We start from the raw sequence: 55,963 nt of genomic DNA on the forward strand, positions 1-55,963 counted from the left end.
GTTGGGAAAGCGCCCGCGTCACCCTTGAGGCGGGCCGCGCGACGGTGGAATTTGACGGCAGCAGCCAGGGCCATGGGCGCGAAACCGCGCTGGCCCAGATCGCCGCCGACGCACTGGACCTCACGCCCGCCGATATCACCGTGCTGCATGGCGACACTGCCACCTGCCCGCCCGGCATCGGCGCACTGGCCAGCCGCAGCACCCCCATCGGCGCCAGCGCCGTGCTCGAGGCCTGCCGCGAGATCATCCGCCGCCGCGACGCGGGCGAGAGTGAACCGATCACCGCCGACACAGCCTATACCGCTCCGGGCGAGGCCTGGGGCCATGGCTGCTACCTCGCCGCCATCGAGATCGACCGCGACACCGGCGCCCCGCATCTGACCCGCATGGCCTGCCTCGACGATGCCGGGCGGCTGATCAACCCGCTGCTGGCCGAGGGACAGGTGATCGGCGGGTTTGCACAGGGGCTTGGCGAGGCGATGATGGAGGCGTTGCATTTCGACGACGGCCAGCTCCTCACCGGCTCGTTCATGGATTACGCGATGCCGCGCACGGCAGACCTGCCACCACTCACCATCCACAAGACCGAAACCCTCGCCACCACCAACGCGCTCGGCGCCATGGGGATCGGCGAGGCCGGCACCATCGGCGCCCCGGCGGCGATCCTGAACGCCGCGCTGGACGCGCTGCCGCCGCTGAGCGTGACCGATCTGCAAATGCCGCTTACCAGCCTGTCGCTCTGGCAGGCGATCACCGATGCAAGCAAGGAACCTCAGACATGAAATACGCCAAGAGCGAGGCCAAGGACCATGCCCGCGAACACCTGCGCGGCATCTGGGCCGCGGCGCTGAACCCCTTTGCCGAGGATCTGTCGTTCGACGAGGCCGGTTTTCGCCGCAACATCCGCCACTGGGTCGACGATCTGGGCATCGAGGGCCTCTTCATCTGCGGCAAACAGGGTGAGTTCTTCTCGATGTCGCTGGAGGAGCGCAAGCGCAACCTCGAGGTCGCGGTCGAGGAATGCGCCGGGCGTGCGGGCACCATGATGTCGGTCTCGGACCAGAATTTCGACACCGTGCTGGAGCTCGCCCGCCACGCCCAGGACGTGGGCGCCGATTACATCGTGGTGCATGCACCCGTGCTGCATTTCGTACACGACCGCGACGCGCTGCTCTACGACTACTACAAGACCATCAGCGAGGCGGTCGATATCGGCATCGCCATGTGGAGCCACCCCGACAGCGGCTATCTGATGAGCCCCAAGCTCTGCGCCCGCATCGCCGATCCGCCCAATGTGGTGGCGATCAAATACTCGGTCCCGCGCGAGATGTATGCCCGCCTGACCGAGCTGGCGGGTGACCGGATCCAGGTCTCTACCGCGTCCGAAGAGGAATGGTTCGACAATATCGTGGAGCTGGGCTGGCACCTTTACCTCTGCTCCTCACCGCCCTACCAGCTGCAAACCGCAAACGACCGGCGCATGCATGATTATACCCAGCTGGCCTTTGCCGACTGCATCGACGAGGCACGCGCGATCCGCGACAGCCTCGACCCGGTGCGCCAGGCGATCAAATCCACCAAGCCGGGCGGCAAGCCCCAGGCACATGGCAAATACTGGCAAGAGCTTCTGGGACAGACCGGCGGCCGGGTGCGCTTTCCCATGCAGGAGCTGACCGAAGCAGAAAAATCCGCCACGCGTGCTGCCTTTGAAGCCTGCGGCCTGCGCCTCTGACCCTTCATTTCGCCTAAAATACTCCGGGGGAGTCGCGCAAGGCGCGACGGGGGCAGCGCCCCCTCCCCCGGCTCCGCTAGAGCAGAACCTCGATCAGGTTCGGCCCCGCCTCGGCAAATCCCTGCTTCAGCGCCTGAGCGAATTCCTCTGCCCGCTCGACCCGGACAGCAGGCACACCAAGGCTTTGTGCCTGCCCGACCCAGTCGATGGCGGGCCGCTCCAGGCTCAGCATGTCCAGCGCGCGGGGTCCGGGGTTCATCACGCCCACCCCCGACAATTCGCCCAGCAGGATGCGATAGCTGCGGTTGGCCCAGATCACCACGGTGATATCCAAAGCTTCACGCGCCATGGTCCACAGGGCCTGCGGCATGTACATGGCCGAGCCGTCTCCGGTCAGCGTCAATACCTTGCGGTCCGGGCAGGCGATGGCCGCGCCGATGGCGGCGGCGAGGCTGTACCCGATGGAACCACCGCAATTGGTGATCCATGTATGCGGCGCGGCGCCCAGCGTGGCCCCGTGAAAGGCGCGCCCGGTGGTCACCGACTCGTCTACCACAATGGCGCCTTCGGGGATGTGTTGGCCCAGCACGGCGGCGACACTTTCGGGCGTGCAGGGGCCGCTGACCGATTCCGGCGCGACAGGCGGCGCGAGCACCGGCAAGGCCCCCGCAGCGCCCACCGCCTGTTCCAACCCTGTCAATGCGCCGTCCAGATCGGCGGCCCAATCGGCCAGCGCGATGATCTCGGCCTCTGGATGGGTCAGGACGGCGGGTTTTCCCGGATAAGCGAAAAAGCCGATGGGCGGCCGCGCGCCCAGCAGTACGATGCGGCGAAAGCGCGACAGCGCCTCCAGCGCCATGTCAATCGGATAGGGCACGCGGGCCACGGGCACCCGACCCGCGCCACGTTCCATCCGCGCATTGGCCCATTCCGACAGCAGCGCGCAGCCGGTTGCCGCCGCGATCCGCCCGGCGCGTTTCAGGTTCTCCTCGGTCAGCGCTTCGCCACCCAACAGCAACAGGCTGTCCCTGCCGCTCAGCGCAACTGCCGCCTGTTCCAGTGTCTCGACCTCAACCGGCGCCCGCGCAGGCACCTGCAAGGCGGATGCCACCTGCCCGCCCGGGGTCCAGGCCGTGTCAGACGGCAGGATCAGCGTCGCCACCTGCCCCGGCGCGCTGCGTGCAGCCTGTACCGCGCGGGCGGCATCGCGCCCCACATCCGCCGTCGACAGAGAGGTTTCGACCCAATGCGAGACCGGCCGCGCCAGCCCCTCGATATCCGCCGTCAACGGCGCATCCAGCTCCAGATGACTGGCCGCGTGCTGACCCACGATGTTGACGACACCCGACCCGGCCTTCTTGGCGTTGTGCAGGTTCGAGATCCCGTTGGCCAGGCCCGGCCCCAGATGCAGCAGGGTCGCCGCCGGCTTTCGCGCCATCCGGTAGTAACCATCCGCCGCCCCGGTCGCGACCCCTTCGAACAGCGCCAGGACCGAGCGCATGCCCGGCACCTGATCGAGCGCCGCCACAAAATGCATCTCGGAGGTGCCGGGATTGGTGAAACAGGTATCGACCCTGCTTTGCAGCAGGCTGCGCACCAGGCTTTCGGCGCCGTTCATTTCGCTCATTCCCTTCACTCCTCGCTATTGGGGCGAGCCTAGGCGGCGCGCGGCGTCACGTAAACGGTGCACGATAACGTGAGCGCGGACGGCGCCAAAATCTGCCATCAAGGGTCCAGCACAGGAGAGACCCACCATGCGCCTTGCCGCCCTCGCCCTGATCACCTGTCTTGCCCTGCCCGCCTTCGCTGGCGATCTGACGCCGCGTCCGGGCTGGGCAGTGCACGTTACCGCCAAAACCCACGCTCAACTGGTCGAGGACACCCGCGCCGCCATCACCGCAAACGGGCTGGGCATCGTCACCCAGGCTGGCCCGACCGAGGCCGCCGCCCGGCGCGGTATCACCATTCCCGGCAACCGGGTCATCGGCGCCTTCAACAACGATTTCGCGGTCCGGGTGCTGGCGCTGTCGACCGCCGCGATGATCGAGGCGCCGATCCGCTTCTATGTCAGCGAAAACGCTAATGGCACCGCCACGCTGGGCTACGAGCTGCCCTCGCAGGTCTTTGCGCCCTATCTCGACGAAGGCGGCGCAGAGCTGGCCGCCATTTCCGCCGAGCTGGACGCGCGGTTTGCGGCGGTGGCGGCCCAGGCAATCGCCTCACAGTGACGTGACCCCCCTTGCCTTCGGGCGCAGGCTCCGCAATCTCGGCCAGAAGCGACCCCTGTAACGGAGCCTCATCATGTCAGACCCCCTTCCCCGCGCCGCCGACCTGCTGGCCCGGCGGCTGTACGAGGCGGGCTGCCGCCATGCCTTTGGCATGCCCGGCGGCGAGGTGCTGACGCTGGTCGATGCGTTGGACAAGGCCGGGATCGCCTTTCATCTGGCCAAGCATGAAAACGCCGCAGGCTTCATGGCCGAGGCGGTGCACCACCGCGACGGCGCGCCTGCGATCCTGCTGGCGACGTTGGGACCGGGGGCGATGAACGGGGTCAATGTGGTGGCCAATGCGCTACAGGACCGGGTGCCGATGATCGTGCTCACCGGCTGTGTCGATGCCGACGAGGCGCTGACCTATACCCATCAGGTGATGGACCATGCCCGTGTGTTCCGCCCGATCACCAAGGGCAGTTTCCGCCTGACTGCCGAAGGCTCGGATATCATCGCCGACAAGGCGGTGTCGCTGACGATGCAGCCCCGGCCCGGCCCGGTTCACATCGACGTGCCGATCGGCGTGGCCGATACCCCGGTGCGCGAGACAAGGCGGCGGCGGCTGACCCCGACGGCGCCCGTGGCGCCCGGCGGCACCTGCCTGGAAACCGCCCGCCGCTGGGTCGCCGAGGCCCGCCGCCCGCTGGCGGTGATCGGCCTCGATGTGCTTGCCGACAACTCGAAATGTGTCCTGCAAGCCTTTCTGGAACATTTCGAAATTCCCTTTGTCACCACCTACAAGACCAAGGGCATCCTGCCCGAGGATCACCGCCTTTGCCTGGGCGGCGCGGGCCTGTCGCCACTGGCCGACAGCCACCTGTTGCCGCTGGTCAAGGCCGCCGACCTGATCCTGTGTCTGGGCTATGACCCGATCGAGATGCGCCCCGGCTGGCGCGAGGTCTGGGACCCTGAACGCCAGCGGGTGATCGACATCTCGGCAGTGGTCAATGACCACTACATGCATCAGGCCGGGATCAACATCGTCGCCGATACTGGCGCCACGCTCGAGGCCTTCGCCAAGGGGACAGCGGGACACACCACCTGGCCCGGGGGCGAACCGCAGGCAACCCGTGCAGCGCTGGCCCGCGCCTTTCCGCAGGATGAAGAGTGGGGCCCCGCCGCGATCATCGCAGAGACCCGCGCCACCCTGCCCCAAGGCACGTTGGCCACCGCCGACAGCGGCGCCCATCGCATCCTGCTCAGCCAGATGTGGCGCTGTGACGAGCCACGCGGGCTGATCCAGTCCTCGGGCCTGTGCACCATGGGCTGCGCCCTGCCGATGGCGATTGGCCTCAAACTGGCCGAACCCGACCGCCCGGTGATCAGCTTTTCCGGCGACGCTGGGTTCCTGATGGTCGCCGGAGAGCTGTCGACCGCCGCCGAGATGGGCGGCAACCCGATCTTTCTGGTCTTTGTCGATGCCAGCCTGTCGCTGATCGAGCTGAAACAACGCGGCCGCCAGTTGCCCAATCGGGGCGTCGATTTCGGGCATCACGACTTTGCCGCCATCGGCCGCGCCTTTGGCGGGCATGGACACACCGTGCGCTCGCGGGCAGAGTTGCGCGCGGCGCTAAAGGCGGCGCAGGCAGCGGACCGGTTCACGGTGATCGCGGCCGAAATCGCACGAGGGGATTACGATGGCCGGATCTGAACAACCCAAGGGGCCACTCGATGGGGTGCGCGTGCTGGACCTCAGCCGCATTCTGGCGGGGCCGACCTGTACCCAGCTCTTGGGTGATCTGGGCGCCAATGTGATCAAGATCGAGAACCCCGGCTCGGGTGGCGATGACACCCGCCAATGGGGGCCGCCCTATGTGACCGACTCCGAGGGCAACTCCAGCGATTTGAGCGCCTATTTCGTGGCCGCCAACCGCAACAAGAAATCGGTGGCGCTGGATATCTCGACCCCCGAAGGGCAGGCGCAGATCCGGCGTCTGGCGGCCCATGTCGATATCCTGATCGAGAATTTCAAACCCGGCGGGCTGGCCAAATACGGACTGGATTATGCCAGTCTGGAGCCAGAGTTCCCAAGCCTCGTCTATTGCTCGATCTCGGGATTCGGTCAGACCGGCCCCAATGCCTCGAAACCGGGCTATGACCTGATGGCCCAAGGGTTTGGTGGCATCATGTCGCTGACCGGGGAACCCGATGGCGCGCCGATGAAGGTGGGCGTGGGCATCGCAGATGTGATGTGCGGCATGTATGCGACCGTGGGCATCCTCGCCGCGCTGCATCACCGCCAGCGCACCGGCGAGGGCCAGCATATCGATTTGGCGCTGGTCGATGCGCAGGTGGCCTGGATGATCAACGAGGGTGTGAATTATCTGACCAGTGGCGCGCTGCCCCAGCGGCGCGGCAATGCCCATCCCAACATCATGCCCTATGACGTCTATGCCACCTCGGATGGGCATGTTGTGCTGGCGGTGGGCAATGACGGCCAGTTCAGGCGCTTCTGCGACTTTCTGGAGCTTGGCGAACTGGCGGGCGACCCGCGCTTTGCCACCAACCAGGCGCGGCTGCAAAACCGCGCCCCGCTGGACGCGCTGCTGCGACCGACGCTGGAGGCACGCAGCATGGCCGAAGTGATCACCGGGCTGGAGGCGCTCAAGGTCACGGTGGGGCCGGTGCAGACCCTGGACCAGGTGTTTTCCAGCGATCAGGTGGTGGCCCGGCAGATGCAGATCGACATGGAGGCCGAGCCCGGCCCGGTGCACCTGATCGGCAATCCGCTCAAGCTGTCGCGCACGCCCGTGACCTATCGCAGGGCACCGCCGCGCTGCGGTCAGGACACCGAATCCGTGCTCTCATCGGACGATCCGTTCACGGACTGAAACATCACCTGTCTTTGGGCGGCAAATTGCTGAAACAACAGAAGCTTTCGGCGGCTTTTCCCCCATTTTCCGCACACGCGTTTTCACCAATTCGCGAGCGGCGTCGATCCTGATACGGGGCTCCAATAGACTTGGCAAAGGCGCGAACTGCCTCCCCTTTGCAAGGAACGGACCCGGTATGAGAGACGATGTTTTTGGACAGACCAATAGCCTGACCCGCGCGGACAGCGCCGAGGCGTGGGATGGCGTGCTGCTGGGCTTCATGGCCCATGCCGCGATCACCCCGCAGCATCTGGCGCGGGTGCTGGAGCTGGAGCCGGATTTCGCGCTGGGCCATGCCATCAAGGGCCTGTTCATGCTGCTTCTGGGCCGGCGAGAGATGACCCCCGTTGCGGTCGAGGCGATGGCCGCCGCCGAGCGCGCCGCCGATGCGCACCCGGTAACACTGCGCGAGGCGCATTACCTGACAGCCTTGCGCCACTGGCTGGCGGGCAACCCCAGTCGTGCGGTGCAGGAATTCGAGGCCATTCTGCACGCCCATCCCGACGACACCCTGGCAATGAAGCTGAGCCATGCCACCCGGTTTGTGCTGGGCGATCCGGCCGGAATGCGCCGCTCGATCGAGCGGGTGATGCCCGCCTACGCCCCCGATCATGCCGGGCGCGGCTATCTGCTGGGGTGCCACGCCTTCGCGCTGGAAGAAACCGGCGCATTCGACAAGGCAGAGATTGCCGGGCGGCAGGCGCTGTGGATGGTCTCGGACGATGCATGGGGCCTGCATGCGGTCGCACATGTGCATGAAATGAAAGGACAATCCGCACAAGGTCTGGAATGGCTGGCCGGGCGCGAGGCGGCCTGGGCGCATTGCAACAATTTCCGCTACCACGTCTGGTGGCACAAAGCGCTGATGCATCTGGACCAAGGCCAGATTGATCAGGTATTCGATCTCTACGATTCAGCGATTCGCAAGGATAAGACAGACGACTATCGTGATATTTCGAACGCCACCTCGCTGCTGTCGCGGCTCGAGCTTGAAGGCGTAAATGTCGGACACCGCTGGGAAGAACTGGCCGACCTGAGTGCCGCGCGCACCGAAGACGGAAGCCTGATCTTCGCAGACCTGCATTACCTGCTGGCCCTGACCGGGGATACCCGCGAAGACGCCATCTCGCGAATGCTGCAGCGGATCAAACGCGATGCAGAAAAGGCCAATTGCGATGTGACCCGTCGCATGGCCGATCCCGGAATGAACGCCGCGCTGGGGCTTGAGGCCTTTGGCGATGGAGAACATGGACGGGCCTTCGATCACTTGCTTGCCGCCCGCGGCAAAATGCAACTGGCCGGAGGCAGCCATGCCCAGCGCGATGTGTTCGAACGGATCACGATAGACGCCGGGCTGCGGGCCGGTCGCCTGGACGCGGTGGAACGCGTGTTGGACGACCGCCGCGCCAAACGTGGTGGACATGAAGACAACTATGCCCTTGCCCGTCGCGCCCTGATCGAGGCGGGCAGAGGCGAGCGTGGCATGCACAGCGTGCCCGCCGAATGACGTGATTGAGAAGGAGCAAATACGCATGGCGACCATTTCGCCCGCATCGGATTTTGCACCGGCCACGACCCGCGTCGCGGCCCCCGCCTCTACGCGCGATCTGCGGCTGGATTTCTATCGCGGCATCGCGATGTTCATCATCCTGGTCGCACATATCAGCGACAACCCTTGGGCAAACTGGATTCCCGCCCGGTTTGGGTTCTCCGACGCGACCGAAATCTTCGTGTTCTGCTCGGGCATGGCCTCGGCCATCGCATTCGGCGGCGCCTTTCTGAAAAAGGGCTGGGTGATGGGCAGCGCGCGCACCCTGTTCCGCATCTGGCAGGTCTATTGGGCGCATATCGGGCTGTTCTTCTTCACCGCGATGTGCATGGCCGCGCTGGACCTTTCAGGATGGTTCGAGCGCAGCTATGTCGACGCGCTGAACCTCCAGCATTTCTTTGACGATCCGGTACCGCAGATCGTGGGCTTGTTTACGCTCACCTACGTTCCCAATTACTTCGACATCCTGCCGATGTATCTGGTCGTTCTGGCGATGATGCCGCTGATGATGGGGCTGAAACAGCTTGGGTTCTGGGCAATGGCGCTGGCCTCGGTCCTGATTTGGGCCGTGGCGCAGACAGGCACGCTTGCCCTGCCGGCCGAGCCCTGGTCGGAACGGCAATGGTTCTTCAACCCGTTTGGCTGGCAGTTGCTGTTCTTCACCGGTTTCGCCTTCATGCGCGGCTGGATTCCCGCGCCGCCCGTCAGCAAGGTGCTGATCTGGGCGGCGATTCTGTTCGTCGTCCTGTCGGCGCCATTCGGATCGTGGAAAGTCTTTCTGTGGGTCGAAGCCTGGAATCCGGCCGTAGCCGATGACATCCGCGCAACCTGGCCGCTGACCGGAGAGTTCCGCGACAAGACCGAGTTCGGCCTGCTGCGCTATATGCATTTCCTGTCGCTGGCTTATCTCGGCTGGGTCGTTGCCGGCGACAAGGGCGCACGCCTGCTGCCCACCGGAGACGGCACCGCCGCGCAGCTCTGGCAACAGGCGCTAAACATAATCGTCAAGGTCGGCCAGCAGTCGCTGGCGGTCTTTGTCTTCTCCATGGCTGTCGCGCGTCTGCTGGGTGTACTGCTCGACATCTGGGGCCGCGACCCTCTCCCCGTTCTGTTCGTCAATCTCATCGGCTTCATCTTGATCACCGGCGTCGCCTACACCGCTGCCTGGTTCAAATCTCATCCCTGGAAATCTCGGAAATGATCCTTACGCGCCGTTCCTTTCTGGCCTCGGTCTCGCTGCTCGCTCTGGCGCCGGGGGCCTTTGCGGCCACCCCGGCCGAACCCTTTGATCATGCCATGGTCAAGTCCATGGCCCGCGATCTGGCCAGCCGCCCGTATCAGATGCGCGCGGATGTGCCCGACGCGTGGAAGGCACTGACCTATGAGGAATACCGTTCGATCCGGTTCCGCATCGACCACGGGCTCTGGGCCGGAACTGAGAGCCCGTTCAGCGTCGATTTCTTCGCCCCCGGGCTCTATTTCCCGCGCGCGGTGCAGATCCATTCGGTCGAAAACGGGATGGCGCGGCTGGTCGGGTTCGACCTGTCGATGTTCGACAAAGGGCCTGAAGTTCCCGCGCTGCCCGCCGACGAGAACCTGGGTTTCTCGGGCCTGCGGCTGCGCACGGAGATGCATCGCCCCGGCGAGACAGACGAATTCTGCGTGTTTCAGGGTGCGAGTTACTTCCGCGCCATCGGGTTGAACGAGAATTACGGTCTGTCGGCGCGGGGTCTTGCGTTGAAAACCGGCGATCCGGATGGCGAGGAATTCCCCGAATTCATCCGCTTCTGGCTGGAACGCCCCGTGCCGGGGCAACGCAACATGATCGTTCATGCCTTGATGGACAGCCCCTCGTTGGCGGGTGCCTATCGGTTCGACATCACCGCAGGCGAGGATTGCGTGATGGAGGTTGAGGCGGCGCTGTTCCCGCGCGAGGACCTGACTCATGCGGGCCTGGGCGCGCTGACCTCGATGTTCCTGTTCGATGCCAGCAACCATATCCGGTTTGACGATTTCCGCCCTGCGGTGCATGACAGCAACGGGTTGTTGATCCGGAACGGTGCCGGAGAGGTGATCTGGCGCCCGCTGGCCAATCCCCGCGCGCTTCAGGTCTCGTCCTTCGTGGACGAGAACCCGCGAGGATTTGGCCTGATGCAGCGGGCGCGAGAGTTTTCTGATTTCGCTGATCTCGAGGCCAATTATCACCGCCGCCCGGGCCTGTGGGTCAAGCCGATGGGCGACTGGGGCAAGGGGGCGGTCACCCTGGTCGAGATTCCCGCCGATCAGGAGATCTATGACAATATCGTCGCCTATTGGCGACCGGCGGAACCCTATGCGGCGGGCAGCGAGGTCACCCTCGGCTACCGGCTGACATGGGGCGAGGAACCCTATCGAACACCGCTGCCGCGCGTGATCCGGACGGCAATGGGGGAAAAGACCTTTGGCGAAGGCCGGCTGGTGGTCGTCGATTTCGAGGCCAGCCCGCTGTTTGACGATCTGGAGACACTGGAGGCGGTGGTGCAGTCGCCCCATGCCGAGGTGGCACCGCCGATCCTGCAACGCAATCCGGATACCGGGGGCGCACGTCTGGCGTTCTCGTTTGTCCCCGGCGAAACCGAACTGGTTGAACTGCGCGCGCAATTGCGCCGTGACAGTGAGCCCGCCTCCGAAGTCTGGCTTTACAGGTGGACCGCGTGATGGAACACGAACTGAGGATCATGCCGGAACCGGCGCCCCTTCCGATGCAGGCGCAGGATTTCAACACTGGGTTTCGTGACGCTCAGGCCCCGCAGGAGGTGGCGACACAAGGTGTCGCGCTTTGGCGGGTCTTGGCGTTCTCACCTGCGATGGCGGCCACCTTGGGGTTGCTCTGGCTGATGGGAGACTGGTTTTCGGATGCCGGGATTTCGCTGATCGAAGGTATCCTTCTGGCCCTGATCGCCTTCAACTTCTTCTGGATCGCCTTTGCGGTCAGTACGGTTCTGTTGGGCATGATCTCGCTGTCCCGGCAGGGTCCACGGCTTCGCGCCGACAAGGTGCAGCGCCTGCGTGTGGCCCTGTTGATGCCGGTCTACAACGAAGTGCCGTGGTATGTACTTGGCAACGCACGCACCATGCTCGAAGAGCTGAAATCGCGCGGCGGCCAGCATGAATACGCCATGTTCATCCTGTCAGACACCCGCGACGACGCCATCGCCGCGCAGGAACAGGCCAGTGTCGAGGCGTTGCGGACAACACTGGCGCCCGATCTGGCGCTGTACTATCGCCGCCGCGAACAGAATACCGACCGCAAGGTCGGCAACATCGCCGACTGGGTCAGCACCTGGGGCGGAGCCTGGGACGCGATGCTGGTGCTGGACGCCGACAGCCTGATGACCGGCCGCGCGATTGCGCGCCTGACCGACGCGCTGGCTCGCGATCCCGCCGCCGGGCTGATCCAGAGCTTTCCGCAACTGATCGGCGCGCAATCCGTGTTTGCCCGGATGCAGCAGTTTGCCAACGGTGTCTATGGCGCCGCCTTTGCCGAGGGCATGGCCCGCTGGTGCGGACAAGAGGGCAACTATTGGGGCCACAATGCGATCATCCGCACCGCTGCATTTGCCAATTGCGCGGGGTTGCCCAAGCTGCGCTCTCTCTCGGGGCGCGAGAAGCTGATCATGAGCCACGATTTCGTCGAAGCCGGGCTGTTGCGTCGGGCCGGTTGGTCGGTCCGCTTTCTGCCGCGCATCCGTGGCTCTTATGAAGAGACCCCACCGACCCTGATCGACCATGTGCTGCGCGACCGCCGCTGGTGCCAGGGCAACCTGCAACACCTGAACCTGCTGACCGCGCGCGGCTTCCGCTCGATCTCGCGGTTCCACATGTTTCATGGCGCCATCGGCTACCTGATGTCGCCGATCTGGTTTGCTCTTCTGGTGATGTGGGCGCTGATCGGTCACGGCGAGGACGGTTCGGTTCTACAGTATTTCAGCCCCGAGAACCCGCTGTTCCCGCAATGGCCGGACATCTCCGAGGGCCGCCACGTGGTGATCATCGTCGTCATGTATGCAATGTTGTTGCTGCCAAAGCTGTTGGGGATCGCCGCACTGCCGCTCAGCGGAGCGCGCTATTCCGATTTTGGCGGTGCGGGCCGGTTCCTGCTTTCCTTTTTGTCCGAGGTGATCCTGTCGATCCTTTACGCCCCCATCCTGATGGTCCAGCAGATGATCGCGGTATTCCGCACCATGCTGGGCATCCAGAAGGGGTGGTCACCGCAGGCCCGCGACGGTGGCACCTATGGCCTGACGACGCTGATCACCTGTCATGCGCTCGAAACCGTCAGCGGGCTGGCGCTCAGCGCTGGTATCGCATTGGGGCTGGTCTCGGTCTGGCTGGCCCCGATTGCGTTCAGCCTCGCCCTTGCGGTGCCGCTGTCCGCCCTGTCGGGTGTATCGGCTGGCGCCGCGCGGCGGCTGATCGGGATGCGCGAGGAATACCGCGAACCGGCGATCACGCGGGCGGCGCGGTCTTACCGGACCGAACTGAAATCACTTCTGGAACGCGGCACAGGCGTGCGCCCGGCCGAATAAACCCGGTGCCGGGCGATCAAGGATCGCCCAGCGCCTCGTACCAGTCGATCATCATGTCGGCCCAACCTTCGGGAACCATGTGGCCGCCGGGAAACAGCGCGAACTCAATCACCCCGCCCGGATCGCAGCTGGTCCAGGCACGCCGCTGGAACGGTCCGGTGAGGGAATAGCTGTCGGGTTTGTGATCGAGGCACCCGTTGGCGATGCGCCAGATTTCCAGACCGGCAAAGATATCACCCTGCTGAAACCGGTCGGCCCCAAGGATGCGCCCTTCGAGCGGCACCACAGGATCGCTCCAGCCATGCGTATGTAACAGCCGCACCGGGCCGTTACAGACCTCGGGCTGCGGGCGCCAGAACCCGCCCGAGACCGGCACATAGGCGGAATAGGCATCAGGCGTGGCGCAGGCCAGGTAGTTTACCATGAAGGCCCCCGCCGAAAATCCCCCCAGTACCACGCGATTTTGGTCCAGCCCGAACCGGGCGACCGCGTCCTCGGTTACCGCATTCAGAAAGGCGGCCTCATCCCGCCCCTCCCAGCCCGGAAAGAAATTCCAGCTGCGCTTGCCGGTTCCAGCGGGCCGGATCGCCCCATCTGGAGCGATCACCGCCCAGCCCCGGGCCTGCAGAGGTGCGACGAGCCGTTCATTGTTGATCGGTCCCGCACCTTCTCCGCCGTGTCCGTGCAGAAACACCAGAACCGGGGGGTGTTCGGCTTTAGGCAGGACGATGTGATAGCTTCCACCAGCTATTTCACATGGCCCCGTTTCATCCGCACAGCCAGCTAAAACCGCTGTCGCCGATCCCGCCAGTGCCAGAACCGCAAATACGCTCCGGATCATCATCCGCGCTCCTCATAAGCCGTCACCGGCAGTTCAGACCGCACCCAACCCGGCCCGGCGCGCGATCCCATCATTCCCTCGGGAACATCGATGATATTGCCGAATCCGGCCGCGCTCAATCGGTTGGCAAGCCGAGCAGAACGTACCCCGCGCGCGCAGATCAGGGCGATCGGTCGGTTTCTGTCACCCTCAGCCAAATCCGCCAATGCCTCGGCAAAATCTTCGCGCCGCATGTCAAGCGGATGGGCTCCCTCGCCGATCCCCGTTGCGCGCCATTCATCCGGGCGCCGGATGTCAATCAGCAAGACCTTGCCCTCGGTCGCCTGCGCATGCGCTTCGGCCACCGTCAACGCTCCGCCGGCAAAATCTTCGGGTGTCAATAAATACTGTCGCAGGCTAAAGCCGAGGACAATCGCGACTACGAGGCCAAGCCAAATCCGACGAGACGTTTTCCGAGTCATGCGCCCTCCTACAAATGTGCTTATCGCCATTATTTCAGGAACAGGTTCTATCACTTCAGGCCCGGCTTCGCCTGATCCCAACAGGTCGGGTACGATCAACAATTCGTCAGCCGAAAATGCATGTTACACTCTGTCGCAACAAATCTCTGACCTTTGCAACCTTGCAATACCTGGCAAGGACATAAATTATCGCTGCAAAACAATGTGAACAAAAAAACCAGCAGCGGAGAAATAGACGGTGTCCCTTTTCCTGATCGCCGCCCTGCCCTTTCTTGGGGCGATCTTTCCCGGTCTGCTGATCCGAGCGGGCCGAAACGTCTCCGCCTCGGCAGCGGGTCTGGCCAGCTTCCTCGCCTTTACCGGGTTGATGATCCATGCACCTGCCGTATTACGCGGGGAGGTGGTGACCGCACGGTTCGACTGGTTGCCCGGGTTGGGCCTGAACGCCAATTTCATGCTGGACGGGCTGGGCTTTCTGTTTGCGACGCTGATCCTGGGGATCGGCATGCTGATCGTTCTCTATGCCCGGTTCTATCTGTCCCGGCATGATCCGATGGGGCAGTTCTATACCTATCTCCTGTTGTTCCAGGGCGCGATGGTGGGCATCGTCTTGTCCGACAACATCCTGCTTTTGCTGGTTTTCTGGGAACTTACATCGCTTAGCTCATTCCTGCTAATCGGCTATTGGAAACACCTGCCCGCAGGCCGACAGGGCGCACGTATGGCGCTGGCGGTGACCGGATCAGGCGGGCTGGCGATGATCGCGGGCATGCTTATTCTGGGCCATATCGTGGGATCTTATGACCTGAGTGTGATCCTTCAGAACAAGGAGGCGATCCAGGCCTCTCCTTGGTACCTGCCCGCGCTACTGCTGATCCTGTTGGGCTGTTTCACCAAATCGGCGCAATTCCCGTTCCATTTCTGGCTGCCCCATGCGATGGCGGCGCCAACACCGGTATCAGCATATCTGCATTCGGCAACCATGGTTAAGGCCGGTATTTTCCTGATGGCGCGGATGTGGCCGGTGCTGGCGGGCACACCCGAGTGGTTCTATATCGTCGCCACCACCGGGCTGGTGACCATGGTCGTGGGCGCGGTCATTGCGCTTTTCAAGGACGATCTCAAGGCGCTGCTGGCCTTTTCGACCGTCAGCCATCTGGGGCTGATCACTATGCTCCTGGGCTTTGGCACCAAGGTTGCAGCGGTGGCGGCAATGTTCCACATCGTCAACCACGCAACATTCAAGGCGGCCCTCTTCATGAGCGCAGGCATTGTGGACCACGAAACCGGCACGCGCGACATCAAGCGGTTGGGCGGGCTTAGACACCTTATGCCGGTCACTTTCGGCATCGCGACAATCGCGGCCCTGTCGATGGCCGGGATTCCGCCGCTGAACGGGTTCCTCAGCAAGGAGATGATGCTGGAGGAAGCATTTCACACAACATGGCTGGACAGCCATGTGGTGATTCCCGCCCTGGCGGTATTTGCCGCACTGTTTTCGGCGGCCTATTCGTTCCGGTACATATCACATGTGTTCCTGGGACCGGAACGGCAGGACTATCCGCACGCACCGCATGATCCCGGTCCCGGCCTGTGGCTCTCGCCCGCGATTCTCGTTTTGCTGGTCGTGGTTATCGGCCTTAACTCGGCCACAGTTGCCGGCCCAGTGGTCAGTGCCTCGGCGCAGTCGGTTATCGGCGGTGAACTGCCCTATTTCAAGCTCAAGCTCTGGCATGGGTTTACCCCCGCGCTCTACATGTCAATCGTGGCTGTTCTGGGCGGTTTGCTATTGCTGGCGATGCACCGACATCTGGAGCGGGTGTGGGACAACCTACCCCGGCCTGAGGCCAAGGCGATCTTTGACGCAATAATCGAACTGCTGACCCAAATATCGCGGACGATCACCGATGGGCTGCACAACGGGGTCATTAGCCGTTATGCCGCGATCATGATCGCGTTTACCGTTGGCATCGGTTATTACGCCTATGCGACCGGAACGACCGGACTACCGACCCGCGTACCGCTGGAGGCGCCGATCATTCCAATCATCGGCTGGATCTGCCTGGTGGGCGCGACGCTGGCCATCATGTGGTTTCACCGTAACCGGTTGCTGTCGCTGGTTCTGATCGGCGTCGTCGGGCTCATCGTCTCAATGGCCTTCAACTATCTGTCGGCCCCGGATCTCGCGCTGACCCAGATCTCGGTCGAAGTGGTGACGATGATCCTGCTACTGCTGTCACTGAACTTCATGCCGACACAAACACCGGTGGACAGCACCAAGGCGCGCAAGCTGCGCGATGCCGCGATCTCGGTCGTGGCCGGGCTTGGCGCGGGCGGGCTGATCTATGCGCTGATGGTGCGGGATTTCGCCTTTCCCACCATCTCGGGCTATCATCTGGCCAATTCCTACAAGGGCGGCGGCGGCACCAACGTTGTCAACGTGATCCTGGTGGATTTCCGCGGCTTTGATACTTTTGGCGAGATCATCGTTCTTGGTATCGCCGCCCTGGTAATCTTTGCGTTGGCGGAGTCGGTACTGTCCAGCAACGTGCGCGCCTATCTGTTGAACCGTAAACCGCACTGGCCGCAATCAGGCGATGCGCATCCGCTGATGATGGTGGTAGTGACCCGTGTCATGATGCCCATCGCACTGATGGTCGGGGCCTATATCTTTTTCCGCGGCCACAACCAGCCGGGCGGCGGCTTCATCGCTGGGCTAGTGGTCGCCATCGCCTTTCTGATGCAATACATGGCCAGCGGTTATACCTGGACGATCGAGCGGCAGCGGTTCTATTACCATGCCACCATTGGCTGGGGCGTTCTGATCGCGGCAGCCACCGGCCTGGGCGCCTGGTTCAACGACATGCCCTTCCTGACCAGCGATTTCGGCTATCTGCACTGGCCGCCGCTGGAAGAGTTTGAATGGGCGACCGCGATGCTGTTTGACACTGGCGTGTTCCTTGCCGTCCTGGGGGCCGTGCTGCTGGCGCTCGACAGCCTGTCACGCTTTGCCTGGCAGCCTGGAATACAGCAGGAATACCCGATGGACATCAACCCACAGCGAGACGCACCCCCGGTGCCTGGCCCCGGGCCAGACACCATAATCCCCGTGGGAAAGGAGACCTGACATGGAAGCGCTCCTTGCCTCTGCCGTGGGTGTGCTGACTGCCGCCGGCATCTTCCTGATCCTGCGTCGCCGGACCTTTCCGGTCATTCTGGGCCTGTCGCTGCTGACCTATGCAGTCAACGCCTTTCTCTTTGCCACCGGGCGGTTGGCGCTGAATGCACCACCGGTCCTGAACAAATACGCGGATGTTCCCTATACAGACCCGCTGCCGCAAGCGCTGGTGCTGACAGCGATCGTGATCTCGTTCGGGATGACCGCCGTCATCGTGATGATCGCGCTTGGCGCCTATCTGTCGTCGAAGGACGACCGCATCGACATGAAAGCGCATGACAGTGTCGACGCCGCACCGGGAGAGGACGTATGAACCATTGGATCATCGCCCCGATCGTGCTGCCCGCATTGCTGGCGCCTTTCATCATCATGGTCCTGCGCTATCACTTGGACCTGCAACGCATCTTTTCGGTCGCGGGCACCGTCGGATTAGTCGGGATCGCGCTGACCCTGACGGCACAGGCCGCAGGTGGCGAGATCCAGGTCTATGAACTGGGCAACTGGCCCGCGCCCTTTGGCATCGTGCTGGTGCTCGACCGATTGTCGGCGCTGATGGTTCTGCTGACCTCGCTACTGGCGCTGGCCGTGGTGCTCTATGCCATGGGATCGGGATGGGACAAGCGCGGGCGTCATTTCCACCCGCTGTTCCAGTTTCAGTTGATGGGGGTTTGTGGCGCCTTCCTGACGGGGGATGCGTTCAACCTGTTCGTTTTCTTCGAGGTGCTGCTGATCGCATCTTACGGTCTGATGATCCATGGCGGTGGTCCCGTTCGTTTTAAGGCGGGGGTGCAATATGTCACTTACAACCTGCTCGGCTCGACCCTGTTCCTGTTCGCGCTCGGCACACTCTATTCGGTGACAGGTACGCTCAACATGGCCGATCTGGCCTTGCGGGTGGCCGACCTGCCGACCGAGGATACCGCTCTGCTCAGGGTCGGCGCGGTGCTGCTGTTGCTGGTGTTCTGCATCAAGGCCGCAGTCTTGCCTCTGCATTTCTGGCTTCCCGCCAGCTATTCCCTTGCGCCGATGCCGGTGGCCGCCCTGTTTGCGATCATGACCAAGGTGGGCGCCTATTCCATCCTCCGAATGTACACGCTGGCCTTTGGCCCCGAGGTTACTATCACTCAGGGGCTGGCGGGCGACTGGCTGCTGCCAGCGGCGCTCGTCACGCTCGCCATCGGTGCGGTCGGTATCCTCGGCACGCAGCATATCGCGCGAATGGTCGCATTTGCCGCGATCGCTTCGATGGGGACGCTGCTGATCGCGGTATCGCTGTTCACGCCCCAGGCCACGGCGGCGGCACTTTACTACGCCGTTCACTCGACATTGGCCACCGGGCTGATGTTCCTGATCGCCGATCTGGTGATCGAACGCCAGGGTGGCCGCATCGACGGGATGACGCCGATGCCGCAAAGCGGGCTGATCGCCGCGCTCTATTTCATCGGGGCCATCGCGCTGGCGGGCATGCCGCCCCTGTCGGGGTTCGTTGGCAAGCTGCTGGTGATGGACGCCGCCCGCGACGCGGGCGATTTCACGGCAATCTGGGCGGTGATCCTGGTCAGCTCGTTTATTACCATCGTCGGGCTGGCGCGTGCCGGGTCGCTCATCTTCTGGCAAAGCCACGATGCGCGCCATAACACCGAACCGGACCCTGAAAACGAGGACAAGGTGATCCACTTGCCGCCCCCCGAGCCGATGCCTGGCCTGACCTTTTCGGCCGTGTTCGGGTTGGTCGCGGGGCTTATCGGACTGACGCTGTTTGCCGGTCCCTTGATGGAATACACAAGCTCAATGGCCGAACAGCTCTATACGCCGCAACACTATATCGACGCGGTCCTTAAGGGGGGTGAGCAATGAAACTGTTGCGCCGGGTGTTCCCACACCCACATCTCACCATCCTCCTGACGATCGTCTGGGTGCTGCTGGCAAACGCGCCTTCGCTGAATTCGGTCGTGTTCGGCCTGATCCTCGGGATCGTGATCCCGTTCATCACCCAGCCCTATTGGCCAGATCGCCCGATCCTGCGGAACTGGCCGATGGTGGTGGAGTACATCCTGGTCGTTCTGTGGGACATCGTGGTGGCGAATTTCACCGTCGCCCGGATCATCCTGTTCAAACGTGATGCGGACCGGCAGCCAAACTGGATCTGCATCCCACTCGAACTGCGCAGCCCCGAAGCGATCACCGTTCTGGCGGGCACCATCACCATGACCCCGGGCACCGTCAGTTGCGACCTGTCTGCAAAGGGTCATAACCTATTGGTACACTGCCTGGACGCCCCCGATCCCGATGCGGTTCGTGACGAGATCAAGCAGCGCTACGAACGCCGTCTGAAGGAGATATTCGAATGATCATGGACTATGCGATCCATTTCACCTTTGCCTGTTTCGGGGCGGCCGTCATGATGTGCCTGTGGCGGATCATCACCGCCGACGGCGTCGGTACACGGGTTCTGGCGCTGGACACGATGGTAATCAACACCATTGCTCTGATGGTTCTCTACGGCCTGCTATTGGGCACCGAGATCTTTTTCGAGGCAGCCATGATCATCGCCATGCTGGGCTTTGTCTCGACCGTGGCCTATGCGCGCTTCATGCTGCGCGGCAACATCATCGAGTGAGGCCGGCATGGTAGAATTCTGGGAAATCGTCATCGCCTTCTTCCTGATAGTTTCGGGCATCTTCGGCTTTGTCGGCTCGTTCGGGATGATCAAGCTCAAGGACCCGATGTCGCGCCTGCACGCACCGACCAAGGCGACCACTCTGGGCGTAGGCGGTGTGCTTATCGCCTCTATCCTCCACTCACTCGCATTGGAGCATCGGCTGTCACTGCACGAGTTGCTGATCACGTTGTTTCTGTTTCTCACAGCACCGGTCACGGCTCTGTTTATTGCAAAGTGGCACATTCACCGGCATGAAACGCCAGAGAGCCTGCCCGATGCGGGTGAGGATGGAAAATGGGCAACCCATGCGGTACAGCCCAACGAGGACGAACCTGACCAGACGGCGACCTGACTAGATGAATACCCCTCCCCTGCCCCGCACCCGTGACCTTGTTCTGATCGGGGGCGGGCATACCCATGCGCTGGTCCTGCGAAAATGGGGGATGATGCCGCTGGCTGGAGTCCGGGTGACGGTGATCAACCCCGGCCCCATCGCCCCCTATTCCGGCATGTTGCCCGGATTTGTGGCAGGCCACTATGCGCGCGGAGATTTGGACATCGACCTTGTGCAATTGGCACGCTTCGCCGGGGCGCGGGTGATCCTGGGCGAGGTGCAGGGCATCGACCTGCACCGGCGCGAGGTGCTGGTGCCGGGGCGCCCACCTGTTGCCTTTGATATCGCCTCTGTCAACGTTGGTATCACCTCAACGATGCCGAACCTGCCCGGTTTCGCCGAGCACGGCGTTCCTGCCAAGCCGCTGGGGCCGTTCGCCGCTCGCTGGGCCGAGTACCTTGCCGGCGAAGGCCCGGCGCAGGTGGCGGTGATCGGGGGTGGTGTGGCCGGGGCCGAACTGGTGATGGCGATGGCCCACGCCCTTCGCGCCCGTAACCGCATGGCCGAAGTGGCACTGATCGACAATCTCCGGGTTCTGGGCGCCATGGGCGACAAGGCGGCCGCACGGGTGCGGCAGGCCATGAAATCCCTTGGCGTGACCCTGGTCGAGGGGACGGAGATCGCGCAGGTGCGGGCAGAGGGAGTAGAACTGGCCGATGGCCGGATGATCCCGGCCCGGTTCGTGACCGGCGCCGCCGGGGCACGCCCCTATCCATGGATGGCCGATAGCGGTCTCGCCACCTATGACGGGTTCATCGCAGTCGATGCGTGTCTGCAAACCAGCGATCCGGCCATCTTCGCCGCTGGCGATTGCGCCCACCTGTTGGACAGCCCCCGGCCCAAAGCGGGGGTTTATGCCGTGCGCGAGGCGCCGGTGCTCCACGATAACCTGCGCGCCGCCTTTGGCGCGGGCAACCTGCGCCCCTATCGGCCACAAAGGGATTATCTGAAACTGATCTCGTTGGGCGGCAAGGCAGCCCTGGCCGAGAAATGGGGGATGGTGTTCTCGGGGCCTCTGATGTGGCGGTGGAAGGACCGGATCGACCAAACCTTCATAGAGCGTTTCCGTGACCTGCCGCGCATGGGTCAGCCCGCCTTGCCAGAACTCCATGCCCAAGGTCTGGTCGAAGCGCTGGGGGAAAAGCCGCTCTGCGGCGGATGCGGCGCCAAGGTCGGGCGCGCAGCGCTGCGCGCGGCCCTTGCCCCGCTACCCGGCGCAACTCGGAGCGACGTTACGCCCCTGCCCGGGGACGACGCGGCCTTGCTGACCACGGGTGGGGTGCGCCAGGTCATGACGTCGGACCATCTGCGCGGGCTGACCGAGGACCCGGTGCTGATGACCCGGATCGCGGCCCATCACGCGCTGGGCGATATCTGGGCCATGGGGGCCGAGCCGCAGGCGGCCACCGCGACGGTGATCCTGCCCCGGCTATCGCCCGAATTACAGCAGCGCAGCCTGACCGAGATCATGGCGGCCGCGACCGAAGTGATGCGCGACGCCGGGGCGGAAATCGTCGGCGGCCATAGTTCTGTCGGCGACGAGTTGACCATCGGCTTTACCCTGACCGGGCTTTGCCAACGCGACCCGATCACACTTGCCGGCGGGCGGCCGGGTGACGTGCTGATCCTGACCAAACCCTTGGGCAGTGGAGTGCTGATGGCGGGTGAAATGGCCGGACAGGCCGCTGGCGCCGATGTGGCGGCCGCCTATGGCTGGATGACACAGGGACAGGGACAGGCCGCGCAGATCCTGCACGGTGCCCATGCGATGACCGACGTGACCGGTTTTGGCCTGGCCGGACATCTCCATGGCATTTGCGAGATGTCTGGTACCGGAGCAGAGATCGACCTGGAAGCCGTGCCGGTGATGCAGGGTGCGCTGGAACTGTCGCAGGCGGGGGTGCGCTCGTCGATCTTTGCTGAAAACCGGATGCTGGTGCCGGAATTGCCCGCCACCAGCAAGGCGGCGTTGCTGTTCGATCCGCAAACCGCAGGCGGATTGCTGGCCGCTGTCACGCCGGAAGAGGCCACCCCGCTTCTGGAGCAATTGCAGGCGGCAGGGTATCCGGCGGCGATCATCGGGAAACTGTCCGAGGCACCGGGTTTGCGGCTCAAGTCCTGAGGCGCCGCCGCCGCCATGGCCTTACGGCGCATCCTCGGAGTATTTCTAGCGAAATAAAGGGGTTATACTGCGTGTAGTGACGGGGTTCGGTGCAGTGCCTGAGCAACGTCACTGGCCGCCTGGGCGATCCCCCCGGCATCCAGCGATCTCGCAGAAACTGTGGCCAGGTGGTCGGCTTCGTGTGACCGGCGGGATTTCAGGTAAGCGGGGTCGTAATGCTGCTGCATCAGCGCGCGGGTCACGCCCGCCTTGTCGCCCGCGGCGATGAGCTGCAACCAGCCGTCCACCACCTCGTGACCGCGGTGATAGCGCAGCGGGTCGAGCTTGGCGATCAACGTCTCAGCGTCCGACAGGATGTCGTCATAGGCCGCTGTCAGATAGGCCGTACGCGCCGCGATTGGTGCGTCAATCTCGATCCGGGGGGCGACGCAGAGGGCCGACCAGAGACTGGGTGGCAGGATTCGCTCGCCGATCTTGGAGCTTTCCGCCTCGACCACCACGGGGCGGGCCGGGTCAAGCGCGCAGAGTGCACCAGCGAGCCTTGATTCAAAGGCTTTCTGGCTGGGCTGCCCGCCGGGTCGGCCGCCCAGCAGCGAGCCACGGTGATTGGCAAGTGCTTCGAGATCAAGCACTTGCACGCCGTGGCTTGGCAGATGGCTCAGGATTTCAGTCTTGGCGGTGCCGGTGAACCCGTCAAGCGCCACCAGCCGATGCGGCAGTGGATCATCGTAGAGATAGCGGTTCACCAAACGGCGATAGGTGCGATAGCCGCCCGCGATGACCTCGGCGCGCCAACCGATCTGTTGTAGCATCCAGGTGAAGGAGCCGGAGCGTTGGCCGCCGCGCCAGCAATAGACCAGGGGGCGCCAGGCGCCTTCGTGGTGGCTGAGGCTGTGTTCGACATGCGCGGCGGCGTTACGGAACACTAGCGCCGCGCCCAGCTTGCGCGCCAGAAACGGGCTCTGCTGTTTGTAGATGGTGCCGACGCGGGCGCGTTCGTCATTGTCCAGCACCGGCAGGTTGATTGCACCGGGCAGGTGATCCTCGGCATGTTCGGCCGGGCTGCGGACGTCGATCACGGTGTCGAAGCCGTGCGCATAAAGCTGGGGAAGCGTGGTGAATTCGAGAGCCATGCCCCCGTTTAACGCGCTTTGTACAAATCCGAAAGGTCAGGTCGAAATGGGCTCGATCAACTGCGGGCCGCTGGCGCGATTTGAGTTGACCTCCACCCCAACTCTATGAAATTGCAATACTTCTTCACCCCCCGGCTGCATCAGCCGGGCGGCGCCATGGCCCGCCTCGCCCAGCCAGAGCGGCCAGTCGGCGGCTTCGAGAATCAGCGGCATGCGATGGTGGATCTGTGCCATGTTCCGGTTGGCGGCGGTGGTGACGATGGCGCAGGTGGGGCGGCGGTCTTCGCCCTGACCCCAGTCCTGCCAGATGCCGGCGAAGGCGATGGGCGCACCGTCGCGGCGATGGATATACCAGGGCAGGCGTTTGCCCTCGGCATCCTTGGTCCATTCATAGAAACCGGTCGCCGGGATCAGGCAGCGGCGGTGGCGGCAGGCGTCGCGAAAGGCCGGTTTCTCGGCCAGGGTCTCGGCCCGTGCATTGATCAACAAAGGCCCCGAATTGACCGTTTTGTACCAGTGCGGAAGGAAGGACCAACCGTTTTGTACAAGCTCCCGGCCCCCCTCGACTGAGCGAATGACATGCACCTGATTGGTCGGGCAGACGTTGTAATTGGGCACCGGCGGCAGGTCGTTGGCGGGGCGCGCCTGGAACAGGCGCGCCATCGCGTCGGTGGGCAGGGTGATGGCAAAACGTCCGCACATGGACGCCAGATTACGAGGCCGCCTGCACCTTGGCCAGCGTCGCCTGAACGATGCCTTCGGCAGACTGCCAGGCTGGCAGCGCCTCGACCGCGGCGATCCAGCGCTGGATATTGGCAAAGCCGTCCAGCGGATAGTGGCACTGCGCGCGCAGGCTGAGGATGCAGGCGACCGAGATGTCAGCCAGCGTCACCCCGTCGCCCACCAGCCAGTCGCGCCCGGCCAGATGGGTGTCGAGCACCGCCCCGTATTTGGCGGTCTGCGTGGCGGCAGTGTCGAGATCGGCATCCATCTGACCAAAGATATGGCGGCTGATGAAGGGCGAGAGCGCGGGCGTCCAATGTGCCGTCTCCCAATATTGCCAGCGCAGGATGTCATAGCGGATGTCGGATTTCGGCCAGAGCGGCGTGTCGACCTCGGCACAGAGCCGCGCCATGATGGCGTTCGATTCCCACAGCGTGCCGCCGTCCGCATATTCGAGCACCGGCACCTTGGCATTGGGGTTGAGGGCGACAAAGCCGGGAGCGTGCTGCTCGCCGGTGGCGAGGTTGACCATTTCAAGCGGCAGGTCCAGACCCAGATGGGCGTTGACCACAAGCACCTTGCGGGAGTTCGGAGACGGGGGAAAGACATGCAGTTTCATGGGTCACCTTTTATTTAACTCTTTTGTTAATTAACCTATCGCTCTGCCCTGCGTCAACCCGCTTGTCCTTGGGGCGTGCGGCCATTGCGGCGCCGCGTCTTGCACCGTAAACCTGTGCCCATCCCGCATCAGAGGCAGGTTTCGATGCAGAACGACATCTCGCAGGCGCTGCGCGCCGTCCAGGGCGGCGATTTCCGCACCGCGCAGCGGCTGGCCCGCAAGGGGCTGAAGGCTGACAAGGCGCATCCCGGCTGGATGAACATCGCCGGGATCGCCGAATGCGGCATGGGACGACCCAAGGCGGGGTTGCCGCATTTCCAGCTGGCGCTGAAACTGGCGCCCAATTTCCACGAGGCGCGGCGCAATCTGGCGCAGACCCTCTTTTTGCTGGGGCGGGCCGAGGAGGCGGTGGGGCATTTGCGCCAGATGACTCGGGCAAACCCGCAGGACGATGTCGCCTGGGCGCTGTTGGCACAGGTCGAGATGGCGCGGGACGATGGCGCGGCGGCGCGGACGGCAGTGGACCGGGTCATAGCCCTGCTTCCGGGGCAGGCACGCGGGCATTTGCTCAGGGCGCGGCTTTTGGGGCAGATGGGCGAGGAGGCCGAGGCGCTGGCCGATCTGGAACGGGCGGCAGAGCTGGAGCCCAACAATATCGAGGCGCAGATCGCGCTGTCGCTGCCGTTGGCGCGGGCCGACCGGCCCGATGCGGCACGCGCGGCGGCGGAACGGGCCGTGTCACTGGCCCCGGGCCATGTTCCGGCCCGGTTGGCGCTGGCGATGCGGCTGGTGGAACAGGGAGAGACCGAGGCCGCAAAGGAACAGTACCGGGCGGTGCTGGAGATCGCGCCCGGACAGGCCGAGGCGCTGGAGCAACTGGCGCAGATCAATTCAGGCGCGGAAAACGCGGTGCTGGCCCCGCAGGTGCTGTCGGCGCTGAAGAACGTCGATGACAACGGACCCGCCAGGGGGCAGTTGCATTTTGCGCTAGCCCGGATTGCCGGGCAAGCGGGCGACGAGGACGGGTTTGCCAAACACCTGACCCGGGCCAATGCGGCGATAGCGCGGCTGATGCCCTATGACGCCGGGGCCGACACGCGGCTGAGCGAAGCGCTGATGGCACGGTTCGAGCCCGGCGCGGAAGGCGACGGGCCGGGCGACGGAGTGGCGCCGGTCTATGTGCTGGGCCTGCCCCGGTCGGGTACCTCGCTGACCGAGGCGATGCTGGGCGCGCATCCGGCGGTGCGCCCCCTGGGCGAGCGGATCGCGCCGGGGCGGCTTCTGGGGCCGCTGATCGACGGCGGGCTGCCGTTTGATGCAGGCGCACGGGCGGCATTCCGGCAGGGCGAGGCCGAGAGCCTGCCCGCCCTGCCCGAGGGCACCCGGTTCTATACCGACAAGATGCCGGAGAATTACCGGCTGACCGGGTTCCTGCTGGCGGCACGGGCGGATGCGCGGGTGATCCACCTGCGGCGCGACCCGCGCGATGTGGCGCTGTCGCTGTGGCAGGCGCATTTGGCGGGATCGGCGCTGAACTATGCCTATGACCTGCGGGGCATGGCGCATCGGTTCAACCTTTACGCCCGGATGATGGCCCATTGGCATGCGGTGTTCCCGGGCCGGATCCTGGATCTGGCGTATGAGGACCTGGTGGCGGATGTGGAGGGCGCCAGCCGTCGGCTGGCGGCGCATCTGGGGCTGGACTGGGTGCCCGAAATGGCGCGGCCCGATCAGGCGGCGGGACAGGTGCTGACGCTGAGTGCCAATCAGTTGCGCCAGCCGGTGCACGCGCGCTCGGTCGGCAAATGGCGCAAGCATGCGGTCCTGCTTGCGCCGTTTATCGCGGGGCTCGATCCCCGGCTCTGGCCCGAGCTGGGCTGAGCCAGGGCCTGACCGTTACTTCTTGACGATGCGGCCGTCGAGATAGGGCTGGTAGGGCGCGTTGGCGGCGAGGTATTCCGCCGTCACATCGGCGAGGTCGGGGCCGAAGTCATAGGCGTTCTTGTCGTCGCCCGAGAACATCGCATAGCCGTCGCCGCCGCCCCGGACAAAGTTGTTGGTCACCACCAGATAGCTGGCCGCCGGGTCGATCGGCACGAAACCGTCCTCGCTGGCGACCATCACCTCGACAATGCGGCTGCCGGGGGCCTGGGCACTGTCCCAAGTATAGGTGAGGCCCGAGACCTGCGGGAAGCGGCCCCCAACCGCTTCGACCTCGCTGACGCCGTTTTCCAGCGCCTCGACGATCAGGGCGCCGGTGGCCTCGAAGGTCGACAGCGTGTTCTGGAACGGCAGCACGGTCAGCACCTCGCCCATGGTCACGTCGCCCGCGTCGATCGAGGCGCGCAGCCCGCCCGAATTGGCGATGGCGATGGTGACACCCTGATCGGCGACGCGGTCCAGCATGGCGTCGGCCACGAGGTTGCCCATCTGGCATTCCTGCACCCGACAGACATCGCGGTTGCCCTCGATGACTTCGGCGGCGCTGGCCACGACCTTGTTGCGGATCTCCTCCAGCGGCACCGCCAGTTCCTGGATGCGGGCGACCGTGGCTGTATCCTCGGCCACGGCGGCGTCCATGATCAGCGGCTCGCCCACCGCCTCGGTCACGTTTCCGGCGTCATCAAAGGTGACGTTCAGCTCGCCCAGGAACTTGCCATAGGCATAGGCCTGCACGATCTGCACGCCGTTGACCACGGTTGGATAAGGGCCTGCGGCCTTGTCGGAACTGTTCGACAGATAGGTGTTGGAATGGCCGCCCACGATCACATCCACGCCGGTTGTTTCCGCCGCGACCCGCTGGTCGGTGCCATAACCCGAGTGGCTGAGCACGATGATCTTGTTCACCCCTTCGGCGGTCAGCCGGTCAACCTCGCCCTGCACGGCCGGAACCGGGTCGGAGAACGTGACGTTCGGGCCGGGGCTGGCCAGTTCGTGGGTATCCTCGGGCGTCAGGCCGATCAGGCCGATCTTTTCGCCGCCCATTTCGATCACCGTCGATTTCAACAGCTTGGTGGCGAGCAACTCCTCGGCGCTGTAATCGGCGTTCGACATCAGGACGGGGAAATTCACCGCATCCATGAAGCCGCGCAGCACCTCGGGGCCGTCGTCGAATTCGTGGTTGCCCACGGTCATCGCGTCATAGCCCAGCTTGTTCATGAACTCGGCCGCGACCTTGCCCTTGTAATAGGTGTAGAACAGCGTTCCCTGGAACTGGTCGCCGCCATCGACAAGGATGGAATGGCCGGCGCGGGCGCGGGCGGCCTCGACCGCGGTCACCAGACGCGCGGTGCCGCCAAAGCATTTGCCCTCGGTATTGTCCTCGGGCTTGCAGCCACTGTCGTACTTGCTGATCGGCTCGAACCGGGCGTGGAAATCATTGGTGTGCAGAATGGTCAGCTTGTAGTCGGCGGCAGCCATGCCCGAGGTCAGGCCCAGCGCCGCGACCGAAGTCAGAAAACGGGTGATCATCGAATTGCTCCCTGTTGTTATTGTCCGTGATGGTGCGCGCGGAATTGAGCGGAGTCAAAGGTCTCGTGAGGGAAATCGCGCTTGATTCCTCCCCCTGCCCAAGGCATCACCAGGCCATGCTGATCTACAAGATTTTCCGGGCCGACGAATGGGCGGCGCTGACACGTGACAGCCAGAGCGCCGGGGCGCCGGTGGACCTGGCTGATGGGTTCGTGCATTTCTCGACCGCCCAGCAGGCGGCCGAAACGGCGGCCAAGCATTTTGCAGGAGCCGAGGGGCTGGTTCTGCTGGCCTGCGAGGCGGATGCCATGGGCGAGGCGCTAAAATGGGAAGTGTCGCGCGGCGGCGCGCTGTTTCCTCATCTTTACCGCGAATTGCGGCTGTCGGATGTGGCCTGGTCGCAGCCGCTGCCGCTGGTGGACGGGGTGCATCAATTCCCGCAGGAGATGACATGACAGGCTATATCGACCCCGACCGCGCCCAGTTCGAGGCGTTCAAGGCGCTGGATCGCGACCACCCCATCGAGATGCTAAACCTGGTGAAGTTTCGCGACCGCGCTTTGTACCCCGAAGGCCAGGCGCTGGCCAATGCCGGGCTGAGCGGGGCGGAGGCCTATCGCAACTATGGCCGCGACACCGCGCCGATCATCGCGCGGCTGGGCGCTTCGATAGTCTGGCGCGGCACGTTCCAATCCGTGCTGATCGGTCCCGGCGACGAGGTCTGGGACGAGATGTTCATCGCGCGCTACCCCAATGCCCATGCGTTTCTAGAAATGGTGACCGACCCCGCCTACAGGCAGGCGGTGATTCACCGGCAGGCGGCGGTCGAGACCTCGCGCCTGATCCGCACCAAACCCGGCACAGGGGGCACAAGCTTCGGATGAAGATGATCGAGAAGTTGGGGCTGGCGGCCCTGCACCGGATGGACCCGGAAACCGCGCATGGCCTGTCGATCAAGGCGTTGAAAGCGGGGCTGGTGCCCCTGCCCGGCCCGGTGACCTCGCCCCGGCTGCGCACACGGGTGGCGGGGCTGGACCTGCCCAACCCGGTGGGGCTGGCGGCAGGCTTTGACAAGAATGCCGAGGCGCTGGCGCCGCTGGCGCGCGCCGGGTTCGGGTTTATCGAGGTGGGGGCAGCCACGCCGCGCCCGCAGCCGGGCAACCCGCGCCCGCGCCTGTTCCGCCTGACCGAGGATCGCGCCGCGATCAACCGGTTCGGGTTCAACAATCAGGGGATGGAGGCGATTGCCACGCGGCTGGCCAAGCGTCCCCGTGATGCGGTGATTGGCCTCAACCTGGGGGCCAACAAGGACAGCACCGACCGGCCCGGCGATTTCGCCCGCGTGCTGGCCCATTGCGCCGCGCATCTGGATTTCGCGACGGTCAACGTCAGCTCGCCCAACACCGAGAAGCTGCGCGACCTGCAAGGGCGCGCGGCGCTGACGGCGCTGCTTTCTGGCGTGATCGAAACGCGCGATGCACTGGCCCGGCCGATCCCGGTGTTCCTGAAGATCGCGCCAGATCTGAACGAGGCCGAGATCGCGGATATCGCCGCCGTGGCGCGCGATACGGGTGTGGATGCGGTGATCGCCACCAACACCACCCTGTCGCGCGAGGGTCTTCTGAGCGCCCACAAGGGCGAGGCGGGCGGGCTGTCCGGCGCGCCGCTGTTTGACAAATCGACCCGCGTTCTGGCGCGGCTGTCGGCGCTGACCGAAGGGACGATCCCGTTGATCGGCGTGGGCGGCATCGGCAATGCCGAACAGGCCTATGCCAAGATCCGCGCCGGCGCCTCGGCGGTGCAGTTCTATACCGCGATGGTCTATGGCGGCGTGGCGCTGGCGGCTGAGATCGCGCGCGGGCTTGATGCGCTTTTGGCGCGCGACGGCTTCGCCTCGGTGACCGAGGCGGTGGGAACCAAAAGAGAGGACTGGTTGTGATCGAATACTGGCACAATCCGCGCTGCTCGAAATCGCGGCAGGGCTTGGCATTGCTCGAAGAGCGCGGCGCCGAGATCGACGTCCGGCGTTATCTGGAGGAGGCGCCGAGCCTGGAGAAATTGCGCGCAACCCAGGCGGCGCTGGGGGTTCCGGCTATCGACATGATGCGCACGGGCGAGGCGCGGTTCAAGGAACTGGGTCTCAGCAAGAGCGACCCCGACGACGTGCTGCTGGCCGCCATGGCCGAAAACCCGTTGCTGATCGAACGGCCGCTGGCGATCAAGGGAGACCGGGCGGTGATCGGTCGCCCGCCCGAGGATCTGCTCAGCCTGCTGGACTGACCGCCGCGCGCTCCAGCGCTGGATAGCGCAGGCCCAGCGTGATCCCGCGCGCGACAAAGGAAATCGTCAGCGCCATCCACAGGCCGTGATTGCCGTATGGCTCGATCAGCAGCCAGACGGCGGTGAAATAGATCGCCGCCGAGAGTGCCATCATGTTGCGCATGTCGGCCGAGCGGGTGGCACCGATGAAGATGCCGTCGAACATCACCAGCGCCAGGATCAACAGCGGTGCCGCCACCATCCAGGCCAGGTAGTCGCGGGCTGCCAGCTGCACGCTCGGGTCCTTGCTCATCACGTCGATCAGCCAGGGGCCGAGTGCCCAGAACACCACCGACAACAACAGTGCCAGCACCAGCCCCCAGAGGCTGGTCATCCAGGCCGCGCGCCTGAGTCGGGCCACGGCTCCGGCGCCAAAGGCCTGACCCACCAAGGATTCCGCGGCAAAAGCAAAGCCGTCCAGCGCATAGCCGGTGATATGCACGAATTGCAGCAGCACCTGGTTGGCGGCCAGCGTCACGTCGCCGAACCGCCCGCCAAGCAACAGGAAGCTGACGAAAATCGCCTGGAGCAGCATCGAGCGGATCAGGATGTCGGTGTTGACCACAGCCATGCGGCGCAGGCGGGCGGCCTCGAACACCCGCGCCCAGTCGCGCCAGCGCGGGTTCAGGAAGGCATCGCGGCAGAGCCAGAGGCCAAAGGCGAGCCCGGTCCACTCGGCCAGGAAAGTGGCAAAGGCAACCCCGTTCACCCCCCAGCCGAGGCCAAGGACGAACCACAGGTCAAGACCCATGTTGAGCCCGTTCATCCACAGTTGCAGCACCAGCACCGCGCGGGTGCGCTCCAGCGCGATGAGCCAGCCAGTGATACCGTAGATCGCGATGGCGGCGGGGGCCGACCAGATGCGGATGGACATGTAGCCGCGCGCCAGCGTCTCGACCTCGGCGCTGGCCGGGCTGATGGCCAGCGCGCCCCAGTAGATCGGCAGTTGCAGCAAAATGAGTGCGACGCCGCCCGCCACGCCGATCATCAGCGAGCGGGTCAGCAGGGCCGCAACCTCGCCCTCGTGCCCTGCGCCGTGCGCCTGCGCGGTCAGCCCGGCGGTGCCCATGCGCAGAAAGCCAAAAATCCAGTAGATCGCCGACAGGATGATCGCGCCGACGCCAACGGCGGCGATGGGTGCGGCCTGGGGGATCTGGCCCACTACGGCGGTATCGACCGCGCCGAGGATCGGCACGGTCATGTTGGCCAGCATGATCGGAACGGCGATCTTCAACACCCGCTGGTGCGTGATCGGGGCGGCCTCGGACATGCGCCGCTCAGCTTTCGGGGCTGGGGTCCTGCGGCATCAGGAAATGCCCGCTCCCCTGCGCATAAAGCTTGTCGTGGTGATCTTGCCAGGCCTCGACCCGGACCGAGGCGTAGCGCCGCCCGGCCCGGCTGATCGTGGCGCGCGCATAGGCATCGCGCGGCAGGCCGGAGCGCAGGTAGTCGATGGTAAAGTCGATGGTCTTGGGAAAACGCATATTCTCGTCAGTCAGAATATCCTCGGGCGCCAAATCGCCACTTTCGATCCGCTCGAACAGATGCGCCCAGCTGAGCGTGATCACCGCCGTCACCTCAAGAAACGCCGCCGTCACCCCGCCATGGATGGCGGGCAGGAATGGGTTGCCGATCAGCTTGTCGTCGAAATTCAGAACACCGGTCAGCTCGTCCCCGCGCCGGTCGAAGGTGATGTTGAGAAAGCGGATATAGGGCACGCCGCTGACCAGCGCGTTCAGCGCCGCATCGCGGCGCTGCTTGACCACCTGCATCGGTTCGGGACGTTTGCGGGTCATCAGCGCCCCTCCACGGTAAAGGACCCGGCGGCGGTGGCCACCGGCCGGTCTGTATCGTCGTCGGTGGCCACGGCGCGCACAAAGGCGACGTTGCGGGTGATGTGATAACAGGTGGCGCGGGTGGTGATCGCCTGTCCGGGCGTGGCCGCGCGCATGTAGTCGATCCTGAGGTCGATTGTCGCGGTGCCGCCGGGGGCGGCCGGGTGGCTCATCACCGCTGCGCCGCAACAGGTGTCCATCATCGCCGAAACCGCGCCGCCATGGATGACGCCAGTCCGGGGATCGCCCACCAGATCGGCGTTATAGGGCATGGTTATGACAGCCTCTCCCTCGGCGATATGGGTCAGATCGAGGCCCAGCGCCTTGGCGTGCGGTATCGCCTGAATGAACTGCCGCGCGAGTTTTGCCTTGTCGGTCATGACTTACAGATCCTGCCTTGGGTCTGGCCCTTTATGATCAGGCCGCGACATAAAGGGCAAGCCCGCCTGTTGCGCTGTTATTCGCAAGACCCTAGGTTGCGGGCGAGGAGATTGGCCATGACCGATACGCGTTTGTCATTCAAGGAGATGTGCGCCGAGTTCGACGTGACGCCGCGCACCTTGAGATATTACGAATACATTGAACTGTTGCAGCCCGACCGCGAGGGCCGCGCGCGCTTTTACGGGGCCCGCGAACGCGCCCGGATGAAACTGATCATGCGGGGCCGCAGATTCGGCTTTCCGCTGGAGGAAATTCGCCAGTGGCTGCTGATCTACGAGGATGAGGGCAACCAGGCGCAGATGGCGGCCTTTGTCGAGATGGCCGACCGGCAGATGAACGAGCTGCGCCAGCAGCAGATGCAGCTGGAAGAGGCCATGACCGAGTTGCAGCAACTGCGCGAGCAGGCGATCCGCAGTATCGGGTGACCCCGCGATGAACTTTTCGTCAGGCGCCCTGTCCGGCCATTGATTGCGACCGGCAGAGCGCGCAAGCTGACCCGGCAAGGAACCGGCATGTCCGGTTCCGTTGACCGGAGAAGCTGCATGACCGCCTGTTTCCGTCTTTTGTTTCTTGTCTCTTCCCTTGTCGGCCTGTCGGCCTGCGACGTAGGCCCAAACGGCTATGGCACCGCCCCGCCCGGCGTGTCGCAGGCGGATTGGGATCGCCAGGTCCAGGCTGAACGCGAGGCCAAACGTGCCCGGTACCGGGGGCCGCGCGGCGGTGCGACCGGGCGGTGAACCCCCGGTCGGCCGCATGCGTGTTTCGCGCGGCCGGATCACGGTTCCTGGCCGGTTTCGCGCTCAATTCGATTTGATCCCACGTCACGCCGCAAAGTGACGTAGCGTTTGAGTTACGTAAACGTCAACTGAATGTTGTAAACGGTCTGCAAGCTGTCCAAATCAACGCCATGACGCCAGCGATGAGAGTTTGAACCGATGACCGAAGACCTCATGTCCATCCGCGAGATGTGCGATGCCTATGACGTGACCCCGCGCACGCTGCGGTTTTACGAAGCCAAGGAATTGCTGTTCCCGATCCGGGAAGGCCAGAAACGCCTGTTCACCAAACGCGACCGCGCTCGGCTGAAACTGATCCTGCGCGGCAAGCGCTTCGGCTTCAGCCTGGAACAGATCCGGCAGTTGCTGGACCTTTATCACATTGGCGACCAGCAGCACATGCAGCTGAGCCGCACCTATGACATTGCACGCGAGCGCCTGGCTGATCTGGAAGCGCAGCGCGACGAGCTGACCGAGGCGATCGAAGACCTCAGGGAGCAGCTGCGCTGGGGCGAGAAGGTGATCGCCTCGATGAAAGACGCCGAGAAGGCGGCGGAATAACCCGCCGCTTCTCCGACCACAGATATCCGACTTACGACTTCAGGGAGCCGTTACATGCCCATCTATACCGCGCCGACCAAGGATTCGCAGTTCATCCTGCACGAAGTGCTCAAGGTCTCGGAATCCGACATTCCCGGCTATGCCGAACTGGACCCCGAATTCACCGGCGCCGTGCTGGAAGAAGCCGGCAAGATCGCCTCGAACGTGCTGCACCCGCTGAACGCGGTGGGCGACACCGAGGGGTGCCGGCTGGAAAACGGCGTGGTCTATACCCCTACTGGCTTCAAGGAGGCCTTTGAACAAGTCAAGGAAGGCGGCTGGACCGGGCTGGACATGCCCGAGCAATATGGTGGCCAGAACATGCCCTATGTGATCGGCACCGCGGTGGGCGAGATGTTCTCGGCCTCGAACCAGGCCTTTACCATGTATCAGGGCCTGACCCATGGCGCCGCCTCGGCGATCCTGGCGCATGGGACGGACGAGCAGAAGGATACCTATCTGCCCAAGATGGTGTCCTGCGAATGGACCGGCACCATGAACCTGACCGAACCCCATTGCGGCACCGACCTGGGCCTGATGCGCACCAAGGCCGAACCGCAGGCGGATGGTTCCTACAAGATCACCGGGCAGAAGATCTTTATCTCGTCGGGCGATCACGACATGGTCGACAATATCGTGCATCTGGTGCTTGCCAAGATCGTGGGCGGCCCCGAAGGCATCAAGGGCGTGTCGCTGTTCATTGTCCCGAAGTTCATGGTTAACGAGGATGGCAGCCTGGGCGCACGCAACGCGGTCTCGGTCGGCAAGATCGAGGAAAAGATGGGCATCCACGGCAATTCGACCTGTGTGATGAACTATGACGGCGCCACCGGCTATCTGCTGGGCGAGGAACACAAGGGCATGCGCGCCATGTTCACCATGATGAACGAGGCCCGGCTGGGCGTCGGCATGCAGGGCCTGGCCCAGGCCGATGCCGCGTACCAGAACGCCCTGGAATATGCCAAGGACCGGCTTCAGGGCCGCGACGTGACCGGGGCCAAGAACCCCGATGGCCCGGCCGATCCGCTGATCGTACACCCCGACATCCGTCGCAACCTGATGGACCAGAAGAGCTTCACCGAGGGCGCCCGCGCCTTCATCCTGTGGGGCGCCACCATGATCGACGCGGCCCATCGCGCCGGCGACAAGGATGCCGATGGGCTGGTGTCGTTGCTGACACCGGTGATCAAGGGCTTCCTGACCGATCAGGGCTATGACATGACCGTGCAGGCGCAGCAGGTCTATGGCGGCCATGGCTACATCGAGGAATGGGGCATGTCGCAATACACCCGCGACGCCCGCATTGCGATGATCTATGAGGGCGCCAATGGCGTGCAGGCGCTGGATCTGGTGGGCCGCAAACTCGCCCAGGACGGCGGCAAGCACGTGATGGCCTTCTTCGAGCTGGTCAAAAGCTTCTGCAAGGACAACGCGGGCCAGGACGAGGCCTATGACAAGGCCTTCACCGAACCGCTGAAGGCAGCATCCAAGGACCTCCAAGCAGCGGGTATGTATTTCATGCAGAACGGCATGAAGAACCCCAACAATGCGCTGTCGGGGTCCTATGACTTCATGCACATGTTCGGCCATGTCTGCCTGGGCCTGATGTGGGCGCAGATGGCCAAGGCAGCGCGTGACGCACTGGATGGCGGCGCCTCGGATACCGCGTTCTACGAGACCAAGATCGCCACCGGCCGCTATTACATGGCCCGCCGCCTGCCCGCCACCGCCCTGCACTTGGCCCGTATCCAGACTGGCGCCGACACGGTCATGGCGCTGGACGCCGCCAACTTCTAAACCAGAGGTGGGCAGGAATGCCCACCCTACCCCGCCTTGATGGGAGGACCTGGATGCCCAAACGTTTCCGCCTGACCCGCCGTTTCCCGGTCGCGATGACCGAAGATGGCTTTCGCCGCCTCAAGGCGTTCAGCAAGGACGCCGGTCTCGACGAAGGCGAAGCGCTGTCGTTCCTGTTCGAGAATTTCAACAGCGTGATCAACGAGGAGAACCTGATCCACCGGCTGCGCCTGTTCAACGCCGAACTCGACGACCGCAAGCGGTAAGAGACGCCTTCGGCGAGAGTATTTGCAGCGGAATGAAGAACACGCGTGTCCACCCCGCCCTCCGACCCGACCGCCAGGCGGAACGCAGGCGGGACGGCGGGGCTTCACTCCGCGCGGCCATCGGCTCTCCAGCCTGTACCGCAGCCGAAAACAAACCAGATTAACCTTAATGCCCGGTAAAGAGGCCCCTGCTTCATTTCGCCGGAAATACTCCACGGGGGTGCGGGGGTGTGAAACCCCCGCCGCGACATTGGCCTAAGGGAGGCGACGATGACGATCAAACTCTACTGCTTCGGAGAAAGCGGCAATTCCTACAAGGCGGCGCTGGCACTGCAACTCTCTGACCTCGACTGGGAGCCGGTCTATGTCGACTTCTTCGGAGGTGAGACCCGCACGCCGGAATACCGCGCCAATATCAACGAACTGGGCGAGGCCCCAGTGCTGGTGGATGGCGATTTCCGCACCAGCCAGTCGGGCTGTATCCAGGCCTATGTGACGGAAAAATCGGGCAAGTTCGGCGGCAAGACCCGCGAGGAGAACTATGACATCCTGCGCTGGGTGCTGTGGGACAACCACAAGCTCAGCTCGATGGCCGGGCTGACCCGTTTCCTGATGAACTTCCTGCCCGAGGACAAGCGCCCGCAAGAGGTGATCGCGTTTAACCAGGGTCGGCTCAAAGCCGCCTATGCCACGCTGAACGCCCATCTGGAGGGCCGCGACTGGATCGTGGGCGATGGCGTCACCAATGCCGATCTCAGCTGCTGCGGTTATCTCTACTATCCCGAGCCTTTCGGTTTCGACCGTGCCGAATGGCCCAATATCGACGCCTGGTTGGGCCGTATCTCTGCCCTGCCCGGCTGGAAACACCCCTATGACCTGATGCCCGGCAATCCGTCGGATCGAGCTTGAGGAGACCACTATGACCGAAGCTTACATTTATGACGCCCTGCGCACGCCGCGCGGCAAGGGCCGCAAGGACGGCGCGCTGCACGAGGTGACCTCGGTGCGTCTGTCGGCGCTGACGCTGAACGCGCTGAAAGAGCGCAACAATCTCGAAGGCCACGCGGTCGAGGACGTGATCTGGGGCAATGTGACCCAGGTGATGGAACAGGGCGGCTGTCTTGCGCGTTCGGCGGTGCTGGCCTCGGACCTGGATGAGCGTATTCCGGGCCTGGCGATCAACCGCTTTTGCGCGAGCGGCATGGAGGCGGTCAACCTGGCCGCCAACCAGGTCAAGGGCGGCGCCGGTGATGCCTATATCGCTGGCGGGGTCGAGATGATGGGCCGTGTGGCCATGGGCAGCGACGGTGCCGCCATCGCCGTCGATCCGACCCTGGCGATTGACCGGTATTTCGTGCCGCAGGGCATTTCGGCCGATATCATCGCGACCGAATACGGCTTCACCCGCGACCAGGCCGACGCGCTGGCGATGGAGAGCCAGCGTCGCGCCAAGGAGGCCTGGGACGAGGGCCGTTTTGCCAAGTCGGTCATCACTGTGCGCGACCAGAACGGCCTGCCGATCCTGGATCATGACGAATACATGCGTCCGGGCACCGACATGCAGTCGCTGGGTGGCCTCAACCCCGCCTTCCAGATGATGGGCGAGCAGATGCCCGGGTTCGACAAGGTGGCGATGCTGAAGTACCCGCATCTGGAGCGGATCAACCATATCCACCATGCCGGTAACTCCTCGGGCATCGTGGATGGCGCTGCTGGCGTGCTGATCGGCAACAAGGCATTCGGCGAGAAATATGGGCTGAAGCCGCGCGCGCGCATCAAGGCCACCGCCAAGATCGGCACCGATCCAACCATCATGCTGACCGGCCCGGTGCCGGTGACCGAGAAGATCCTGGCGGACAACGGCATGAAGATCGGCGATCTCGACCTGTTCGAGGTGAACGAAGCCTTTGCGTCGGTCGTCCTGCGCTTCCAGCAGGCGTTCGATGTCGATCCCGCACTGGTCAACGTCAACGGCGGCTCGATCGCGATGGGTCACCCGCTGGGCGCCACGGGTGCGATCATCATCGGCACCCTGCTGGACGAGCTGGAGCGTCGTGATCTGGAAACCGGTCTGGCAACGCTCTGCATTGCGTCTGGCATGGGCGCGGCCACCATCATCGAACGCGTGTAAGGAGAGAACACATGGCTGATTTCAAATACTCCGTAGACGCGGACGGCGTCGCCTTCATCACCTGGGACGCCGAAGGCAAATCCATGAACGTGATGACCCGCGAAGCTTTTGAGCTGGTCGACGGGCTGGTCGATCAGGCGCTGGCCGATGACGCGGTCAAGGGTATCGTCGTCACCAGCGGCAAGTCAGACTTTGCCGGGGGCATGGACCTGAACACGCTGGCCGTAATCCGCGAGGAAGCGGGCGACAACCCGGCCCAGGGCCTTTTTGACTTTGTCATGGGCGGCCACCGCATCCTGCGCAAGCTGGAACTGGCGGGCATGGACGCGAAGACCAAGAAGGGCGGCAAGCCGGTGGCCTGCGCCATCAACGGCACCTGCGCCGGGATCGGCACCGAGATCGCGCTGGCCTGTCATCACCGAGTGATGACCAACAATCCCAAGGCCAAGATCGGCCTGCCCGAGATCCTGCTGGGCATCTTCCCCGGCGGCGGCGGCACCATCCGCTATTCCCGCATGGTGGGCGCCATGGCGGCGGCCCCGGTGCTGCTGGAAGGCAAGATGATGGACCCGGCCAAGGCCAAGGGCGCGCAGATGGTCGATGCCCTGGCGGATGATCCGGTCGCCGCGGCCAAGGAATGGGTTCTGAACGCCAAGGATGCCGACCTGGTCAAACCCTGGGACGCCAAGGGATACAAGATGCCCGGCGGCGCACCCTATCACCCGGCGGGCTTCATGACCTTTGTCGGCGCCTCGGCCATGGTCAACGGCAAGACCCAAGGTGCCTTCCCCGCCCCCAAGGCACTGCTGAGCGCGATCTACGAGGGCGCGCTGGTCGATTTCGACACCGCGCTGCGCATCGAGGCACGCTGGTTCACCCATGTGCTGATGAACCCCTCCTCCTCGGCCATGATCCGCAGCCTCTTCATCAACAAGCAGGCGCTGGAAAAGGGCGCAGTGCGGCCCAAGGACATCCCCGACCAGCGGGTCAAGAAGCTGGGCGTGCTGGGCGCGGGCATGATGGGCGCGGGCATCGCGTTGGTCAGCGCGCAGGCGGGCATGGAGGTCGTTCTGATCGACCGTGACCAGGCCGCCGCCGACAAGGGCAAGGCCTATACCGAAGCTTACCTCGACAAGGGGATGAAGCGCGGCAAGGTCACCGCCGAAAAGAAAGAGGCGATGCTGGGCCTGATCACCGCCACCCCGGATCTGGACGCGCTCAAGGGCTGTGACCTGATCATCGAGGCGGTGTTCGAGGATCCGGGCGTGAAGGCCGAGATGACCAAGAAGGTCGAGGCGATCATCCCCGAGGACTGCATCTTTGCCTCCAACACCTCGACCCTGCCGATCACCGGCTTGGCCAAGGCAAGCGTGCGGCCCGAGCAGTTCATCGGCATCCACTTCTTCTCGCCGGTCGAAAAGATGCTGCTGGTCGAGATCATCAAGGGCAAGGAAACCGGCCCGCGCGCGGTGGCCAAGGCGCTGGATTACGTGCGCCAGATTCGCAAGACCCCGATCGTGGTCAATGATGCGCGCTTCTTCTACTGCAACCGCTGCATCATCCCGTATGTCAACGAAGGCGCGCGGATGATCACCGAGGGCGTGTCGCCGGTGCTGATCGACAATGCGGCGCGGCAGCTGGGCTTCCCGGTGGGGCCGATCCAGCTGACCGACGAGACCTCGATCGACCTCGGCGCCAAGATCGCGCGGGCGACCAAGGCGGCGATGGGCAATGCCTATCCCGAAAGCCCGGCTGACGACCTGATCTTCTGGATGGAAGAGCTGGGGCGGTTGGGCCGCAAGGCCAACGCGGGCTTCTTTGACTATGACGACAAGGGCAAGCGCACCGGCTACTGGAAAGGCATGCAGGACAAGTACCCGCTGGCCGAAGAGCAGCCCGACCTGATCGAGGTTCAGGAACGGCTGATGTTCGCGCAGGTGCTGGAGGCGGTCCGCGCGCTGGAAGAAGGCGTGCTGGAAGACATCCGCGAAGGCGACGTGGGCGCCATCCTGGCCTGGGGCTTTGCGCCCTGGTCGGGTGGTCCGCTGAGCTGGCTCGACATCATCGGCACGCCTTATGCGGCCGAACGCTGCGACCAGCTGGCGGCAAAATACGGCCAGCGTTTCGCCTGCCCGCCGCTGTTGCGCGAGATGGCCGACAAGGGCCAGACCTTTTACGGGCGTTTCAACCCCGAAGCAAAATCGGCGGCCTGATCTGTCAGGATGACAAGCATGACCGGCGCTCCCGCAAGGGGGCGTCGTTTTGCTTTATGGGTATATCAGGGCGGGTCAAACCGGCTTGAAGTAGGCAATCTTTTCGTAGATCACGCCTTCGTCGCCGACCTTGAGAAGGGCAGATCCGCCCACGTCCGTGCCGACGAATTTCCACCAGGCCCAACGCAGAATGTATCCGTCACGATCCGCGGCAAGTTCGTCGGAAACTTCGTAACGGCCCGTGCCACCTATGGATTTCATGCGATCCTCCCAGCTGAGCAGGTAATCCGCAAAGCTTTCCCTGGTTTTCGGCTAGGGGACCATGCCATCATACCAGAGATAGCCGGGCGCGGCGGCACGCATTGCACGCGCCGGATCCATGGACTGCACGCCCGCCAAATACTCAGCCAAGAGGGCTCGTCTTTTTTGGGGATTGCCGGTCATGCCCGTAGGTACTCCCGAAATGCGATTTCAAAAAGCGCTGATCCAAGGGGGAGGTGATTTCCGTTCCTACGGATCGCCACCGCCCCATTGGCCGTTACATGGCGGCGGTGCGCGGCGTGATCTGCTGGCGGATCTGTTCGCCGACCGAATGGCGGGCGCGCTCCATGTCGTGTTCCAACTGCAAACGCACCCAGAAATCTCCAGCGGTGCTGAAATAGCGGGCCAGCCGCAACGAGGCCTCGACCCCGATCGGAGAGGTCCCGGCCAGCAGGTCGTTCACCCGGCCTTCGAGCAGGCCGGTGGCCAGCGCCAGTTCCCGGGGTGATATTCCGAGCGGATCGAGGTATTCCTCTTGCAGGACACGCCCCGGCGGCGGGCACATGAAGACAGGTTTCGGTTTTTGCGCGTCCGGCGGCAGGATCTGCACTTCGGTAGCAAATCCTGCCGCCTTCCATGCCTCTATACCGCCCTCCATATGGACGACATCGCGATGGCCCTCTTTCAGCAGCATCTTTCCTGCCGCTTCGGACCGTTTGCCGACTGCGCAATGCAGGACGACCTTCTTCTCGGGTACTGAAGGGAAAAGTTCGGGATCGAAGCTGGACAGGGGCAGCAGTAGGGCGCCCGAGATGTGTTCAACCTCATACTCCGAGGTTTCCCGGACATCGACCAGGAGGATCTCGTCGTTTTCCAGCCAGGCGTTGACCTGTGCGGCATCGGCGGCCGTAACTGTGGCTTTGGCGGTCTCGGTCACTTCGGCACTCCTTGTCATCTTTTCCACATGGCGGTTGGGAAGGGTTGTGCAATTTGGTGGGATGCCACCAGTCTTCCTCTGCGTCAACATACTGGCTGAGCTGGCAGCAGGCAGCACCCGTGGTGTCCCGGCAGGCAGATCACTCCGGCATTCCGGCGCGGCGGAGACCTTCCAGGTATCTGTGGCGATCCTCGGTTCTCACGAAACGCACCCGTTCGGCTTCTTCGGCCAGCGAGAACTTGGGTAGCGCGGCAAGAACTTCCTCTGCCTCCCATTCTGCGTCTTCTATGCGATTCAGCAATCCAAGAATCGAGATGTAGAGCAACCGCCCCTGCTGGAAATTGTTGTTTCGCTCCAGCACGGTCTCAAGGATCGGCAGCGCCATGTCATATTCCTGTTTCACGAAATAGGCGATCGTCAGACCGTAGGAATAGACGTATCCATGCTTTGGGCTCAGCTGCATGGCGTTTTGGATGGCTTCAATTCCTTCGTCAGGTTTCCCGGAATAGGCTAGAAACATTCCGAGCAGCACGTAGCCATCTGCAAAGTTGGGATCTAAAGCAATGGCTTTGCGGAGTTCGGCAACTCCCTCGTCTATTTTCCTTTGGGATCCATAGACCTGCGCAAGAGACATGAATACCTGTGGCGAACGAGAATTCAGTGCCAGCGCCGCACGGGCGTATTTGATCGCCTGGTCCTGGGACCGGACCGTGTCACCCGACCAACCGAAGGTCGCATCAATTGCGTAGGTGAGCGCCAATCCCGCATGCGCCCTGCCGAAGGAAGGGTCCAGATCGATGGCCTTTTGGAAATTTTCACGCGCCTCGGCGTTCGATTGCGGTGAATAGACGTTTACGCGCGCTTGACCCTTTAGATAAAGATCATAGGCTTCCGGATCGACCTTGTAGGCTTCACTTAAACCTGCCTGCTCTGCCGTTGTCAGGGTTACCGAAAGCGCGGAGACGATCTTGTGTGTCACCTCATCCTGTAAGGCGAATACATCAGCCAAGCCACCGTCATACCTGTCAGCCCAAAGATGCCCCTTGGTCTTTGCGTCGATCAACTTGACATTGATGCGTACCTGATCGCCAGAACGCCGCACGCTGCCTTCGAGCATGTAGCGAACCTCAAGCTCTGCCGCGATCTCCTCGATGGGCATTGCGTGTGATTTGTATTCAAAGGTCGAGTTTCGTGCGATTACAAAAAGGCCGGACAGCTTGGACATTTCCGTGATCAGGTCGTCGGTTATGCCGTCAGCGAAATACTCCTGATTCGGGTCGCCGCTCAGATTTGCAAAGGGCAGCACGGCGATTGAAGGTTTCTCCTCCGGCTGGATTAAGGCAACGGCACTGGCAGGTCGGTCCTGACCGAAATAGGAGAATACCACAAGCCCACCCCGCTAAGGAACACCGTCAGCAGCGCGAGGCCGATTGTGGCCCTAACCCTCTGCCCCATCATCGTTGCAGGGACAGGAGGCGCCACTGGTGTGGAAAGATTGTCCGCTTTCTGGTCCATGCCGATTTTGAACACCCGGATGGGGCGGCCGATATTCTTAACAGCGACCTCGCCGATATCGACGAAATTGAGATCCAGCTTATCGCGAACCTGTTCGTAAGCAGAACGAGACATGCAAATGCCGCCCGGCTCGGCTAGCGCTTCCAGCCTAGCGGCGACATTCACACCGTCCCCATAGATATCGTCTTCTTCGATGACGACGTCTCCAAGGTTAATTCCCAGTCAAAATACGAGCTGAGGATCATCCGGGCGTTCAGCATTTCTGTTCCGCATTGCGGTTTGAACATCAACTGCAAAGGTCACTGCATCGACGAAGCTCGGAAACTCCATCAACGAGCCGTCGCCAATCAGCTTGACCGTGCGGCCATGGTGTTGTTTTGCCTTGGGTTGGAAAAGTTCGCGCCTGTGCCGTTGCAGCTCAGCCAGAGTACCGGTCTAGTCAATTTCCATCAGACGGGAATAACCGACGACATCAGCGGCCAGAACTGCTGTGAGCCGACGCTCCATGCGCGAGCCTCCCTTGCCAAAAAGGTTAGCAAGGAATGTGGAAACCTGTCCATCACAGCACAGTAAAATGCGCCGCCAATCTTAGCCGCGCGGCCACGGACCCGACGATCAGCCGAACGGATTCGGGGCCATCGGGCGGCCGGGCCGGATCGGCCCTCGGGGCAATCCCGGGACATCCGCGGGATTGCCGCCCAAAGCGTCGCCATCATCGTCGTCGATCAGGCAGTTTACCAGGAAATGCGCCGCCGGGCCGACAAGCGTGTCGTATTCTTGTCCGCGACCCGAGCCGATGTCCTCCAGCAGCTGCCGCGGTTTCGGACAATAGGCGAGTAGCCCGCCTTCTACATAGATCACCTCGTCTTGGCGAAAAGCCAGCGTTATCACCTCGAACGTGCCGGGGGGAATGCCGGCTTCGATACCGCGAAAGCCTCGCAGGTAGCGTGCGGGAACAACAGCATAGGGATCGCCGCAGGCATCCAGCGCCGCCTCACATTCGACCAGCATCCCCTGGTCCGGCATCAGCCAGATATCGCGGCAGTTGTACAGGGCCCCTTCGGGCACCCGCATGGGTCGGTAGCGCGACGGCAGGCCGGTATCGGGCACAACAAGGCTTTCGCGCTGAATATCGGTGATGGATTGCATCGCGTTGTCAAAGGTCAGCACCTTGTCGCCGACCCTGAGCATCTCGACCGGCTTCCAGCCAAGGGTCGAGGCGATGCGGGTTCCAGCCAGCAACCCGGTATGCCCGGTAATGAGCAATCCATCCAGAGCCGCAAACGACTCGATCCTCGCCGGGTTGTCACCCGGCCTTTTCGTCTTCCATCCGAACACGCGCGCCCATCCTTGTTGTGGCAGCAGCAAGATCTTCGCTTGCCGGATTAACCAAGTTGTCCAGTCACGAAACCAGATTCGAGCGATCTAAAAATGCCGGGAACGGGGCAATACTCTGGCATTGTCCTGCACTGTCCGGGTAATGCCCTTCCTCCATGAGACATTGGCTACAGGCGAGCAACAGATCACCAACTCACCCAAAGGTATAGTCAAACCGAGCGATGTCTTCGGCGCAGGCCCGCGCCAGGGATGCAGCACTGTCCTCGGAGTAGAAACTGCGATAGTCCGCCGCCCTGTCCGACCGGTTTTCATGCGGCAGGTCTAAGGCAAAGCCCAGATGGCGGGTGAGCGGTGCCAGATCCTCGGACAGGTGTTCCAGACGGACATAAGTCGCGCATTGCTCGACCCCGTCGGCTCGGCGCATGTAGCTGGCCGCCGGGTTGGCGGCAAAGGTGGCCAACGTTGCCGGGTCGGTCACAAAGCGGTCGAACGGGGCCTGTTTCGCCAGATGCACCGCAGGATGGTCGAACCGCTGCCCCCGCAGCCAGTGGTAGTAGCTGACCGCCCGGTCCCAGGGATTGCGCACAAGGGTAAAGGCGAACAGCCCATCCAGCATCCCGGGGGCGAGCAACCCGTCGATATCGGCCAGGGTCGAGTGTTTCCAGAGCCGCCCGCGTGTCTGCGCCCCTTTCAACCTGCCACGCCGCCGGATCGCCTTGGGCGTATCGCCGATCAGGATATCGTCCTTCATCGCGCGCGCTTCGAGCGCCGTGGCCAGCGAGGTGCCACCCGTCTTGGGGATATGCACGAAGATATAGCCGCGACCGGGTGAAATGATCATGGCGCCACGCTAGCCGGGTGGACGGCGGCGCTCAAGCCGATCTGAGCGCGATGATCACGCCCGCCACTACGATCAGGCCGATCCCCAGGATCTGCCATGGGCCAAGCCCTACGCCGAAGACTACCCAGGCAAAGAGCGGCCCGAAGATCATCACCGAGAACTCGAAGACCGACACATAAGACGGCTCGCCCAGTTGGTAGGCCTTGATCAACATGAATACGGCGGTTGACGAGCCGACCGCCTGCATCACCACCCAGGGCAGCGCATCGGTCATCGGCCAGATCCAGCCGCGCGTCACAAATCCCGCCGCGCCCTCTGCCGCCGTGGCAGGGAACAGTGCCAGCCAGCCAAGCCCCGCCAGCCCGGTCAGGCCTAGCGCAGTGACCATCGCCCCCAACAGAGCGGCGGTGCTTTCTTGCGCGCATTTGGCCCGGGTCACCACCGCGCCGAGCGCATAGAAGAAACCGCCTGCGACGGGCACCAGAATGGTGGCGTCGAATGTCGCCGGATCCGGTTGCAGGACAAAGAGAATACCCACGAAGCCGATCACAACGGCGATGATCCGCCAGGGACCGATCCGCTGGCGCAAACCAAAGGCGGTGATCAGAAGAACGAAGATCGGCGAGGTGAAGAGACCCGCCAATGCCTGGGCGATGGACATCAGCGACAGTGCACTGAAGTAGAACAGCATCGCCACGGTCAGAAGCAGGCTGCGCAGGATCACCCAATTCATCCGGCGGGGCCTCATGGTACCCAGCCCAAATATGGACATGAAGAGTACCAGCGGCAGCATCATCGCGGCCCGGGTGAAATGGAACTGCCACAGCCCGATGGTTTCGGCCAGACGGATCACGTAGTTGTCGATCACGCCGATGATCGACATTGCCGCAACCATAAGAAAGGCCGCGGCAATCGGAGCGGATGGGGATTCTGCCTGCATCTTCATGGAGTAATCAGAGATGGTCTGCGGAACTTGCCCGCCAGCGACATCCGCTCTGGAATTGCGACCACCGGGTAACGCAAGGCGTTTGATGCTGGCGCAGCTTGCGTGTACTCTGCAAAAAAACAAAGACGAGCAACCCAGACCCCTGCATGACAGCCCTCAAGCAATACGAGCGGATCGAAGCCACCGGGCTGTGGCGGCCTTCTCCGGACGAGCAGCGCCGCGAAGTCGTGGTGTCGATCGGCGAAGCAACGCTGACGATCTCGGACTTCAATGATCGCGCCCTGACCCATTGGTCATTGGCCGCGCTGGAACGGCGCAATCCCGGTGAATACCCGGCGGTCTACAACCCCGATGGCGACCCGGGCGAGACGCTGGAACTGGCCGAGACGGAAACGACGATGATTGCCGCAATCGACCGATTGCAACGCGCGATCGAGACCGCGCGCCCGCATCCGGGGCGGATCCGCTGGATCTCGGTCGGGGTGGTCGTGGCGGTGGTTCTGGCTGTTCTGACGCTGTGGTTGCCGGGCACGATGCGCCGGCATGTCGTCTCGGTCGTGCCCGACATCAAGCGGCAGGACATCGGCCGTTCGGTGCTGGGCCGGATCGAGCGGGTGACCGGGCGGACCTGTGGCAACGAAGAGACCGATCAGGTGCTGGCCAAGCTGGCCCAGCGCACCGGCGTGCGTCGCCTGGTGGTGGTGCCCGGCGGGCTGGCGGCCAGCCTCTATCTGCCCGGCGGCATCGTCGTTCTGAACCACTCCCTGATCGAGGATTTCGAGGACAGTTCGGTTGTTGCCGGGTTCATATTGGCCGAACGATCCCGCGCCCTGGCGCGGGATCCGCTGGACGAACTCTTGTACCGGGCCGGGTCAATGGCGTCGTTCCGGCTACTGACAACCGGCGGTCTGACCCCAGAGATCCTGGACAGCTATGCCGAGCGCGTTCTGGCGGAACCGCGTCCGGATGTGCCTGACGAGGATCTGCTGGCGATCTTTTCGCAAGCCGCGATCCCGTCGTCACCCTATGCCTATGCCCGGGATATCACAGGCGAGGCAGTTCTGGGGCTGATCGAGGCCGACCCGATGACCGGCCGCACGCTGGAACCGGTCCTGGCCGACCGCGATTGGGTGCGGTTGCAGGGCATCTGTGGCAGCTGACAAAGGATCGGATGCCAAAGACGGCCCATGCCCGGCTTGATTTCAGCGACTGGGACGTTTCGGCGTCTGCGTCGACTGATAGACAGCGCCGGGCACGTTGCGAGTGGATAGCCGAAGGTGGGCCGGCGGTTTGGCCATATTCCGATAGGAGCGTTCGCTATGGGTCACGGTGATGGTCCGCGGCGCGGTTTCTACCGGCAACAAGGTACGCGGCAGATCGTTCGACCAGAGCGCATTCATCTGCGCATCGCCTTCGGCCGTGCGGACGCCGCGCATCGGATTCAGCCGACCATCCTTGCGGTCAACTGCGCGGAACCCTTGTGGCGTGACATAGGTGCTTTGGATGATGGCGGGCCGCAGGGTCCGCTCGGCCCGGTGCGGATTCAGGCGATCATCGGTCCATACGCTGCGGTAGCCCACCGGAACGACGACGTTGGTCGTGTTCTGGCGCTTGTCGTAGATATGTTTCGGAACGATCCTGGTTTCGAGCGATACAGATACACCAGCCTTGCCCGCAACAGAATTTCCGGCATCAAGCGATGACCCCTTACGCAAGGGGCCGTATGTGACCGGCGACTGGGCTTGTGGGCCACAGCGGACCCCGGTCTGGTTGATGTAGCGCTGGCTGAGCGCCGAGGCATCCGGGCAGCCAACACCCGAGGATGGCGCGGCGGCAGGGGCGATGGAGCGGGGTGCTACCTGGCTCGGCGCAGATGCGGCAACCGGCGCGACCACAACCGGGCGAGCCGTAGTAGTGCGAGTAGTCGGCACCACAGCCGGTTTCGCCGCTACTGGCCTGACAACCTGTGGTTCCGGGCTGGTAGTCGCGGCCGCGACCGTACTGACCTGCGGCTGTGCCTTTGTTCTTGTTGGTTTCGGGGCGACTGTAGCTGCTGGCTGATCCAGCGTGATGAGCTCGGGCGCGGCTTGTTGCGGGGCGGTGCTGGTGCTGCCTGCCACGGCACTCGGCTGAAATCCGCAAATCTGCTTTCGCTCGCGCGACACCCGCGGCACCCAGGTCACATTGCCGTCGATACCCGCCCGAATGAAGATACAGCCACGGCTGTCAACGTATTGTTTTCCCTTGTAGGACGCGGGCGGATACTCTGCCGGAGGCGTGGCAACCCGCAATGTCTGAGCGTTCAGCGAACTGAAACCAATACTCAGGCCAATGACCGCAACCGAAACAATCCTTGTAACTCTCATGCCTGCCCCCACAAGATGTGGAGGAAAGATGCCGCAAAACCCATTGACAGTAAAGCGACACTTGCCGCAGATTCACCCTATTTCGTGCCGAACATGCGGTCCCCGGCATCGCCGAGACCGGGCATGATATAGCCTTTGGAGTTCAGTGCTCGGTCCAACGATGCAGTGACGATAGACACATCCGGGTGTGCCTCCTTCATCCGCGCGACACCTTCGGGCGCCGCGAGCAGGCACAAAAACCGGATGTCGGTGGCGCCAGCTTGTTTCAGCAGGTCGATGGCCGCGGCAGAACTGTTGCCGGTGGCCAGCATCGGGTCGACAACAATCACCATTCGATCTTGCAACCCCTCTGGCACTTTAAAGTAATATTGCACCGGTTGCAGCGTTTTCTCGTCTCGGTAAAGGCCGACAAAGCCGACCCGTGCCGAAGGTACCAGTTCCAGCACACCATCCAGCATGCCGTTGCCTGCCCGCAGGATCGACACCAGCGCCAGCTTCTTACCTGCAAGGATCGACGCATCCATCTCTTCGAGCGGGGTCTCGATGCCGCGTGTCGTCAACGGCAACTCGCGGGTGACCTCATAAGCCAGTAGCAATGTGATCTCGCGCAGGAGTTGCCGGAAAGAGGCGGTCGATGTGCCCTTGTCGCGCATGAGCGTCAGCTTGTGCTGCACCAGCGGATGGTCGACGACGGTCAGATGTTGGCTCATGATGTCTCCAGTCTTTTTGCAACCCGGCTTCGGGTGTCTTCATCGCAGAATGCCGCACTGAGCGCGGTGGCGTTCAGGTCGGCAAAATCCTCAGCCCCCCAGCCAAAGGCCTTGGCCAGCATCTCATACTCCCGCCGCATCGTGGTATGGAAAAACGGTGGATCGTCGGTGGATACGGTGACGCGGACGCCCGCATCGCGCAGCCGCGCGATGGGATGGGCCGCAAACGAGGGGTAGAGGCCCAGCACCACGTTCGAGCCGGGACAGACCTCGAGCGTGATGCCGCGGTCGGCCAGTTCATGTACCAGATCGGCGTCCTCGATAGCGCGCACGCCATGGCCGATGCGCTCGACCCCCAGCAGGCGTACCGCGTCTCGCACGCTGTCGGGCCCGCCAAATTCGCCCGCATGGGTGGTGAGCCTCAGCCCCGCCTCACGCGCGCAGTCAAAGGACCAGCCGAAATCGCCCTGTTTGCCCACGCCCTCGTTGCCCCCCATGCCAAACCCCACGATCCAGTCGCCCGCCGTCTCGGCGGCACAGCGCGCGGCGCGCTTGGCTTGATCGGGGCCGAAATGACGCACACAAGTGACAATGCCACGCAGAGTGATGCCCAGTTTCGCCTCGGCCGCATCCGCCGCATCGCGGATGGCGGCAAGGTAATCGCGCCAGGCGGCGACATCGCCGCCGCCACAGAAATCGGGGCTGAGGAAGGTCTCGGAATAGACCACCCCGTTCTCGGCGCTTTGTTCCAAGATGGCCCAGGTCAGGCGGCGGAATTCCTCGGGTCCGGTCAACACCGAGGAAGCGGCCTCGTAGATGCTCAGGAAATGGGTGAAATCGCGGAAATCATAGGACCCATCGGGCTTGAAGATGCCGCGCAGGTCGATCTTTTTCTCATGCGCCAGCTGCCGGATCAGGGCCGGCGGTGCAGCACCTTCGTGGTGCAGGTGCAATTCGACCTTGGGCAGGTCGGCGACCGGGGGTTGTTCTTCGCTCACAGAAAACTCCTCCCCGGTCCCTGTGCCGGAATACCCAGATGCGCCGCAACCGAGGCGGCGATATCGGCGAAATTCACCTGTACGATCTGCCCTGCCCCGCGCCCGACGACCAGCACCGGCACCTGTTCGCGGGTGTGATCGGTGCCAGACCAGCTGGGGTCGTTGCCATGATCGGCGGTCAGAACCATCAGATCGCCGGGGCGCAGGCTTTGCAGGATTTTCCCGATCTCGCGGTCGAACCACTCCAGCGCGCGAGCATATCCGCTGATGTCGCGGCGGTGGCCATAAAGGCTGTCGAATTCCACGAAATTGGCGAAGGTCAGGCTGCCCTCTTCGGCGGTGGCGACCAGCCGGGCGAGATGGGTCATCAGCTCGGCATCCGACCCTTTGACCACATCGTCGATCCCCTGCATCGAGAAGATATCGCCGATCTTGCCCACCCCATGCACGCGGCGGCCCGCATCCTTTGCCCAGTTGGTCAGCACCGGCGCGGGTGGGGTGATGGCGAAATCCTTGCGGTTGGTGGTGCGGGTGAACCCGGTTTCGGGCGAGCCGACGAAAGGTCGCGCGATCACCCGCCCGACTTTCATTTCGTGCAGGCGCGGCGCGACGGCCTTGCACAGCGCCAGCAACCGGTCGAGGCCAAAGGTTTCCTCATGAGCGGCGATCTGCAACACACTGTCGGCGGAGGTGTAGCAGATCGGCTTGCCAGTATGCATGTGCTCGACCCCATGGCGGTCGATGATCACCGTGCCCGAGGCATGGCAATTGCCCAGGATGCCGTCGCTGCCGGCGGCCTCGGCCACCGCCTGTACCAGATTATCCGGAAAGGCGGGAATAGTATCAGGAAAATAGTGCCAGTCCCACGGCACCGGCAGGCCCGCCAGTTCCCAATGACCCGAGGGCGTATCCTTGCCCCGGCTGTGTTCGCGGGCGCAGCCCCAGAGGCCCGAGGGGTCCGCCGCCAGCCCCGGTGTGGCCGCGCCCGAGGCGAGCCGGGTGGCGGCACCAAGGCCCAGCCGGTCGAGATGGGGCAGATGCAGCGGGCCGCTGCGCCCCTCTTCCGCGTCACCGCGCGCGCAGGCCTGGGCAATATGAGCCAGCGTGTTGGCGCCGGTATCGGGCCGATCGCCGTTGAAGAAGGTATCGGCATCAGGTGCACCACCGATGCCGACAGAATCCATCACCACGAGAAAGGCGCGCGTCATGGTGTGATCCTTTCATGGATCAGCGGTGGCAGCTTGCCGGGCGTCTCCTCGATGGTGATCGCGGCGCGCAGCGCCGCCTCTGCGGCCTCTGCCGCCTCTTGCCTTGCGGCGTGGATGGTGGCGAGCGGGGTTCCGGTGCTGACCGATGAGCCCAGACGGATCACGCGGGAAAGGCCGACCGAAGGATCGACGGTATCGCTTTCGACCTGCCGCCCGCCGCCCAGCGCCACAACGGCAAGGCCCAGCGCCTCGCCGTCGATGGCGGTGACATAGCCTGACGCGTGGGCGGGAACCTCGCGGATAACGGTCGACTCGGGTAGGAACCGCTGCCAGTTTTCGACGAACTGCACCGGCCCGCCGACAGCCGCGATCATGCGGCCAAAGCGGTCGGCTGCGCGCCCGTCGGCGATGATGGCCCGGATCAGGTCGGCGCCGCTGGCCGCATCCGGTGCCAGCCCTGCGTCAGAGAGCAGCACGCCGCCCAGTTCCGCCGAAAGTTGCGCAAGCGGGTCGTCGGCACGGCCAGAGGTCAGCACCCGCATCACCTCACCCACCTCGAGCGCGTTTCCGAGGCTGGGCGCCAGCGGCTGGCTCATATCGGTGATCAGGGCCGAGGTGCGGCACCCGGCGGCATTGGCGGTCTCGGTCAGGGCGCGGGCCAGGGCGCGCGCTTCGTCCGGCGACTTCATGAACGCGCCGCTGCCCAGTTTCACGTCCAGCACCAGCGCGTCGGGGCTGGCGGCCAGTTTCTTGGACAGGATCGAGGCGGTGATCAGATCGAGGCTTTCGACCGTGGCCGTCACATCGCGGATGGCATAAAGCCGCTTGTCGGCGGGTGCGATGCGCGCGGTGGCGCCGACAATGGCGGCCCCGGTGTCGCGAACCACCTGCGTCAGCCGGTCAGGCCCGAGTTGAGTGGTGACGCCGGGGATCGCTTCCATCTTGTCGAGCGTGCCGCCGGTATGGCCCAGCCCCCGGCCCGAGATCATCGGCACATAGGCGCCGCATTCGGCAAGCGCGGGCGCCAGCACCAGACTGACGCAATCGCCCACCCCGCCCGTGGAATGCTTGTCGATCACCGGCCCGTCAAAATCCCAGCTGAGCACATCACCGGTATCGCGCATGGCCAGCGTCAGCGCCGCGCGCCCCCCTGGGCCGAGCCGCCCCATGCAGACGCCCATGGCAAAGGCGCCTGCCTGAGCGTCGCTGACAGTGCCATCGGCGAGGCCCTGGGCAAACCATGTCAATTCAGCCGCACTCGGCACCTCGTGCCGTCTGAGCCGGGCAATGATGGCGCGGGCGTCCATGGCTCAGCTTTTGTCCATATGGGCCGCTCCAAAAGCGCCGGGCAGGAGTTGGCCAATGGTCATCGCGGTTTCAACGCCCTCCAGATTGGCCATGGTCACAACCACATCCGGGTCGCCGAATTCAGCCAGTTTCTGGCGGCAGCCACCGCAGGGCGGTACCGGTGCGGGGCTGTCCGCGACCACATAGACCTCGGTCAGCCGGGTTTCACCAGCGGCGACCATTGCGGCGATTGCCCCCGCTTCGGCACAGGTGCCTTCGGGATAGGCGATGTTTTCGACGTTACAACCGGAATAGACCGCGCCCGAGGCGGCCCGGATCGCCGCGCCCACCTTGAACCGGGAATAGGGCGCATGGGCGTTTTCACGAACGGTCAGGGCGGCGGATTTGAGGCTCATGGCGATTCCCCGGTTTTTGATCATCTGGTCGGAAATGCATACCCCATCCCGCATCCGCGCGCGAGGGGAACCGCCGGGCAAGGGGGCGCTGCCCCCGTCCTGCGGACGCCCCCGGAGTATTTTCGGCGAAATGACGCGGCTTTAGCCCAGCGTGGTGTTGAAGGTTCCGGGCAAGGTAACTTCAAGCAGCTCGATATCGTCGGAAGGGCCGGACAGGTAGGTGCGCATGCCCGGTGGAATCACAAAGGCATCGCCCTGTTCCAGCGGGTACGGATCGCGCCCCTCGCCCTCTAGCGTCACAGTGCCGTTCATCACGAAGGTGAACAGGATATCGGTGTCATGAGCGGCCCATTGCGGCGCACCCTGCCCCCGGCGCACCACCTGCACCCCGGCCACACCCTTGGTGTTGGCGGCGATGGTGGTGTCGCGGCAGACATAGCCCGGCAGGCGAAAGGGGGACCATTCGGCGCCCTCGGCGCGGTTGTAGACAAAGCGCTGGCCCTGCCACTCGCGGTCGGGGCGCAGGTGCGGGGTGGGCAGGGTCATCTCGTGATCGATCTCGGTGACATGTTCGGCGGGCACGCCGATCTCGATCACCTGCACGTTGTCGCTGGCCTCCAGCACCCGGTGGCGGATTTCGGGCGGCTGGATGAAGCAATCCCCGGCGGTCAGGCGCATCTTGTCGCCCTGATCCTCGTAGACGACGTCGACCCAGCCATGGATGCAGAAGATGAGCTGAAAGCCCACGCGGTGGAAATGCACCATGTCCGGCACTGGCCCACCGTCGGGGATGCGGATATGGCTGGCGATGATCGAGCCACCGAGGCGAGAAGGCACCAGATCGCGGTAATGCATGCCGGCGCGACCGATGATCCAGGGCGCCTGATCCTTGAGCCGGCGCACCACGAATGTGTGTTCGGTCTGTGGCATCACCAGGGGCGGGTGGCGCTCCTCTATCTCGATCCGTGTGCCGTTGGGCGCAATCAGGCTGCGCTGGCCATCGGCGAAACCGTCCGGATCCTCGGTGAGAATGCGCAGGGTGCCGGGCGACTCGGGCGCGCCCTTTTCGATGCGCAGGCGCAGGCCATGACCCGAAAACACCGCGATACGCGGGTCATCGGCAGGATAGATCATGTCCATCCGCATACCCAGAACCTTGGTGTAAAAGGGGATATCGTCGCGCAGCTCGTCCGTGGGCAGGCGCATTTCGGCGATCGTGTCGGTCATGGCTGTCTCCTCTTACCTGGGACAGTGGCCGTGAGGGTGACAATTTGCAATAACCCGCCTGCGACCTTGTAACCTGAAATGCCCTGTTCCCCTGCGTAAAGATATAGTTTAATGCTAAACTAGTTTCCCGAGGAGGAATTTGACGAGATGTCCGACCAGCCCAGCCTGCGCCAGGCGGCGCTTGATTACCACGCCTATCCGAAGCCCGGGAAACTGGAGATCCGCGCCACCAAGCCGATGGCCAATGGCCGCGACCTGGCGCGCGCCTATTCACCGGGCGTGGCCGAGGCCTGTCTGGAGATCAAGGCCGATGCCAGCACCGCCGAGACCTATACCGCGCGCGGCAATCTGGTGGCGGTGGTGTCGAACGGCACCGCGGTTCTGGGGCTGGGCAATATCGGCGCGCTGGCCTCGAAACCGGTGATGGAAGGCAAGGCGGTTCTGTTCAAGAAATTCGCGGGCATCGACTGTTTCGATATCGAGGTGAACGAGAGCGACCCGGAAAAGCTGGCCGATATCGTCTGCGCGCTGGAGCCGACATTCGGCGCCATCAACCTCGAAGACATCAAGGCGCCCGACTGTTTCATTGTCGAGAAGCTGTGCCGCGAGCGGATGAACATTCCGGTCTTTCATGACGACCAGCATGGGACCGCGATTGTGGTCGGGGCGGCGGCGCGCAACGCGCTGCATGTGGCGGGCAAATCATTTGCCGATATCAAGATCGTCTCGACCGGTGGCGGGGCGGCCGGGATCGCCTGCCTGAACATGTTGCTGAAACTTGGGGTGAAGCGGGAGAACATCTGGCTCTGCGATATTCACGGGCTGGTCTATGAGGGGCGTGTCGAGGACATGAACCCGCAAAAGGCGGCCTTTGCCCAGGCCACCGATCTGCGGACGTTGGACGATGTGGTAGAGGGCGCCGATCTGTTTCTGGGCCTGA

The 55,963-nt window shown here is 63.7% G+C and carries 55 protein-coding genes (2 of these 55 cut by a window edge); 31 read left to right on the forward strand and 24 right to left on the reverse strand.

Annotated elements, in window-relative coordinates; all coding sequences use genetic code 11:
- Both OEZ49_RS14830 and OEZ49_RS14835 read left to right on the forward strand, forming a co-directional pair.
- Positions 1–782: the end of a xanthine dehydrogenase family protein molybdopterin-binding subunit gene (locus tag OEZ49_RS14830; RefSeq protein WP_263389044.1), read on the forward strand. The gene continues 1,006 nt to the left of window position 1, outside the view; 782 of the gene's 1,788 nt are visible here — the last part of the coding sequence; its start codon lies beyond the left edge, outside the window; its stop codon occupies positions 780–782.
- Complete coding sequence (locus OEZ49_RS14835; RefSeq protein ID WP_263389045.1) at positions 779–1,732, forward strand: dihydrodipicolinate synthase family protein; 954 nt, start codon at positions 779–781, stop codon at positions 1,730–1,732. The genes OEZ49_RS14830 and OEZ49_RS14835 overlap by 4 nt, the downstream gene beginning before the upstream one ends.
- A 76-nt stretch (positions 1,733–1,808) precedes the next feature.
- On the opposite strand, the gene OEZ49_RS14840 is transcribed toward OEZ49_RS14835, so the two are convergent.
- Entirely contained in the window at positions 1,809–3,359 is a 1,551-nt protein-coding gene (locus OEZ49_RS14840) for an acetolactate synthase large subunit (RefSeq protein ID WP_263389046.1), read from the reverse strand.
- Between the two features lie 127 nt (positions 3,360–3,486).
- On the opposite strand from OEZ49_RS14840, the gene OEZ49_RS14845 reads away from it, so the two are divergent.
- From OEZ49_RS14845 to mdoH, 7 genes are all read left to right on the forward strand, one after another.
- Positions 3,487–3,960 (forward strand): DUF302 domain-containing protein, encoded by a 474-nt coding sequence (locus OEZ49_RS14845; protein ID WP_263389047.1) that lies wholly within the window; start codon positions 3,487–3,489, stop codon positions 3,958–3,960.
- 73 nt (positions 3,961–4,033) lie between these two features.
- Positions 4,034–5,653, forward strand: a complete 1,620-nt coding sequence (locus OEZ49_RS14850; RefSeq protein ID WP_263389048.1) for a thiamine pyrophosphate-binding protein — start codon at positions 4,034–4,036, stop codon at positions 5,651–5,653.
- Positions 5,640–6,833, forward strand: coding sequence for a CaiB/BaiF CoA transferase family protein (locus tag OEZ49_RS14855; RefSeq protein ID WP_263389049.1), 1,194 nt, complete (start codon positions 5,640–5,642; stop codon positions 6,831–6,833). Before OEZ49_RS14850 ends, OEZ49_RS14855 begins: the two co-directional genes overlap by 14 nt.
- 178 nt (positions 6,834–7,011) lie before the next feature.
- Positions 7,012–8,382 carry a tetratricopeptide repeat protein gene (locus OEZ49_RS14860; RefSeq protein WP_263389050.1) on the forward strand — a complete coding sequence of 457 codons (1,371 nt, stop codon included), beginning with the start codon at positions 7,012–7,014 and terminating at the stop codon, positions 8,380–8,382.
- 25 nt (positions 8,383–8,407) lie between these two features.
- Entirely contained in the window at positions 8,408–9,625 is a 1,218-nt protein-coding gene (locus OEZ49_RS14865) for an OpgC family protein (RefSeq protein ID WP_263389051.1), read from the forward strand.
- The gene (locus OEZ49_RS14870) at positions 9,622–11,121 is read left to right on the forward strand and encodes a glucan biosynthesis protein (RefSeq protein ID WP_263389052.1); all 1,500 of its coding nucleotides are present in this window, start codon (positions 9,622–9,624) and stop codon (positions 11,119–11,121) included. Before OEZ49_RS14865 ends, OEZ49_RS14870 begins: the two co-directional genes overlap by 4 nt.
- Positions 11,121–12,992 carry a glucans biosynthesis glucosyltransferase MdoH gene (gene mdoH / locus OEZ49_RS14875; protein WP_263389053.1) on the forward strand — a complete coding sequence of 624 codons (1,872 nt, stop codon included), beginning with the start codon at positions 11,121–11,123 and terminating at the stop codon, positions 12,990–12,992. The genes OEZ49_RS14870 and mdoH overlap by 1 nt, the downstream gene beginning before the upstream one ends.
- Before the next feature lie 16 nt (positions 12,993–13,008).
- Here mdoH and OEZ49_RS14880 read toward each other — a convergent pair whose 3' ends face one another.
- Positions 13,009–13,833 carry an alpha/beta hydrolase family esterase gene (locus OEZ49_RS14880; RefSeq protein WP_397545671.1) on the reverse strand — a complete coding sequence of 275 codons (825 nt, stop codon included), beginning with the start codon at positions 13,831–13,833 and terminating at the stop codon, positions 13,009–13,011.
- Positions 13,833–14,324: a rhodanese-like domain-containing protein gene (locus OEZ49_RS14885; protein ID WP_397545675.1), complete on the reverse strand. Its 492-nt coding sequence runs from the start codon at positions 14,322–14,324 to the stop codon at positions 13,833–13,835. Before OEZ49_RS14885 ends, OEZ49_RS14880 begins: the two co-directional genes overlap by 1 nt.
- Positions 14,325–14,532: 208 nt before the next feature.
- Here OEZ49_RS14885 and OEZ49_RS14890 point away from each other — a divergent pair, with 208 nt between their 5' ends.
- From OEZ49_RS14890 to selD, 7 genes are read left to right on the forward strand one after another with little or no spacing between them, the layout of a single operon-like run.
- The gene (locus OEZ49_RS14890) at positions 14,533–17,421 is read left to right on the forward strand and encodes a monovalent cation/H+ antiporter subunit A (protein WP_263389055.1); all 2,889 of its coding nucleotides are present in this window, start codon (positions 14,533–14,535) and stop codon (positions 17,419–17,421) included.
- A 1-nt stretch (position 17,422) separates the two neighbouring features.
- Positions 17,423–17,785, forward strand: coding sequence for a Na+/H+ antiporter subunit C (locus OEZ49_RS14895; protein ID WP_263389056.1), 363 nt, complete (start codon positions 17,423–17,425; stop codon positions 17,783–17,785).
- Positions 17,782–19,329 carry a monovalent cation/H+ antiporter subunit D gene (locus OEZ49_RS14900; protein WP_263389057.1) on the forward strand — a complete coding sequence of 516 codons (1,548 nt, stop codon included), beginning with the start codon at positions 17,782–17,784 and terminating at the stop codon, positions 19,327–19,329. The genes OEZ49_RS14895 and OEZ49_RS14900 overlap by 4 nt, the downstream gene beginning before the upstream one ends.
- Positions 19,326–19,823, forward strand: coding sequence for a Na+/H+ antiporter subunit E (locus tag OEZ49_RS14905; protein ID WP_263389058.1), 498 nt, complete (start codon positions 19,326–19,328; stop codon positions 19,821–19,823). Before OEZ49_RS14900 ends, OEZ49_RS14905 begins: the two co-directional genes overlap by 4 nt.
- A complete protein-coding gene (locus OEZ49_RS14910; RefSeq protein ID WP_397545672.1) occupies positions 19,820–20,092 on the forward strand; it encodes a K+/H+ antiporter subunit F in 273 nt (90 codons plus the stop codon). The genes OEZ49_RS14905 and OEZ49_RS14910 overlap by 4 nt, the downstream gene beginning before the upstream one ends.
- Before the next feature lie 7 nt (positions 20,093–20,099).
- Positions 20,100–20,486 carry a Na+/H+ antiporter subunit G gene (locus tag OEZ49_RS14915; protein ID WP_263389059.1) on the forward strand — a complete coding sequence of 129 codons (387 nt, stop codon included), beginning with the start codon at positions 20,100–20,102 and terminating at the stop codon, positions 20,484–20,486.
- A 4-nt stretch (positions 20,487–20,490) separates the two neighbouring features.
- Positions 20,491–22,650 carry a selenide, water dikinase SelD gene (gene selD, locus OEZ49_RS14920; RefSeq protein WP_263389060.1) on the forward strand — a complete coding sequence of 720 codons (2,160 nt, stop codon included), beginning with the start codon at positions 20,491–20,493 and terminating at the stop codon, positions 22,648–22,650.
- Between the two features lie 62 nt (positions 22,651–22,712).
- On the opposite strand, the gene mnmH is transcribed toward selD, so the two are convergent.
- From mnmH to OEZ49_RS14935, 3 genes are read right to left on the reverse strand one after another with little or no spacing between them, the layout of a single operon-like run.
- The gene (gene mnmH, locus OEZ49_RS14925; RefSeq protein WP_263389061.1) at positions 22,713–23,783 is read right to left on the reverse strand and encodes a tRNA 2-selenouridine(34) synthase MnmH; all 1,071 of its coding nucleotides are present in this window, start codon (positions 23,781–23,783) and stop codon (positions 22,713–22,715) included.
- A 36-nt stretch (positions 23,784–23,819) separates the two neighbouring features.
- On the reverse strand, positions 23,820–24,485 hold the full coding sequence (locus OEZ49_RS14930) for an SOS response-associated peptidase (protein WP_263389062.1): 666 nt from the start codon (positions 24,483–24,485) through the stop codon (positions 23,820–23,822).
- A 10-nt stretch (positions 24,486–24,495) separates the two neighbouring features.
- A complete protein-coding gene (locus OEZ49_RS14935) occupies positions 24,496–25,125 on the reverse strand; it encodes a glutathione S-transferase family protein (RefSeq protein ID WP_263389063.1) in 630 nt (209 codons plus the stop codon).
- 144 nt (positions 25,126–25,269) lie between these two features.
- On the opposite strand from OEZ49_RS14935, the gene OEZ49_RS14940 reads away from it, so the two are divergent.
- On the forward strand, positions 25,270–27,006 hold the full coding sequence (locus tag OEZ49_RS14940; RefSeq protein ID WP_263389064.1) for a tetratricopeptide repeat-containing sulfotransferase family protein: 1,737 nt from the start codon (positions 25,270–25,272) through the stop codon (positions 27,004–27,006).
- Positions 27,007–27,021: 15 nt separating this feature from the next.
- Here the strand turns inward: OEZ49_RS14940 and OEZ49_RS14945 are convergent, their stop codons facing one another.
- Positions 27,022–28,596: a bifunctional metallophosphatase/5'-nucleotidase gene (locus OEZ49_RS14945; protein WP_263389065.1), complete on the reverse strand. Its 1,575-nt coding sequence runs from the start codon at positions 28,594–28,596 to the stop codon at positions 27,022–27,024.
- A gap of 116 nt (positions 28,597–28,712) precedes the next feature.
- Here OEZ49_RS14945 and OEZ49_RS14950 point away from each other — a divergent pair, with 116 nt between their 5' ends.
- Genes OEZ49_RS14950 through arsC form a run of 4 tightly spaced genes read left to right on the forward strand, consistent with a single transcriptional unit; the run spans position 28,713 to position 30,875 of the window.
- Positions 28,713–29,051, forward strand: coding sequence for a DUF952 domain-containing protein (locus OEZ49_RS14950; protein WP_263389066.1), 339 nt, complete (start codon positions 28,713–28,715; stop codon positions 29,049–29,051).
- Positions 29,048–29,479, forward strand: coding sequence for a DUF1330 domain-containing protein (locus tag OEZ49_RS14955; RefSeq protein ID WP_263389067.1), 432 nt, complete (start codon positions 29,048–29,050; stop codon positions 29,477–29,479). The genes OEZ49_RS14950 and OEZ49_RS14955 overlap by 4 nt, the downstream gene beginning before the upstream one ends.
- Positions 29,476–30,534, forward strand: a complete 1,059-nt coding sequence (locus tag OEZ49_RS14960; RefSeq protein WP_263389068.1) for a quinone-dependent dihydroorotate dehydrogenase — start codon at positions 29,476–29,478, stop codon at positions 30,532–30,534. The genes OEZ49_RS14955 and OEZ49_RS14960 overlap by 4 nt, the downstream gene beginning before the upstream one ends.
- Entirely contained in the window at positions 30,531–30,875 is a 345-nt protein-coding gene (gene arsC, locus OEZ49_RS14965) for an arsenate reductase (glutaredoxin) (protein WP_263389069.1), read from the forward strand. The genes OEZ49_RS14960 and arsC overlap by 4 nt, the downstream gene beginning before the upstream one ends.
- Here the strand turns inward: arsC and OEZ49_RS14970 are convergent.
- Genes OEZ49_RS14970 through OEZ49_RS14980 form a run of 3 tightly spaced genes read right to left on the reverse strand, consistent with a single transcriptional unit; the run spans position 30,859 to position 33,129 of the window.
- Positions 30,859–32,184, reverse strand: coding sequence for an MATE family efflux transporter (locus OEZ49_RS14970; RefSeq protein WP_263389070.1), 1,326 nt, complete (start codon positions 32,182–32,184; stop codon positions 30,859–30,861). The two genes, arsC and OEZ49_RS14970, sit on opposite strands and share 17 nt — an antisense overlap.
- 7 nt (positions 32,185–32,191) lie before the next feature.
- Positions 32,192–32,710 carry a PaaI family thioesterase gene (locus tag OEZ49_RS14975; RefSeq protein WP_263389071.1) on the reverse strand — a complete coding sequence of 173 codons (519 nt, stop codon included), beginning with the start codon at positions 32,708–32,710 and terminating at the stop codon, positions 32,192–32,194.
- A complete protein-coding gene (locus tag OEZ49_RS14980) occupies positions 32,710–33,129 on the reverse strand; it encodes a PaaI family thioesterase (RefSeq protein ID WP_164131982.1) in 420 nt (139 codons plus the stop codon). The genes OEZ49_RS14975 and OEZ49_RS14980 overlap by 1 nt, the downstream gene beginning before the upstream one ends.
- Before the next feature lie 117 nt (positions 33,130–33,246).
- On the opposite strand from OEZ49_RS14980, the gene OEZ49_RS14985 reads away from it, so the two are divergent.
- The 8 genes from OEZ49_RS14985 (at position 33,247) to OEZ49_RS15020 (ending at position 40,973) form a co-directional block, all read left to right on the forward strand.
- A complete protein-coding gene (locus tag OEZ49_RS14985; RefSeq protein WP_164131983.1) occupies positions 33,247–33,615 on the forward strand; it encodes a MerR family transcriptional regulator in 369 nt (122 codons plus the stop codon).
- Between the two features lie 117 nt (positions 33,616–33,732).
- A complete protein-coding gene (locus OEZ49_RS14990; RefSeq protein WP_263389072.1) occupies positions 33,733–33,927 on the forward strand; it encodes a hypothetical protein in 195 nt (64 codons plus the stop codon).
- Between the two features lie 198 nt (positions 33,928–34,125).
- Entirely contained in the window at positions 34,126–34,527 is a 402-nt protein-coding gene (locus OEZ49_RS14995; protein ID WP_263389073.1) for a MerR family transcriptional regulator, read from the forward strand.
- A 54-nt stretch (positions 34,528–34,581) separates the two neighbouring features.
- A complete protein-coding gene (locus OEZ49_RS15000) occupies positions 34,582–36,363 on the forward strand; it encodes an acyl-CoA dehydrogenase C-terminal domain-containing protein (RefSeq protein WP_263389074.1) in 1,782 nt (593 codons plus the stop codon).
- A gap of 53 nt (positions 36,364–36,416) precedes the next feature.
- The gene (locus OEZ49_RS15005) at positions 36,417–36,629 is read left to right on the forward strand and encodes a hypothetical protein (RefSeq protein WP_263389075.1); all 213 of its coding nucleotides are present in this window, start codon (positions 36,417–36,419) and stop codon (positions 36,627–36,629) included.
- Positions 36,630–36,899: 270 nt separating this feature from the next.
- Entirely contained in the window at positions 36,900–37,538 is a 639-nt protein-coding gene (locus OEZ49_RS15010; protein ID WP_263389076.1) for a glutathione S-transferase family protein, read from the forward strand.
- Between the two features lie 10 nt (positions 37,539–37,548).
- Positions 37,549–38,760 (forward strand): acetyl-CoA C-acetyltransferase, encoded by a 1,212-nt coding sequence (locus OEZ49_RS15015; protein ID WP_263389077.1) that lies wholly within the window; start codon positions 37,549–37,551, stop codon positions 38,758–38,760.
- Positions 38,761–38,771: 11 nt separating this feature from the next.
- Positions 38,772–40,973 carry a 3-hydroxyacyl-CoA dehydrogenase NAD-binding domain-containing protein gene (locus OEZ49_RS15020; RefSeq protein WP_263389078.1) on the forward strand — a complete coding sequence of 734 codons (2,202 nt, stop codon included), beginning with the start codon at positions 38,772–38,774 and terminating at the stop codon, positions 40,971–40,973.
- Positions 40,974–41,048: 75 nt separating this feature from the next.
- Here OEZ49_RS15020 and OEZ49_RS15025 read toward each other — a convergent pair whose 3' ends face one another.
- The 7 genes from OEZ49_RS15025 to OEZ49_RS15055 all read right to left on the reverse strand — a co-directional run bounded on the left by OEZ49_RS15025 (position 41,049) and on the right by OEZ49_RS15055 (position 46,811).
- Positions 41,049–41,234, reverse strand: coding sequence for a hypothetical protein (locus OEZ49_RS15025; RefSeq protein WP_263389079.1), 186 nt, complete (start codon positions 41,232–41,234; stop codon positions 41,049–41,051).
- A gap of 277 nt (positions 41,235–41,511) precedes the next feature.
- The gene (locus tag OEZ49_RS15030; protein WP_263389080.1) at positions 41,512–42,189 is read right to left on the reverse strand and encodes a HigA family addiction module antitoxin; all 678 of its coding nucleotides are present in this window, start codon (positions 42,187–42,189) and stop codon (positions 41,512–41,514) included.
- Between the two features lie 121 nt (positions 42,190–42,310).
- Entirely contained in the window at positions 42,311–43,558 is a 1,248-nt protein-coding gene (locus OEZ49_RS15035; RefSeq protein ID WP_263389081.1) for a tetratricopeptide repeat protein, read from the reverse strand.
- Positions 43,507–43,908: an adenylate/guanylate cyclase domain-containing protein gene (locus OEZ49_RS15040; RefSeq protein WP_317853177.1), complete on the reverse strand. Its 402-nt coding sequence runs from the start codon at positions 43,906–43,908 to the stop codon at positions 43,507–43,509. Before OEZ49_RS15040 ends, OEZ49_RS15035 begins: the two co-directional genes overlap by 52 nt.
- Before the next feature lie 393 nt (positions 43,909–44,301).
- The gene (locus OEZ49_RS15045; RefSeq protein WP_263389082.1) at positions 44,302–45,024 is read right to left on the reverse strand and encodes a Hint domain-containing protein; all 723 of its coding nucleotides are present in this window, start codon (positions 45,022–45,024) and stop codon (positions 44,302–44,304) included.
- A gap of 193 nt (positions 45,025–45,217) precedes the next feature.
- A complete protein-coding gene (locus tag OEZ49_RS15050; RefSeq protein ID WP_263389083.1) occupies positions 45,218–45,865 on the reverse strand; it encodes a sulfotransferase family protein in 648 nt (215 codons plus the stop codon).
- Between the two features lie 31 nt (positions 45,866–45,896).
- On the reverse strand, positions 45,897–46,811 hold the full coding sequence (locus OEZ49_RS15055; RefSeq protein ID WP_263389084.1) for a DMT family transporter: 915 nt from the start codon (positions 46,809–46,811) through the stop codon (positions 45,897–45,899).
- A gap of 146 nt (positions 46,812–46,957) precedes the next feature.
- On the opposite strand from OEZ49_RS15055, the gene OEZ49_RS15060 reads away from it, so the two are divergent.
- Positions 46,958–47,971, forward strand: coding sequence for a hypothetical protein (locus tag OEZ49_RS15060; protein ID WP_263389085.1), 1,014 nt, complete (start codon positions 46,958–46,960; stop codon positions 47,969–47,971).
- Between the two features lie 42 nt (positions 47,972–48,013).
- On the opposite strand, the gene OEZ49_RS15065 is transcribed toward OEZ49_RS15060, so the two are convergent.
- From OEZ49_RS15065 to OEZ49_RS15095, 7 genes are all read right to left on the reverse strand, one after another.
- Positions 48,014–49,177, reverse strand: a complete 1,164-nt coding sequence (locus OEZ49_RS15065; protein WP_263389086.1) for an SPOR domain-containing protein — start codon at positions 49,175–49,177, stop codon at positions 48,014–48,016.
- A 77-nt stretch (positions 49,178–49,254) separates the two neighbouring features.
- Positions 49,255–49,887, reverse strand: a complete 633-nt coding sequence (gene upp / locus OEZ49_RS15070; RefSeq protein WP_263389087.1) for a uracil phosphoribosyltransferase — start codon at positions 49,885–49,887, stop codon at positions 49,255–49,257.
- Positions 49,884–50,885: an adenosine deaminase gene (locus tag OEZ49_RS15075; protein ID WP_263389088.1), complete on the reverse strand. Its 1,002-nt coding sequence runs from the start codon at positions 50,883–50,885 to the stop codon at positions 49,884–49,886. Before OEZ49_RS15075 ends, upp begins: the two co-directional genes overlap by 4 nt.
- Positions 50,882–52,093, reverse strand: coding sequence for a phosphopentomutase (locus tag OEZ49_RS15080; RefSeq protein WP_263389089.1), 1,212 nt, complete (start codon positions 52,091–52,093; stop codon positions 50,882–50,884). Before OEZ49_RS15080 ends, OEZ49_RS15075 begins: the two co-directional genes overlap by 4 nt.
- A complete protein-coding gene (locus tag OEZ49_RS15085) occupies positions 52,090–53,400 on the reverse strand; it encodes a thymidine phosphorylase (protein ID WP_263389090.1) in 1,311 nt (436 codons plus the stop codon). The genes OEZ49_RS15080 and OEZ49_RS15085 overlap by 4 nt, the downstream gene beginning before the upstream one ends.
- A gap of 3 nt (positions 53,401–53,403) precedes the next feature.
- Positions 53,404–53,796 carry a cytidine deaminase gene (locus OEZ49_RS15090; RefSeq protein ID WP_397545673.1) on the reverse strand — a complete coding sequence of 131 codons (393 nt, stop codon included), beginning with the start codon at positions 53,794–53,796 and terminating at the stop codon, positions 53,404–53,406.
- Between the two features lie 141 nt (positions 53,797–53,937).
- The gene (locus OEZ49_RS15095) at positions 53,938–55,023 is read right to left on the reverse strand and encodes a cupin domain-containing protein (RefSeq protein WP_263389092.1); all 1,086 of its coding nucleotides are present in this window, start codon (positions 55,021–55,023) and stop codon (positions 53,938–53,940) included.
- A 147-nt stretch (positions 55,024–55,170) separates the two neighbouring features.
- Here OEZ49_RS15095 and OEZ49_RS15100 point away from each other — a divergent pair, with 147 nt between their 5' ends.
- On the forward strand, positions 55,171–55,963 hold the 5' portion of the coding sequence (locus OEZ49_RS15100; protein WP_263389093.1) for an NADP-dependent malic enzyme. The gene runs 1,481 nt beyond the window's last position; 793 of the gene's 2,274 nt are visible here — the first part of the coding sequence; it begins with the start codon at positions 55,171–55,173; its stop codon lies off the right edge, out of view.

Origin of the sequence: Ruegeria marisflavi, from assembly GCF_025673445.1 — a bacterium.
GTDB classification, from domain to species: domain Bacteria; phylum Pseudomonadota; class Alphaproteobacteria; order Rhodobacterales; family Rhodobacteraceae; genus Ruegeria_B; species Ruegeria_B marisflavi.

Bases quoted from the DNA above. Each gene is read 5' to 3' on its own strand.
- OEZ49_RS14845 (WP_263389047.1), top strand. From the start codon at position 3,487: ATGCGCCTTGCCGCCCTCGCCCTGATCACCTGTCTTGCCCTGCCCGCC.
- OEZ49_RS14860 (WP_263389050.1), top strand. From the start codon at position 7,012: ATGAGAGACGATGTTTTTGGACAGACCAATAGCCTGACCCGCGCGGAC.
- OEZ49_RS14910 (WP_397545672.1), top strand. From the start codon at position 19,820: ATGATCATGGACTATGCGATCCATTTCACCTTTGCCTGTTTCGGGGCG.
- OEZ49_RS15005 (WP_263389075.1), top strand. From the start codon at position 36,417: ATGCCCAAACGTTTCCGCCTGACCCGCCGTTTCCCGGTCGCGATGACC.
- OEZ49_RS14905 (WP_263389058.1), top strand. From the start codon at position 19,326: ATGAAACTGTTGCGCCGGGTGTTCCCACACCCACATCTCACCATCCTC.
- OEZ49_RS14870 (WP_263389052.1), top strand. From the start codon at position 9,622: ATGATCCTTACGCGCCGTTCCTTTCTGGCCTCGGTCTCGCTGCTCGCT.
- OEZ49_RS14895 (WP_263389056.1), top strand. From the start codon at position 17,423: ATGGAAGCGCTCCTTGCCTCTGCCGTGGGTGTGCTGACTGCCGCCGGC.
- OEZ49_RS14850 (WP_263389048.1), top strand. From the start codon at position 4,034: ATGTCAGACCCCCTTCCCCGCGCCGCCGACCTGCTGGCCCGGCGGCTG.
- OEZ49_RS15080 (WP_263389089.1), bottom strand. From the start codon at position 52,093: ATGACGCGCGCCTTTCTCGTGGTGATGGATTCTGTCGGCATCGGTGGT.
- selD (WP_263389060.1), top strand. From the start codon at position 20,491: ATGAATACCCCTCCCCTGCCCCGCACCCGTGACCTTGTTCTGATCGGG.
- OEZ49_RS15060 (WP_263389085.1), top strand. From the start codon at position 46,958: ATGACAGCCCTCAAGCAATACGAGCGGATCGAAGCCACCGGGCTGTGG.
- OEZ49_RS15085 (WP_263389090.1), bottom strand. From the start codon at position 53,400: ATGGACGCCCGCGCCATCATTGCCCGGCTCAGACGGCACGAGGTGCCG.
- OEZ49_RS15025 (WP_263389079.1), bottom strand. From the start codon at position 41,234: ATGAAATCCATAGGTGGCACGGGCCGTTACGAAGTTTCCGACGAACTT.
- OEZ49_RS15015 (WP_263389077.1), top strand. From the start codon at position 37,549: ATGACCGAAGCTTACATTTATGACGCCCTGCGCACGCCGCGCGGCAAG.
- OEZ49_RS14950 (WP_263389066.1), top strand. From the start codon at position 28,713: ATGCTGATCTACAAGATTTTCCGGGCCGACGAATGGGCGGCGCTGACA.
- OEZ49_RS15065 (WP_263389086.1), bottom strand. From the start codon at position 49,177: ATGAGAGTTACAAGGATTGTTTCGGTTGCGGTCATTGGCCTGAGTATT.
- OEZ49_RS14835 (WP_263389045.1), top strand. From the start codon at position 779: ATGAAATACGCCAAGAGCGAGGCCAAGGACCATGCCCGCGAACACCTG.
- OEZ49_RS14990 (WP_263389072.1), top strand. From the start codon at position 33,733: ATGACCGCCTGTTTCCGTCTTTTGTTTCTTGTCTCTTCCCTTGTCGGC.
- OEZ49_RS14970 (WP_263389070.1), bottom strand. From the start codon at position 32,184: ATGTCCGAGGCCGCCCCGATCACGCACCAGCGGGTGTTGAAGATCGCC.
- OEZ49_RS14885 (WP_397545675.1), bottom strand. From the start codon at position 14,324: ATGGCGATAAGCACATTTGTAGGAGGGCGCATGACTCGGAAAACGTCT.
- OEZ49_RS14985 (WP_164131983.1), top strand. From the start codon at position 33,247: ATGACCGATACGCGTTTGTCATTCAAGGAGATGTGCGCCGAGTTCGAC.
- OEZ49_RS15030 (WP_263389080.1), bottom strand. From the start codon at position 42,189: ATGACAAGGAGTGCCGAAGTGACCGAGACCGCCAAAGCCACAGTTACG.
- OEZ49_RS14995 (WP_263389073.1), top strand. From the start codon at position 34,126: ATGACCGAAGACCTCATGTCCATCCGCGAGATGTGCGATGCCTATGAC.
- OEZ49_RS14980 (WP_164131982.1), bottom strand. From the start codon at position 33,129: ATGACCGACAAGGCAAAACTCGCGCGGCAGTTCATTCAGGCGATACCG.
- OEZ49_RS15090 (WP_397545673.1), bottom strand. From the start codon at position 53,796: ATGAGCCTCAAATCCGCCGCCCTGACCGTTCGTGAAAACGCCCATGCG.
- OEZ49_RS15020 (WP_263389078.1), top strand. From the start codon at position 38,772: ATGGCTGATTTCAAATACTCCGTAGACGCGGACGGCGTCGCCTTCATC.
- OEZ49_RS15010 (WP_263389076.1), top strand. From the start codon at position 36,900: ATGACGATCAAACTCTACTGCTTCGGAGAAAGCGGCAATTCCTACAAG.
- mnmH (WP_263389061.1), bottom strand. From the start codon at position 23,783: ATGGCTCTCGAATTCACCACGCTTCCCCAGCTTTATGCGCACGGCTTC.
- OEZ49_RS15050 (WP_263389083.1), bottom strand. From the start codon at position 45,865: ATGATCATTTCACCCGGTCGCGGCTATATCTTCGTGCATATCCCCAAG.
- OEZ49_RS15000 (WP_263389074.1), top strand. From the start codon at position 34,582: ATGCCCATCTATACCGCGCCGACCAAGGATTCGCAGTTCATCCTGCAC.
- OEZ49_RS14975 (WP_263389071.1), bottom strand. From the start codon at position 32,710: ATGACCCGCAAACGTCCCGAACCGATGCAGGTGGTCAAGCAGCGCCGC.
- OEZ49_RS14935 (WP_263389063.1), bottom strand. From the start codon at position 25,125: ATGAAACTGCATGTCTTTCCCCCGTCTCCGAACTCCCGCAAGGTGCTT.
- OEZ49_RS14915 (WP_263389059.1), top strand. From the start codon at position 20,100: ATGGTAGAATTCTGGGAAATCGTCATCGCCTTCTTCCTGATAGTTTCG.
- OEZ49_RS15055 (WP_263389084.1), bottom strand. From the start codon at position 46,811: ATGAAGATGCAGGCAGAATCCCCATCCGCTCCGATTGCCGCGGCCTTT.
- mdoH (WP_263389053.1), top strand. From the start codon at position 11,121: ATGGAACACGAACTGAGGATCATGCCGGAACCGGCGCCCCTTCCGATG.
- OEZ49_RS14900 (WP_263389057.1), top strand. From the start codon at position 17,782: ATGAACCATTGGATCATCGCCCCGATCGTGCTGCCCGCATTGCTGGCG.
- OEZ49_RS14955 (WP_263389067.1), top strand. From the start codon at position 29,048: ATGACAGGCTATATCGACCCCGACCGCGCCCAGTTCGAGGCGTTCAAG.
- OEZ49_RS14945 (WP_263389065.1), bottom strand. From the start codon at position 28,596: ATGATCACCCGTTTTCTGACTTCGGTCGCGGCGCTGGGCCTGACCTCG.
- OEZ49_RS14960 (WP_263389068.1), top strand. From the start codon at position 29,476: ATGAAGATGATCGAGAAGTTGGGGCTGGCGGCCCTGCACCGGATGGAC.
- OEZ49_RS14940 (WP_263389064.1), top strand. From the start codon at position 25,270: ATGCAGAACGACATCTCGCAGGCGCTGCGCGCCGTCCAGGGCGGCGAT.
- OEZ49_RS14880 (WP_397545671.1), bottom strand. From the start codon at position 13,833: ATGATCCGGAGCGTATTTGCGGTTCTGGCACTGGCGGGATCGGCGACA.
- OEZ49_RS14840 (WP_263389046.1), bottom strand. From the start codon at position 3,359: ATGAGCGAAATGAACGGCGCCGAAAGCCTGGTGCGCAGCCTGCTGCAA.
- OEZ49_RS15095 (WP_263389092.1), bottom strand. From the start codon at position 55,023: ATGACCGACACGATCGCCGAAATGCGCCTGCCCACGGACGAGCTGCGC.
- upp (WP_263389087.1), bottom strand. From the start codon at position 49,887: ATGAGCCAACATCTGACCGTCGTCGACCATCCGCTGGTGCAGCACAAG.
- OEZ49_RS14930 (WP_263389062.1), bottom strand. From the start codon at position 24,485: ATGTGCGGACGTTTTGCCATCACCCTGCCCACCGACGCGATGGCGCGC.
- OEZ49_RS14855 (WP_263389049.1), top strand. From the start codon at position 5,640: ATGGCCGGATCTGAACAACCCAAGGGGCCACTCGATGGGGTGCGCGTG.
- OEZ49_RS14865 (WP_263389051.1), top strand. From the start codon at position 8,408: ATGGCGACCATTTCGCCCGCATCGGATTTTGCACCGGCCACGACCCGC.